53 protein-coding genes (1 of these 53 only partly in view) are annotated in these 57,402 nt (G+C 61.1%); 37 read left to right on the top strand and 16 right to left on the bottom strand.

Annotated features, from left to right (window positions below):
* From lpdA to yacL, 3 genes are all read left to right on the top strand, one after another.
* Positions 1–1,131: the 3' portion of a dihydrolipoyl dehydrogenase gene (gene lpdA, locus C9411_RS10555; RefSeq protein WP_004937500.1), read on the top strand. 294 nt of this gene lie to the left of the window's left edge; 1,131 of the gene's 1,425 nt are visible here — the last part of the coding sequence; the start codon falls outside the window, past its left edge; the stop codon is at positions 1,129–1,131.
* Positions 1,132–1,644: 513 nt separating this feature from the next.
* Positions 1,645–4,242, top strand: coding sequence for a bifunctional aconitate hydratase 2/2-methylisocitrate dehydratase (gene acnB, locus C9411_RS10550; protein ID WP_063988721.1), 2,598 nt, complete (start codon positions 1,645–1,647; stop codon positions 4,240–4,242).
* Positions 4,243–4,381: 139 nt separating this feature from the next.
* On the top strand, positions 4,382–4,744 hold the full coding sequence (gene yacL, locus C9411_RS10545; protein WP_004937507.1) for a protein YacL: 363 nt from the start codon (positions 4,382–4,384) through the stop codon (positions 4,742–4,744).
* Between the two features lie 32 nt (positions 4,745–4,776).
* Here yacL and speD read toward each other — a convergent pair whose 3' ends face one another.
* The 3 genes from speD to C9411_RS10530 all read right to left on the bottom strand — a co-directional run bounded on the left by speD (position 4,777) and on the right by C9411_RS10530 (position 6,935).
* Positions 4,777–5,571 (bottom strand): adenosylmethionine decarboxylase, encoded by a 795-nt coding sequence (gene speD / locus C9411_RS10540; protein WP_063988722.1) that lies wholly within the window; start codon positions 5,569–5,571, stop codon positions 4,777–4,779.
* A gap of 27 nt (positions 5,572–5,598) precedes the next feature.
* Positions 5,599–6,462, bottom strand: a complete 864-nt coding sequence (speE, locus tag C9411_RS10535) for a polyamine aminopropyltransferase (RefSeq protein WP_107227026.1) — start codon at positions 6,460–6,462, stop codon at positions 5,599–5,601.
* Positions 6,463–6,587: 125 nt separating this feature from the next.
* On the bottom strand, positions 6,588–6,935 hold the full coding sequence (locus C9411_RS10530) for a YacC family pilotin-like protein (RefSeq protein ID WP_063988763.1): 348 nt from the start codon (positions 6,933–6,935) through the stop codon (positions 6,588–6,590).
* A gap of 218 nt (positions 6,936–7,153) precedes the next feature.
* Between C9411_RS10530 and cueO the strand changes: the two genes are divergently transcribed.
* The 4 genes from cueO to hpt all read left to right on the top strand — a co-directional run bounded on the left by cueO (position 7,154) and on the right by hpt (position 10,001).
* On the top strand, positions 7,154–8,797 hold the full coding sequence (cueO, locus tag C9411_RS10525) for a multicopper oxidase CueO (RefSeq protein ID WP_107227025.1): 1,644 nt from the start codon (positions 7,154–7,156) through the stop codon (positions 8,795–8,797).
* Between the two features lie 104 nt (positions 8,798–8,901).
* The gene (locus tag C9411_RS10520) at positions 8,902–9,093 is read left to right on the top strand and encodes a hypothetical protein (RefSeq protein WP_049200097.1); all 192 of its coding nucleotides are present in this window, start codon (positions 8,902–8,904) and stop codon (positions 9,091–9,093) included.
* Positions 9,094–9,218: 125 nt separating this feature from the next.
* Positions 9,219–9,374, top strand: a complete 156-nt coding sequence (locus C9411_RS26195; RefSeq protein ID WP_369919427.1) for a type II toxin-antitoxin system RelE/ParE family toxin — start codon at positions 9,219–9,221, stop codon at positions 9,372–9,374.
* A gap of 90 nt (positions 9,375–9,464) precedes the next feature.
* Positions 9,465–10,001, top strand: coding sequence for a hypoxanthine phosphoribosyltransferase (gene hpt / locus C9411_RS10510; RefSeq protein ID WP_048234659.1), 537 nt, complete (start codon positions 9,465–9,467; stop codon positions 9,999–10,001).
* Positions 10,002–10,038: 37 nt separating this feature from the next.
* Here hpt and can read toward each other — a convergent pair whose 3' ends face one another.
* Positions 10,039–10,695, bottom strand: a complete 657-nt coding sequence (can, locus tag C9411_RS10505; RefSeq protein WP_063988725.1) for a carbonate dehydratase — start codon at positions 10,693–10,695, stop codon at positions 10,039–10,041.
* A 210-nt stretch (positions 10,696–10,905) separates the two neighbouring features.
* Between can and C9411_RS10500 the strand changes: the two genes are divergently transcribed.
* The 3 genes from C9411_RS10500 to C9411_RS10490 all read left to right on the top strand — a co-directional run bounded on the left by C9411_RS10500 (position 10,906) and on the right by C9411_RS10490 (position 14,054).
* Positions 10,906–11,829 carry an ABC transporter ATP-binding protein gene (locus tag C9411_RS10500; protein ID WP_015379030.1) on the top strand — a complete coding sequence of 308 codons (924 nt, stop codon included), beginning with the start codon at positions 10,906–10,908 and terminating at the stop codon, positions 11,827–11,829.
* A complete protein-coding gene (locus C9411_RS10495) occupies positions 11,826–12,596 on the top strand; it encodes an ABC transporter permease (protein WP_063988726.1) in 771 nt (256 codons plus the stop codon). Before C9411_RS10500 ends, C9411_RS10495 begins: the two co-directional genes overlap by 4 nt.
* 177 nt (positions 12,597–12,773) lie before the next feature.
* Entirely contained in the window at positions 12,774–14,054 is a 1,281-nt protein-coding gene (locus C9411_RS10490; RefSeq protein WP_107227024.1) for a polysaccharide deacetylase family protein, read from the top strand.
* Positions 14,055–14,088: 34 nt separating this feature from the next.
* On the opposite strand, the gene panD is transcribed toward C9411_RS10490, so the two are convergent.
* The 3 genes from panD to panB all read right to left on the bottom strand — a co-directional run bounded on the left by panD (position 14,089) and on the right by panB (position 16,287).
* Complete coding sequence (gene panD / locus C9411_RS10485; RefSeq protein WP_004937544.1) at positions 14,089–14,469, bottom strand: aspartate 1-decarboxylase; 381 nt, start codon at positions 14,467–14,469, stop codon at positions 14,089–14,091.
* A gap of 145 nt (positions 14,470–14,614) precedes the next feature.
* A complete protein-coding gene (gene panC / locus C9411_RS10480; protein ID WP_107227023.1) occupies positions 14,615–15,469 on the bottom strand; it encodes a pantoate--beta-alanine ligase in 855 nt (284 codons plus the stop codon).
* Positions 15,470–15,492: 23 nt separating this feature from the next.
* Positions 15,493–16,287 (bottom strand): 3-methyl-2-oxobutanoate hydroxymethyltransferase, encoded by a 795-nt coding sequence (gene panB / locus C9411_RS10475; protein WP_004937548.1) that lies wholly within the window; start codon positions 16,285–16,287, stop codon positions 15,493–15,495.
* A 166-nt stretch (positions 16,288–16,453) separates the two neighbouring features.
* Here panB and qseB point away from each other — a divergent pair, with 166 nt between their 5' ends.
* Both qseB and qseC read left to right on the top strand, forming a co-directional pair.
* Entirely contained in the window at positions 16,454–17,116 is a 663-nt protein-coding gene (qseB, locus tag C9411_RS10470) for a quorum sensing response regulator transcription factor QseB (protein ID WP_038872425.1), read from the top strand.
* Complete coding sequence (gene qseC, locus C9411_RS10465) at positions 17,113–18,471, top strand: quorum sensing histidine kinase QseC (protein ID WP_107227022.1); 1,359 nt, start codon at positions 17,113–17,115, stop codon at positions 18,469–18,471. The genes qseB and qseC overlap by 4 nt, the downstream gene beginning before the upstream one ends.
* A gap of 5 nt (positions 18,472–18,476) precedes the next feature.
* On the opposite strand, the gene folK is transcribed toward qseC, so the two are convergent.
* The 6 genes from folK to thpR all read right to left on the bottom strand — a co-directional run bounded on the left by folK (position 18,477) and on the right by thpR (position 23,578).
* Entirely contained in the window at positions 18,477–18,977 is a 501-nt protein-coding gene (gene folK / locus C9411_RS10460; protein ID WP_107227021.1) for a 2-amino-4-hydroxy-6-hydroxymethyldihydropteridine diphosphokinase, read from the bottom strand.
* Entirely contained in the window at positions 18,977–20,524 is a 1,548-nt protein-coding gene (pcnB, locus tag C9411_RS10455) for a polynucleotide adenylyltransferase PcnB (RefSeq protein WP_107227020.1), read from the bottom strand. The genes folK and pcnB overlap by 1 nt, the downstream gene beginning before the upstream one ends.
* A gap of 61 nt (positions 20,525–20,585) precedes the next feature.
* On the bottom strand, positions 20,586–21,497 hold the full coding sequence (gluQRS, locus tag C9411_RS10450) for a tRNA glutamyl-Q(34) synthetase GluQRS (RefSeq protein ID WP_107227019.1): 912 nt from the start codon (positions 21,495–21,497) through the stop codon (positions 20,586–20,588).
* 195 nt (positions 21,498–21,692) lie between these two features.
* Positions 21,693–22,148: an RNA polymerase-binding protein DksA gene (dksA, locus tag C9411_RS10440; RefSeq protein WP_004937569.1), complete on the bottom strand. Its 456-nt coding sequence runs from the start codon at positions 22,146–22,148 to the stop codon at positions 21,693–21,695.
* 183 nt (positions 22,149–22,331) lie between these two features.
* A complete protein-coding gene (gene sfsA / locus C9411_RS10430; RefSeq protein ID WP_004937572.1) occupies positions 22,332–23,039 on the bottom strand; it encodes a DNA/RNA nuclease SfsA in 708 nt (235 codons plus the stop codon).
* A complete protein-coding gene (gene thpR / locus C9411_RS10425; RefSeq protein WP_060422688.1) occupies positions 23,036–23,578 on the bottom strand; it encodes an RNA 2',3'-cyclic phosphodiesterase in 543 nt (180 codons plus the stop codon). Before thpR ends, sfsA begins: the two co-directional genes overlap by 4 nt.
* Positions 23,579–23,781: 203 nt before the next feature.
* On the opposite strand from thpR, the gene hrpB reads away from it, so the two are divergent.
* From hrpB to C9411_RS10390, 7 genes are all read left to right on the top strand, one after another.
* The gene (hrpB, locus tag C9411_RS10420; RefSeq protein WP_199200125.1) at positions 23,782–26,220 is read left to right on the top strand and encodes an ATP-dependent helicase HrpB; all 2,439 of its coding nucleotides are present in this window, start codon (positions 23,782–23,784) and stop codon (positions 26,218–26,220) included.
* A 118-nt stretch (positions 26,221–26,338) separates the two neighbouring features.
* Entirely contained in the window at positions 26,339–28,831 is a 2,493-nt protein-coding gene (gene mrcB / locus C9411_RS10415; protein ID WP_063988732.1) for a bifunctional glycosyl transferase/transpeptidase, read from the top strand.
* A gap of 251 nt (positions 28,832–29,082) precedes the next feature.
* Entirely contained in the window at positions 29,083–31,263 is a 2,181-nt protein-coding gene (gene fhuA / locus C9411_RS10410) for a ferrichrome porin FhuA (protein WP_107227017.1), read from the top strand.
* A gap of 47 nt (positions 31,264–31,310) precedes the next feature.
* On the top strand, positions 31,311–32,108 hold the full coding sequence (gene fhuC / locus C9411_RS10405; RefSeq protein ID WP_107227016.1) for a Fe3+-hydroxamate ABC transporter ATP-binding protein FhuC: 798 nt from the start codon (positions 31,311–31,313) through the stop codon (positions 32,106–32,108).
* A complete protein-coding gene (fhuD, locus tag C9411_RS10400; RefSeq protein WP_063988735.1) occupies positions 32,108–33,016 on the top strand; it encodes a Fe(3+)-hydroxamate ABC transporter substrate-binding protein FhuD in 909 nt (302 codons plus the stop codon). The genes fhuC and fhuD overlap by 1 nt, the downstream gene beginning before the upstream one ends.
* The gene (gene fhuB / locus C9411_RS10395; RefSeq protein ID WP_063988736.1) at positions 33,013–35,001 is read left to right on the top strand and encodes a Fe(3+)-hydroxamate ABC transporter permease FhuB; all 1,989 of its coding nucleotides are present in this window, start codon (positions 33,013–33,015) and stop codon (positions 34,999–35,001) included. The genes fhuD and fhuB overlap by 4 nt, the downstream gene beginning before the upstream one ends.
* A gap of 312 nt (positions 35,002–35,313) precedes the next feature.
* Positions 35,314–35,466, top strand: coding sequence for a Hok/Gef family protein (locus C9411_RS10390; RefSeq protein ID WP_199200126.1), 153 nt, complete (start codon positions 35,314–35,316; stop codon positions 35,464–35,466).
* Positions 35,467–35,590: 124 nt separating this feature from the next.
* Here C9411_RS10390 and metK read toward each other — a convergent pair whose 3' ends face one another.
* Positions 35,591–36,745 carry a methionine adenosyltransferase gene (gene metK / locus C9411_RS10385; RefSeq protein WP_016926681.1) on the bottom strand — a complete coding sequence of 385 codons (1,155 nt, stop codon included), beginning with the start codon at positions 36,743–36,745 and terminating at the stop codon, positions 35,591–35,593.
* A 908-nt stretch (positions 36,746–37,653) separates the two neighbouring features.
* On the opposite strand from metK, the gene speA reads away from it, so the two are divergent.
* The 3 genes from speA to C9411_RS10360 all read left to right on the top strand — a co-directional run bounded on the left by speA (position 37,654) and on the right by C9411_RS10360 (position 41,366).
* Entirely contained in the window at positions 37,654–39,630 is a 1,977-nt protein-coding gene (speA, locus tag C9411_RS10370; RefSeq protein ID WP_055311965.1) for a biosynthetic arginine decarboxylase, read from the top strand.
* A gap of 318 nt (positions 39,631–39,948) precedes the next feature.
* The gene (speB, locus tag C9411_RS10365) at positions 39,949–40,869 is read left to right on the top strand and encodes an agmatinase (protein WP_004937606.1); all 921 of its coding nucleotides are present in this window, start codon (positions 39,949–39,951) and stop codon (positions 40,867–40,869) included.
* Between the two features lie 344 nt (positions 40,870–41,213).
* Positions 41,214–41,366 (top strand): Hok/Gef family protein, encoded by a 153-nt coding sequence (locus C9411_RS10360; protein WP_033638576.1) that lies wholly within the window; start codon positions 41,214–41,216, stop codon positions 41,364–41,366.
* Between the two features lie 110 nt (positions 41,367–41,476).
* Here the strand turns inward: C9411_RS10360 and C9411_RS10355 are convergent, their stop codons facing one another.
* Positions 41,477–42,718, bottom strand: coding sequence for an MFS transporter (locus C9411_RS10355; protein WP_107227013.1), 1,242 nt, complete (start codon positions 42,716–42,718; stop codon positions 41,477–41,479).
* A 398-nt stretch (positions 42,719–43,116) separates the two neighbouring features.
* Here C9411_RS10355 and C9411_RS10350 point away from each other — a divergent pair, with 398 nt between their 5' ends.
* The 14 genes from C9411_RS10350 (at position 43,117) to C9411_RS10285 (ending at position 56,226) form a co-directional block, all read left to right on the top strand.
* Complete coding sequence (locus C9411_RS10350; protein WP_063988738.1) at positions 43,117–43,434, top strand: non-heme iron oxygenase ferredoxin subunit; 318 nt, start codon at positions 43,117–43,119, stop codon at positions 43,432–43,434.
* Positions 43,435–43,436: 2 nt separating this feature from the next.
* Entirely contained in the window at positions 43,437–43,745 is a 309-nt protein-coding gene (locus C9411_RS10345; RefSeq protein WP_063988739.1) for a recombinase-like helix-turn-helix domain-containing protein, read from the top strand.
* 20 nt (positions 43,746–43,765) lie between these two features.
* Positions 43,766–44,812 (top strand): aromatic ring-hydroxylating dioxygenase subunit alpha, encoded by a 1,047-nt coding sequence (locus tag C9411_RS10340; protein WP_063988740.1) that lies wholly within the window; start codon positions 43,766–43,768, stop codon positions 44,810–44,812.
* Positions 44,809–45,564, top strand: a complete 756-nt coding sequence (locus C9411_RS10335) for an SDR family oxidoreductase (RefSeq protein WP_063988741.1) — start codon at positions 44,809–44,811, stop codon at positions 45,562–45,564. Before C9411_RS10340 ends, C9411_RS10335 begins: the two co-directional genes overlap by 4 nt.
* 37 nt (positions 45,565–45,601) lie before the next feature.
* The gene (locus tag C9411_RS10330) at positions 45,602–46,396 is read left to right on the top strand and encodes an IclR family transcriptional regulator (protein ID WP_063988742.1); all 795 of its coding nucleotides are present in this window, start codon (positions 45,602–45,604) and stop codon (positions 46,394–46,396) included.
* Between the two features lie 109 nt (positions 46,397–46,505).
* Positions 46,506–47,447 (top strand): VOC family protein, encoded by a 942-nt coding sequence (locus C9411_RS10325; protein ID WP_107227012.1) that lies wholly within the window; start codon positions 46,506–46,508, stop codon positions 47,445–47,447.
* Entirely contained in the window at positions 47,444–48,655 is a 1,212-nt protein-coding gene (locus C9411_RS10320; protein ID WP_063988743.1) for an NAD(P)/FAD-dependent oxidoreductase, read from the top strand. The genes C9411_RS10325 and C9411_RS10320 overlap by 4 nt, the downstream gene beginning before the upstream one ends.
* 23 nt (positions 48,656–48,678) lie before the next feature.
* Positions 48,679–49,935 (top strand): MFS transporter, encoded by a 1,257-nt coding sequence (locus tag C9411_RS10315; protein ID WP_107227011.1) that lies wholly within the window; start codon positions 48,679–48,681, stop codon positions 49,933–49,935.
* Positions 49,936–50,103: 168 nt separating this feature from the next.
* Positions 50,104–50,628 (top strand): cupin domain-containing protein, encoded by a 525-nt coding sequence (locus tag C9411_RS10310; protein ID WP_004937634.1) that lies wholly within the window; start codon positions 50,104–50,106, stop codon positions 50,626–50,628.
* Positions 50,628–51,446: an alpha/beta fold hydrolase gene (locus C9411_RS10305; protein WP_107227010.1), complete on the top strand. Its 819-nt coding sequence runs from the start codon at positions 50,628–50,630 to the stop codon at positions 51,444–51,446. Before C9411_RS10310 ends, C9411_RS10305 begins: the two co-directional genes overlap by 1 nt.
* Positions 51,443–52,237, top strand: a complete 795-nt coding sequence (locus tag C9411_RS10300; protein ID WP_047570596.1) for an SDR family oxidoreductase — start codon at positions 51,443–51,445, stop codon at positions 52,235–52,237. The genes C9411_RS10305 and C9411_RS10300 overlap by 4 nt, the downstream gene beginning before the upstream one ends.
* Before the next feature lie 15 nt (positions 52,238–52,252).
* Entirely contained in the window at positions 52,253–53,047 is a 795-nt protein-coding gene (locus tag C9411_RS10295; protein WP_107227009.1) for an aspartate dehydrogenase, read from the top strand.
* A gap of 16 nt (positions 53,048–53,063) precedes the next feature.
* Entirely contained in the window at positions 53,064–54,533 is a 1,470-nt protein-coding gene (locus C9411_RS10290) for an aldehyde dehydrogenase (RefSeq protein ID WP_107227008.1), read from the top strand.
* Between the two features lie 52 nt (positions 54,534–54,585).
* Positions 54,586–56,226: a thiamine pyrophosphate-binding protein gene (locus C9411_RS10285; RefSeq protein WP_107227007.1), complete on the top strand. Its 1,641-nt coding sequence runs from the start codon at positions 54,586–54,588 to the stop codon at positions 56,224–56,226.
* A 41-nt stretch (positions 56,227–56,267) separates the two neighbouring features.
* Here C9411_RS10285 and C9411_RS10280 read toward each other — a convergent pair whose 3' ends face one another.
* Positions 56,268–57,020, bottom strand: a complete 753-nt coding sequence (locus C9411_RS10280; protein ID WP_004937650.1) for a M48 family metallopeptidase — start codon at positions 57,018–57,020, stop codon at positions 56,268–56,270.
* Positions 57,021–57,258: 238 nt separating this feature from the next.
* Between C9411_RS10280 and C9411_RS10275 the strand changes: the two genes are divergently transcribed.
* The coding region (locus C9411_RS10275) for a hypothetical protein (protein WP_146158877.1) at positions 57,259–57,402 on the top strand (144 nt) is incomplete at its 3' end.

Genomic DNA, 57,402 nt, shown 5'->3' with positions numbered 1-57,402 from the left:
GGCGGTCTGGCTGGCATGGCGAAAGGCCGTAAAGTGAAAGTGGTCAACGGCCTGGGCAAGTTCACCGGCGCTAACACCCTGGTTGTGGAAGGCGAAAACGGCCCAACCACCATCAACTTCGACAACGCCATCATCGCTGCAGGTTCTCGTCCGATCCAACTGCCATTCATTCCTCATGAAGATCCACGCGTGTGGGATTCCACCGATGCGCTGGAACTGAAAACCGTCCCAGAGCGTCTGCTGGTTATGGGCGGCGGCATCATCGGCCTGGAAATGGGCACCGTATACCATGCGCTGGGTTCACAGATCGACGTCGTTGAGATGTTCGATCAGGTTATCCCGGCGGCAGATAAAGACGTGGTGAAAGTCTTCACCAAGCGTATCAGCAAGCAGTTCAACCTGATGCTGGAAACCAAAGTGACCGCGGTAGAAGCCAAAGAAGACGGCATCTACGTCACGATGGAAGGTAAAAAAGCGCCGGCAGAGCCACAGCGTTACGACGCGGTGCTGGTGGCGATCGGCCGCGTGCCGAACGGCAAACTGCTGGATGCCGGCAAAGCCGGTGTTGAAGTTGACGAGCGTGGCTTCATCAATGTCGACAAACAGCTGCGCACCAACGTGCCGCACATCTTCGCTATCGGCGACATCGTCGGTCAGCCGATGCTGGCGCACAAAGGCGTGCACGAAGGCCACGTTGCCGCAGAAGTTATCGCCGGCATGAAGCACTACTTCGATCCGAAAGTGATCCCATCCATCGCTTACACCGAGCCGGAAGTGGCATGGGTGGGTCTGACCGAGAAAGAAGCGAAAGAGAAAGGCATCAGCTACGAAACCTCCACCTTCCCGTGGGCGGCTTCCGGCCGTGCGATCGCTTCCGACTGTGCAGACGGCATGACCAAACTGATCTTCGACAAAGAAACTCACCGCATCATCGGTGGCGCGATTGTCGGCACCAACGGCGGCGAGCTGCTGGGTGAAATCGGTCTGGCTATCGAGATGGGCTGCGACGCGGAAGACATCGCGCTGACCATCCACGCTCACCCGACCCTGCACGAATCCGTGGGCCTGGCGGCGGAAATCTACGAAGGCAGCATCACCGACCTGCCTAACCCGAAAGCCAAGAAGAAGTAATTCTGCTGGTTTGACCGGTTAACAAGCGGCTCCTGACAAGGGGCCGTTTTTTTGCTCAAATTCAGAAAGCGGTATTTTTGTGGCCGCAGCGCCAAATTCCGATCTCTCTTCTTATATCCATTCCAACTATATGGATATAATGCCCTGCTAGTCCGGCAGCCGATTACGCTGCGCTCAACGATTCAGCAAAGATTTAATGTTGCTTTTATGTGAACGAATTAACAACCGTTTCAAATCCTGATATGCTGGCTGAGCGGAACCGGGCACTGTACCTTACAGTCCAGGACATCGACAGCAGTGCCCCGTCAGGATAGATGGCATCAATATCGCCGTGCGCTCTACCCATCAGTCTTTCATGCTGTAACGCTGTTTGACCGTGCTTGTTTGCCCCAATCACCGTTTCGGGGCCTTTACGGGCCGATCGCCTAGCCACAGAGTGAAACCCCAAGGGTATAAACCCGGTTTGCATATACGCCAGGCACAATAAATGACAATGAGAGCGAGGAGAACGTCGTGCTAGAAGAATACCGTAAGCACGTAGCCGAGCGTGCCGCTGAGGGCATCGCCCCTAAGCCGCTAGACGCCACCCAAATGGCCGCGCTGGTCGAACTACTGAAGAATCCGCCAAAAGGCGAAGAAGAATTCCTGTTAGACCTGCTGATTAACCGTGTTCCACCGGGCGTCGACGAAGCCGCCTATGTCAAAGCAGGTTTCCTGGCGGCCATCGCCAAAGGCGAAGCGACATCCCCCCTGGTTTCCCCCGAGAAAGCCATTGAACTGTTAGGCACCATGCAGGGCGGTTATAACATTCACCCGCTGATCGACGCCCTGGACAGTGAAACGCTGGCGCCCATCGCCGCCAAAGCGCTGTCCCACACGCTGCTGATGTTCGACAACTTCTACGACGTGGAAGAGAAGGCCAAGGCCGGTAACCCGCACGCCAAGCAGATCATGCAGTCCTGGGCCGATGCCGAATGGTATCTGTCGCGCCCTGAGCTGGCGGAAAAGATCACCGTCACCGTGTTCAAAGTCACCGGCGAAACCAACACCGATGACCTTTCTCCGGCGCCGGACGCCTGGTCGCGTCCGGACATCCCGCTGCACGCGCTGGCGATGCTGAAAAACGAACGTGAAGGCATCGTGCCGGATCAGCCAGGCAGCGTCGGCCCGATCAAACAGATCGAGCTGTTGAACAAGAAAGGCTTCCCGCTGGCCTACGTCGGCGACGTGGTCGGCACCGGTTCTTCCCGTAAATCTGCCACCAACTCCGTGCTGTGGTTTATGGGCGACGACATCCCGCACGTGCCGAACAAGCGCGGCGGCGGCGTGGTGCTGGGCGGCAAGATTGCGCCTATCTTCTTCAACACCATGGAAGATGCCGGCGCCTTGCCGATCGAAGTGGACGTGTCCGAGCTGAACATGGGCGACGTGATCGACGTTTACCCGTACAAAGGTGAAGTGCGCAACCACGAAACCGGCGCGCTGATCGCCAACTTCGAGCTGAAAACCGACGTGCTGCTGGATGAAGTGCGCGCCGGCGGCCGTATCCCGCTGATCATCGGCCGCGGCCTGACCACCAAGGCGCGCGAAGCGCTGGGTCTGCCGCACAGCGAGGTGTTCCGTATCGCCAAGCCGGTTGCCGCCAGCAGCAAAGGCTTCTCGCTGGCGCAGAAAATGGTCGGCCGCGCCTGCGGCGTCGCCGGCATTCGCCCTGGCGAGTACTGCGAACCGAAGATGACCTCCGTCGGTTCTCAGGACACTACCGGCCCGATGACCCGCGATGAGCTGAAAGACCTGGCCTGCCTCGGCTTCTCCGCCGATCTGGTCATGCAGTCGTTCTGCCACACCGCCGCGTACCCGAAACCGGTCGACGTGACCACGCACCATACGCTGCCTGACTTCATCATGAACCGTGGCGGCGTCTCGCTGCGTCCGGGCGACGGCGTGATCCACTCCTGGCTGAACCGTATGCTGCTGCCTGACACCGTCGGCACCGGCGGCGATTCCCATACCCGCTTCCCAATCGGCATTTCCTTCCCGGCCGGTTCCGGCCTGGTGGCGTTTGCCGCCGCGACCGGCGTGATGCCGCTGGATATGCCTGAGTCGGTGCTGGTGCGCTTCAAAGGCAAAATGCAGCCGGGCATCACCCTGCGCGATCTGGTGCACGCCATCCCTTACTACGCGATCCAGCAAGGGCTGCTGACCGTCGAGAAGAAGGGCAAGAAAAACATTTTCTCCGGCCGCATTCTGGAGATCGAAGGTCTGCCGGACCTGAAGGTCGAGCAGGCGTTTGAGCTGACCGATGCGTCCGCCGAACGTTCCGCCGCCGGTTGTACCATCAAGCTGGACAAGGCGCCGATCGAAGAGTACCTGAACTCCAACATCGTGCTGCTGAAGTGGATGATCTCCGAAGGTTACGGCGATCGCCGTACGCTGGAGCGCCGTATCCAGGGCATGGAAAAATGGCTGGCGGATCCGCAGCTGCTGGAAGGCGATGCGGATGCGGAATACGCGGCGGTGATCGACATCGATCTGAACGAGATCAAAGAGCCTATCCTGTGCGCGCCGAACGATCCTGACGATGCGCGCCTGCTGTCCGACGTGGCCAACAGCAAAATCGATGAAGTGTTCATCGGTTCTTGCATGACCAACATCGGCCACTTCCGCGCGGCCGGCAAGCTGCTGGATCAGCACAAGGGCCAACTGCCGACCCGTCTGTGGGTGGCGCCGCCAACCAAGATGGACGCGGCCCAGCTGACCGAAGAAGGCTACTATAGCGTCTTCGGCAAGAGCGGCGCGCGTATCGAGATCCCGGGCTGCTCGCTGTGCATGGGCAACCAGGCGCGCGTGGCGGACGGTGCGACGGTGGTCTCCACCTCGACCCGTAACTTCCCGAACCGTCTGGGCACCGGTGCCAACGTTTATCTGGCGTCTGCCGAACTGGCTGCGGTTGCGTCCCTGTTGGGCCGCCTGCCGACGCCGGACGAGTACCAGACCTATATGGCGCAGGTCGACAAAACGGCGGCGGATACCTATCGCTACCTGAACTTTGACCAGTTGGGGCAGTACACCGAAAAAGCTGACGGCGTGATCTTCCAGACCGCCGTGTAAGCCGCTATATTGCGCAACTGTTTAACGGGAGGCCTTGGCCTCCCGTTTTATTTTGCTCAGTTGCCAACTTTGCGAGCGCTCACTGAGTTAGCAATCAATTTATGTTTACACTAAGAAAAAGGGCTCAGGAGGGCATGCTATGGATTACGAATTTCTGCGTGACGTCACCGGTCAGGTGATCGTCAGATTTTCGATGGGGCATGAAGCGATTGGCCACTGGATCAACGAAGAAGTCAAAGGCGATTTCAACCTGCTGGACCGCATCGAAGCCGGTGCGGCCGAGGTCAAAGGCAGCGAACGTCAATGGCAGCTGGAAGGCCATGAATATACGCTGTTGATGGATGGTGAAGAAGTGATGATCCGCGCCAATCAGCTGGAGTTCGAGGGCGATGAAATGGAAGAGGGGATGAACTACTACGACGAAGAAAGCCTCTCATTCTGCGGCGTTGAGGATTTCCTGTTGGTGTTGAAGGCCTATCGTTCTTTCATGCTGAAGTACTAAGCATCAGGGCGCGGCGTACCGCGCCCTTTCCATCACAGAGGCGGGATATTGCGGCCGTAATAGATTTCCTGCATCTCTTTCCATAGCAGATCGGTGATCTGTTTGCGTTCGGCGGCGCTCAGCGCTTCCGGCTCCGCGTTGAACAGGTAGTGCTTCAGATCGAAATCCTTCAGCAACATCTTGGTATGGAAGATATTTTCCTGGTAAACGTTCACGTCCATCATGTGGTACAGCGCCTTGATGTCTTCCGACATAAAGTTCTGGATCGAATTGATCTCATGATCGATGTAATGTTTCACGCCGTTCACGTCGCGGGTAAAACCGCGCACGCGATAGTCCATGGTGACGATGTCGGATTCCAACTGGTGAATTAAGTAGTTCAGCGCCTTGAGGGGCGAAATGACGCCGCAGGTCGAGACCTCGATATCGGCGCGGAAGGTACACAGTCCGCCTTCAGGATGGCTTTCCGGGTAGGTGTGTACGCAGATGTGGCTCTTGTCCAGGTGCGCGACGACCGTGTTCGGCAGCGGGCCGGGGTGTTCCGACGTATCGACGTCTTTCGGATCGATCGGCTCTTCGCTGACCAGGATGGTGACGCTGGCGCCCTGCGGCTCGTAATCCTGACGCGCGATGTTCAGAATATTGGCGCCGATGATTGAGCAGGTCTCGCTCAGGATCTCGGTCAGCCGGTTGGCGTTATATTGTTCGTCTATGTAGGCGATATAGCCGTCGCGATCGTCCGCGGTCTTGGCGTAACAAATATCGTAAATACAAAAACTCAGGCTCTTGGTCAGGTTGTTGAAGCCGTGCAGTTTTAGCTTATGCAATTTGGGCCACCTCCTTTATCTTCTCGCTTAACGTGTTACGTTCAGGGCATTGAGCAAATATTGCGGCAGGGCAAAGCTGCCGACGTGAATTGCCGGGTTGTAATAACGGCAGTGTAGGCCGCTTTGGTTAAAGCGCTGTTGCAGGGTAGGCAGATCGCGCTGGCGCAGCGCCGGGTTCTGGCTCGCCCAGGCAAAGGTCATGATGCCGCCGTAATAGGTCGGGATCGCCGCCTGATAGAAGCTGACGTCGCTAAAATAGCCGCTCAGTTTGGCGTGGCTGTTGACCGCTTCGTCCTGCTGCAGGAAACAGACGCCGTTTTGCGCGACGAAAATACCGCCCTCATTCAGGCAGCGGGCGCAGCCTTCATAAAACGCCGAGGTGAACAGGCTTTCGCCGGGGCCGATCGGATCGGTGCAGTCGGAGATGATCACATCGAAGGTTTCGTCGGTTTGGTTCACGAAGTTGACGCCGTCGTCGATCACCAGCTTGAAGCGCGGATCGTCATAGGCGCCGGCGCTGTGGTTGGGCAGGTACTGGCGGCAGAACTCGACGACACCGGCGTCGATCTCGACCATGGTGATCTGCTCTACGCCAGGATGCCGGCTGACTTCGCGCAGCATGCCGCCGTCGCCGCCGCCGATGATCAGCACTTTCTTCGCCGCGCCGTGCGCCAGCAGCGGCACGTGGGTCAGCATTTCGTGATAGATAAACTCGTCACGCTCGGTGGTTTGCACCACGCCGTCGAGCGCCATCACGCGCCCCAGTACTGAGTTCTCGAAGATCACCAGATCCTGATGATCGGTCTTCTCGCGGTACAGCACCTTCTCTACCGAGAAGTACTGGCCGAAGCCCGTATGCAGCGTTTCGTACCAAATTTCTTTCTGGGTCATGTGCGGGAAACTCCGTAATAACAGCCATGAAAAATCGGCGCAACATCATAGCTAACTCTGTCTGGCGATGCACGGTTGAATTTCAGACAGAGAGAGCGAAAGGCGGGTGGGGGAGAGGGGCGGAATTAGTTGGCGTAGGCCAGCAGGCTCAAAGAGTCGCGCGCCAGCGATTTGCACTTCTTAGGCGTTGGAATGGCGATACCGCTGAGATCGCGATAGCTGTCTTCGCCCAGCGCCTTCATGTTAAAGCTGTTGTAGTTGCTCAAATCCCAGCGGTTTTGTTGCGCGAAATAGACGATGGCGCGTTTGATTTGCGCATTTGGCAAATCGTTGTAGCCGCAATCATTTTTCAAATAAATAAATACCGCCGTCAGGTCGGCCAGATCTTCCGCCTCGGATTCATTCAGCGCCAGACTGGCGTTGGAGAAGCCCAGCGTCGCCAGCAACAGCATCGATAACGTTGTTTTTTTCATCATGAAATAGGCCTGTTTGTCGTCTGCTGACGTTACCACACTTGCCTGTAAAGGCACCAAATTTTATTGCCGCTGGGCGCGGCCTCGCGTTCGTCAATGGCGCTCTCTTGATTGTGAGGCATAGCTTAAAATACCGCCAGGAAAGGCTTGACCTTCCGCCAGGGGGAAGGTTTAGGCTGGCGGCATTGAGTTATATCACTGAGAAAAGGGAGTCAGCGATGTTACGCCGTGATTTTATTAAATTAACCGCTGCGCTGGGTGCCGCGAGCGCATTGCCATTATGGAGCCGGGCCGCCTGGGCGGCCGATCGGCCGGCACTGCCGGTACCGCCGCTGTTGACGCCGGACGCGCAGGGAAAGATTGCGCTGGCGCTGCAGGCGGGGGAAACCCGCTGGTTGCCCGGCGCGGCCACCAAAACCTGGGGATTTAACGGCGCGCTGCTCGGGCCGGCGGTGAAGCTGCAGCGCGGCCGGCCGGTGACGGTCGATATCAAAAACAGCCTGGCTGAGGCCAGCACCGTCCACTGGCACGGCCTGGAAATCCCCGGCGACGTCGATGGCGGCCCGCAGGCGCTGATTCACCCCGGCGCGACGCGCACGGTGAATTTTACCGTCGATCAACCGGCGGCCACCTGCTGGTTCCACCCGCATACCCACGGTAAAACCGGCAGCCAGGTGATGATGGGGCTGGCGGGGCTGGTACTGCTGGAAGACGAAGAGAGTGCCAAACTGCCGCTGCCGAAAACCTGGGGGCAGGATGATATTCCGGTGATCCTGCAGGATAAGCGGCTGGGCAAAGACGCGCAGATCGAATACCGCCTGGACGTGATGAGTGCGGCGGTGGGCTGGTTTGGCGATCGCATGTTCACCAACGGCGCGCAGTATCCGCAACATCTGGCGCCGCGCGGTTGGTTGCGTCTGCGTATCCTCAACGGCTGCAACGCCCGCTCGCTGAATCTGGCGGCCAGTGACAACCGCCCGCTGTATGTCATCGCCAGCGACGGCGGTTTTCTGGCGGAGCCAGTGAAACTGACCGAGCTGCCGATGCTGATGGGCGAACGCTTTGAAGTGCTGGTCGATGCCTCCGACGGGAAAGCGTTCGATATCGTGACGCTGCCGGTGAAGCAGATGGGCATGACGCTGGTGCCGTTCGATCAAGCGCTGCCGGTGTTGCGCATTCAGCCGTCGCTGGCGCAGGGCATCAAAACCATGCCGGACAGCCTGGTGAAGCTGCCGACGTTGCCTGCCACCACCGGCATCCAGGAGCGTTGGCTGCAGCTGATGATGGATCCGCAGCTGGATATGCTCGGTATGCAGGCGCTGATGGATCGTTATGGTCACCAGGCGATGGCCGGCATGAGCATGAATCATGGCGCGACGGGGGGCGCAGATATGAAAGGCATGGAGAAGGGCGACATGCAGAGCATGGACCATGGCAACATGCAGAGCATGGAACATGGCAATATGGCCGGGATGGATCACGGTAACGCGCAGGGCAAAGCCAAACCGTTCGATTTCAGCCACGGCAACATGATCAACGGCAAGGCCTTCGATATGACCAAGCCGATGTTCGCCGCCAAACGGGGCCAGTATGAAAAGTGGACCATTTCCGGCGAGGGCGACATGATGTTGCACCCGTTCCACATTCACGGCACCCAGTTCCGCATCTTGTCGGAAAACGGCAAACCGCCGGCGGCGCATCGCAGCGGCTGGAAGGACACGGTGCGCGTCGAAGGGTGGCGCAGCGAAGTGCTGGTGCGCTTTGACCATCCGGCCAGCAGCGAACATGCGTACATGGCCCACTGCCACCTGTTGGAACATGAAGATACCGGCATGATGATGGGCTTCACCGTCGCCGATTGATCGCGGCCCGGTGCTCAGGCGGTGGCGCGCTCGCGTCGCCACCGCTTGGTTCAATGAAAGAAGCCGTTATACTGATTAAAATATCAGCTGTTGAGGAGTGCGTCATGCCGACAAAATTGGATCCCATCGTTTCTGAGTTTGAGACTCAAGAGCAGGCTGATAGCTACGATCGTTGGTTCAGAAGCACCGTGGAATCTTCCATCAATAGCGACTCCCCCCGTATTCCCCATGACGAAGTCATGGCCGGCGCTCGTCACATTATCGAGCAGGCGAAAGCCAAAAGAAAATCGGCCTGACCCTTATGTTAACCGTCAAATGGACTGACGAAGCAAAAACGGGTTTATATACGCTGCTGGCTTTTATCGCTGAGCGAAATCCAGTTGCCGCTAAGGCTTTGTTGCAACGCATTGAATAGTCGGTTATCCCGTTAGCGGAACATCCTTATCTATTCAGGCCAGGCAGGGTGAACGGGACTCGTGAAATGGTTGTTCATCCTAATTACATTGTGGTTTACCGCGTGCTGGCTGCACATATTGAAATAGTGAGTGTCCTGCACGCTCGTCAGGAATACCCTTAATAAAGAAAACTCCCCTGTCCGGGAGAGAGGCAAGTCGTAACGGCCTATGCTAAACTCTGCGCCTTTCTTCCGGCAACTGACCTGAATACTATGAAACACACTGTAGACGTAATGATTTCCGAGCAGGAAGTTAAGACCCGTATCGCCGAACTTGGCCGCCAGATCACCGAACATTACCGCGACAGCGGTAGCGACATGGTGCTGGTCGGGCTGCTGCGCGGCTCCTTCATGTTCATGGCCGATCTCTGCCGCGCGATCGACGTGCCGCACGAAGTCGATTTTATGACCGCCTCCAGCTACGGCAGCGGCATGTCCACCACCCGCGACGTGAAGATCCTCAAGGATCTGGACGAAGACATTCGCGGCAAAGACGTGCTGATCGTGGAAGACATCATCGATTCCGGCAACACGCTGAACAAAGTGCGCGAGATTTTGGCGCTGCGCGGGCCGAAGTCGCTGGCGATTTGCACCTTGCTGGACAAGCCTGAGCGCCGTGAAGTGCAGGTGCCGGTCGAATATGTCGGCTTCTCGATCCCGGATGAGTTCGTGGTGGGGTATGGCATCGACTACGCTCAGCGCTATCGTCACCTGCCGTACGTCGGCAAAGTGGTGCTGCTGGACGAGTAATCGATGTGAGGCGCGGCCAGCCGCGCCTGCGGCGGGGTTATACGCCTTTATCCTGCTTCAGTTTGGCTATCGCTTTGCGGTAGCCCATCTCCAGGCTCTCGCGGCTGGTCGCCAGCACTTCCATATCGCGCAGGCGGCCGTCCTGAATGCCGTACACCCAACCGTGGATCATCACCTTCTGGCCGCGCTTCCAGGCGGACTGCATGATGGTGGAGTGGCCCAGGTTGTACACCTGCTCAATGACGTTGATCTCGCACAGCATGTCGAAACGCTGTTCCGGCGGCAGCTCGCCCAGCAGCGAGCTGTGCTTGTACCACAGATCGCGAATGTGCAGCAGCCAGTTGTCGATCAACCCCAGCTCCGGGTTTTCCACCGCCGCCTGCACGCCGCCGCAGCCCAGGTGGCCGCAAATGATGATGTGTTCGACTTCCAGCACATCTACCGCATACTGCACCACCGACAGGCAGTTAAGATCGGTATGGATAACGAGGTTTGCCACGTTGCGATGGACGAACAGTTCACCCGGCTCGAGGCCAGTCAGGCGTTCTGCGGGAACGCGGCTGTCAGAGCAACCAATCCATAAGAAGCGGGGCTTTTGCGCCTGGGCTAAACGTTCAAAAAATTCCGGGTCTTCCTGACTGATATTGGCCGACCAGGCCTGGTTGTTGGCGATAAGCGCTTCGATTTCTTTCATGGAGATGATTGACCCGTAACGAACAGATTGCGATGGGGTAATATAGGGTAAGCGTCACAATTTGGAAATCGGAACAGTGGTGCAGCCTCATTTTCCGCACGGATTCGACTCAGTGAAAACGTCGCCGATGCTAGGATTATCGTTAGTGTTTCAAGCCTCGCAAACAGGGGCGTGGCGGCATACTCATCGTCATAAGGTACTATTTTACATATGAATTATGCACTGGAATTAGCGCAGCTGACCAAGACTTACGCCGGTGGCGTCAAGGCGCTGCGCGGCATCGACCTGAGCGTCGAAGCGGGGGATTTTTATGCCCTGCTGGGGCCAAACGGCGCCGGAAAATCCACCACCATCGGCATCATCAGCTCGCTGGTGAACAAAACGGCCGGCAGCGTGCGGGTGTTCGGTTACGACATCGATAAAGACATCGTCAACGCCAAGCGCCAGCTCGGCCTGGTGCCGCAAGAGTTCAACTTCAACCCGTTTGAGACCGTGTTGCAGATCGTGGTGAACCAGGCGGGTTACTACGGCGTCACACGGCGTGAAGCGATGGCGCGCGCCGAAAAATACCTCAATCAGCTGGATCTGTGGGGCAAACGTAACGAGCGCGCCCGCATGCTGTCCGGCGGCATGAAGCGCCGCCTGATGATCGCCCGCGCGTTGATGCATCAGCCGAAGCTGCTGATCCTCGATGAGCCGACCGCCGGGGTGGATATCGAGCTGCGTCGCTCGATGTGGGGCTTCCTGAAAGAGCTGAATGCCCAGGGCACCACCATTATCCTCACCACCCACTATCTGGAAGAGGCGGAGATGCTGTGCCGCAACATCGGCATTATCCAGAACGGGGAACTGGTGGAAAACACCTCGATGAAGGGGCTGCTGGCCAAGCTGAAGTCGGAAACCTTTATCCTCGATCTGGCGGCGAAGAGCCCGCTGCCGAAGCTGGACGGTTACCACAGCCGCCTGACGGATACCTCGACGCTGGAAGTGGAGGTGATGCGCGAGCAAGGGCTGAACGGTCTGTTCGCCCAGCTGAGCGCGCAAGGGGTGCAGGTGCTGAGCATGCGCAATAAGGCGAACCGCCTGGAAGAGCTGTTTGTCACCCTGGTTAACGGCAATGGAGAGAAAGCATGACGCGTTTGTATTGGGTGGCCTTACAGAGCATCTGGGCCAAAGAGGTGAACCGGTTCGCGCGCATCTGGATCCAGACCCTGGTGCCGCCGGTGATCACCATGACGCTGTACTTCATCATCTTCGGCAACCTGATCGGCTCGCGCATTGGCGATATGCACGGCTTCAGCTACATGCAGTTCATCGTGCCCGGCCTTATCATGATGTCGGTCATCACCAACTCTTACGCCAACGTCGCCTCGTCGTTCTTCAGCGCCAAGTTTCAGCGCAACATTGAGGAACTGCTGGTGGCGCCGGTGCCGACCCACGTGGTGATCGCCGGCTATGTCGGCGGCGGCGTGGCGCGCGGCATCTGCGTCGGCGTGCTGGTGACCATCATCTCACTGTTCTTCGTGCCGCTGCAGGTGCACGCCTGGTGGGTGATTGCGCTGACGCTGCTGCTGACGGCGATCCTGTTCTCGCTGGCAGGGCTGATCAATGCGGTGTTCGCCACCACCTTCGACGACATCAGCCTGATCCCGACCTTCGTGCTGACGCCGCTGACCTATCTGGGCGGGGTGTTCTACTCGCTGTCGCTGCTGCCGCCATTCTGGCAGGCGGTGTCCAAGCTGAATCCGATCGTCTATATGATCAGCGGCTTCCGCTACGGTTTTCTCGGCATCAACGACGTGCCGCTGGCATTCACCATGGCGGTACTGGTGGCGTTTATCGCGGTGTTTTACCTGCTGTCCTGGTACCTGATCGAGCGCGGCCGCGGCCTGCGCAGCTGATCGTATCGCCCCCCCGTTTTCCCGGCGGGGGCGCTTTCCTTGATTTGGCGCAGGCGGCGCGTAAATCAATAGAATTGCTCAGATAACCGCTAGTTCCCCGTTGTTCAAATCGTGCTATGCTGGCGCTCCACATTTCCTTCACTTTTGTCATTACGCACTCGTAAGCAGAACATCATCATGCGGTCTCAATACACGTTAACGGCTGGGTTGCTCGGCATTCTGATGTCGTTGGTTTCCCCTGTGAGCCTGGCTAATCTGCTGTCGGAAGACGGCGCGGTTAAATCTGAATACATGGAAGCGCAGCGCGATAGCGAAGTCTATGCGTTGGTGGGCGAACACGTGATCCCGGTAGGGGAAGTGAAGCGCGGGCAGCTGATCCAGGTGTTCCCGGCCGATGCGGAATACTACGAATTCAAATTCGGTCACGGCACCGGTTTTATCGATAAAGACGACGTGCGTGAGCTGAAGAAGTCGCGCAAGGTGCAAGACGATCTGGGCGAGCTGAACAAACCGCTGACCAACCAGAATCTGATCACTCAAAAAACGATCGACGTTTATACCGCGGCGGACAAGGACAGTGACGTCTTGGGCACGCTGGAAGGCAACCTGCGTTATCCGATCATCGGCAAGCTGAAGGATCGCCTGAACAACACCTGGTACGAGGTCAACATCGGCGAGCGGCTGGGGTTCATCAATGAGCTGGACTGCGAGATGGATAACGGCATACCGGTGCTGACTTACCATCACCTGCTGAAAAACGAAGAGAACAAGCGTTTCCGCCACACCTCGACCACCACTTCAGACGTGGCGTTCAGCAACCAGATGACCTATCTGAAGCAGGCGGGCTACGACACCATTTCGCTGTATCAGCTGGAAGCCTATCTGAAGAACCAGATCAATTTGCCGGGCAAGGCGATTGTCTTGACCTTCGACGACGGGCTGAAATCGGTTTATCGCTACGCTTACCCGGTGCTGAAGGATTACGGTTTCCGCGCCACGGCGTTCATCATCTCTTCGCGCATCAAACGCCACCCGCAGAAATGGAACCCGGACTCGCTGCAGTTTATGAGCGTCTCGGAGCTGAAGCAGATTCAGGACGTGTTCGACGTGCAGTCGCATACCCACTTCCTGCATCGCACCGACGGCAACCGCCAGCCGATTTTGCTGAGCCGTTCGTTGCACAATATCGAGTTCGATTTTGAGCGCTCGCGTCGTGCGCTGTCGCAGTTCAACCCGCACGTGCTGTATGTGTCCTACCCGTTCGGCGGCTATAACCAGCGGGCGATCCAGGCGGCGCAGGACGCTGGTTTCCATCTGGCGGTGACCACGGTGCAGGGCAAGGTGAAACCGGGGGATAACCCCTATACGCTGAAGCGGCTATATATTCTGCGTACCGACTCGATTCAGACCATGGCGGATCGGATAGCCAACAAGCCGGGCACGGTGGTGGTACAGTAAGGAAGAACGGGCGCGCAAGGCGCCCGTTTTATTGTCAGGCGACCTGAACCGGCACGGCTTTCGCCTTGCGTTGCAGGTTGTTGTCACCTTCGAAATAGGCGACTTTCGGGTGGTGTTGGCGGGCGTCGGCGTCGGTCATTTGCACATAGGAGCAGATGATCAGTTTGTCGCCCACGCAGGCGCAGCGCGCGGCGGCGCCGTTGACCGAAATGATGCGCGAACCGCGCTCGGCGGCGATGGCGTAGGTGGAGAAGCGCTGGCCGTTATCCACGTTGTAAATATCGATCGCTTCATATTCCAGAATGCCGGCGGCCTCCAGGAAATCCTGGTCGATGGCGCAGGAGCCTTCATAGTGCAAGTCAGCCTGAGTGACTTTGACGCGATGCAGCTTGCCTTGCAGCATAGTACGTATCATAGCTTTACCTAACTGAATATCGGCCTTCACAGGCGCTGGGGTTGAACATCTCTCCTGCATCCCTGCAATTTCTATCGTCACCGATTGCTCCACTATTGTCTACCAATGGTCAGGGCTTCAGGGTGACGACAGTATAAAAAACGGCTTAGAGCGTCAGGTCGACCTGTTGGTTGTCGATAAGACGCGCCTTGCCCAGCCAGGCGGCCATCAGTACCACCGCCCGCTGGCTGTCCACCGTCAGCGGCTGCAGGCTGTCGGCGTCGCGAATAAACAGTTCATCCGGCGTAAAGCCGGCGGCGCGCAGCTGCTCGGCGGTCTGCTCCAGCAGCGCTTCGACCTGGCGTTCGCCATTGGCCAACTGCTGCGCCAGCGTGTTCATGATTTTGCTCAGCTGAGGCGCTACCTTGCGCTCTTCGGCGGTCAGGTAACCGTTGCGCGAGCTGAGGGCCAGGCCGTCTTTGGCGCGCACGGTCGGCACGCCGACGATGTCGATGTCGTAACCCATGTCCGCCACCATTTTGCGGATCAGCGCCAGCTGTTGGTAATCCTTCTCGCCGAAACAGGCTAAATCAGGCTGCACCAGGTTGAACAGCTTGCTGACGATGGTGGAAACGCCGCGGAAGTGGCCCGGCCGGCTTGCGCCTTCCAGGATGCTGGAGATGCCCGGCACGTCGACGTAGGTCTGCTGCTCCAGCCCCTGCGGATAAACCGCGGCCGGGGCCGGCGCGAACACCAGATCGACGCCGCGGCGGGTCAGCTTCTCGCTGTCTTCCTGCAGCGTGCGCGGGTAGCGCGCCAGATCGTCCGGCCGATCGAACTGCATCGGGTTGACGAAGATGCTCACCACCACCACGTCGGCGCGGGCACGTGCTTCATCGACCAGCGTCATATGGCCGTCGTGCAGATTGCCCATGGTCGGCACCAGCGCGATGCGTTTGCCTTCCTGGCGCCAGCGGCGGATCTGCTGGCGCAGCATCGGCAGAGTTTCGATAATAATCATTGGGTGACTCCTGGAACCATCGCTTAGTTAAAAGAGTGTTCAGCCGCCGGGTAGAGGCCTTGCTCCACTTCCTGAATGTAGTGCTGCACCGCCGTGCGGATATCGCCGCTCTGCGCCAGGAAGTTCTTGGCGAACTTCGGCGTGTGGCCGCCGGTGATGCCGAAGGCGTCGTGCATCACCAGGATCTGGCCGTCGGTGCCATTGCCGGCGCCGATGCCGATGACCGGAATGGACAGCGCTTCGGTGATCTGGCGCGCCAGTTCGGTCGGCACGCATTCCAGCACCAGCAGCTGAATGCCGGCCAGTTCCAGATTCTGCGCGTCCTGCAGCAGCTGTTTGGCGGCCAGTTCGTCGCGCCCTTGCACCTTATAGCCGCCGAACACGTTGACCGACTGCGGCGTCAGGCCCAGGTGGCCGCACACCGGCACCGCGCGCTCGGCGAGCATTTTCACCGTGTCGCACAGCCAGCTGCCGCCTTCCAGTTTCACCATGTTGGCGCCGGCACGCATCAGCTCGGCGGCGTTGGCGAAGGTCTGTTCCGGGGTGGCGTAACTCATGAACGGCAGATCGGCCAGCAGCAGGCAGGCCGGCGCGCCGCGGCGCACGGCGCGAGTGTGGTAGGCCACGTCGGCGACGGTGACCGGCAGCGTGGAGTCGTGGCCCTGCAGCGTCATGCCCAGCGAATCGCCCACCAACAGGACTTTGATGCCTTGCTCTTCAAACAGTTTGGCAAAGCTGGCATCGTAGGCGGTAAGGGTAGCAAACTTGCGCTGCTCCTGTTTCCACTGGCGCAAGTGGGTCACGGTGGTGGGTTTCATCACAACGTCTCCTGAAACGGGCCGTGCGGCGTACGCAGGCCCAGGCTGCAAAAAAGTGCAGTCATTCTACTGTAACCCGATCGGGGTGGGTAGCGCGGATCGCCATGCTTAAGCGGTTCTTAAGAACCTTGTGGTGCAATGGCGCCAAGACTCAAAAGGGATACTCATGCGAATTTTGCTGATCGAAGATGACAAACTGATCGGGGACGGCATCAAGGCCGGGCTGACCAAACTCGGCTTCAATCTGGACTGGTTCACCGACGGTGTCGTCGGCAAAAATGCGCTGGACAGCGCGCCGTACGACGCGGTGATCCTCGATCTCAGCCTGCCGGGCCTCGATGGCCTGGATCTGCTGCGCCAGTGGCGCCAGGCCGGGCAGGACGTGCCGGTCTTGATCCTCACCGCCCGCGATGCGCTGGAGCAGCGGGTCAGCGGGCTGCAAAGCGGCGCCGACGATTATCTGTGCAAGCCGTTCGCGCTGGCCGAAGTGGCGGCGCGCCTGCAGGCGCTGATCCGCCGTCGCCACGGTCAACTGATGCCGCAGCTGACGCACGGCAACGTGGTGTTCGACAGTGCCACCCGCAGCGTGAGCTGCAACGGCGAGCCGGTGACGCTGACGCCGCGTGAATTGGCGGTGCTGGAGCTGTTTCTGCACAACAAGGGGCGAGTGCTGGCGCGGCCGTTGATTCAGGAGAAGCTGTACAACTGGGACGACGAAGTGAGCAGCAACGCGGTGGAGGTGCATATTCACCACCTGCGGCGCAAGCTGGGTAACGGCTTCATCCGCACCATCCACGGCGTGGGTTACACGCTGGGGGATGCGCCGTGAAGCGTCTCAGCCTGCGACTGCGCCTGATCCTGATCTTCAGCCTGTTGGCGCTGCTGACCTGGAGCACCGCCAGCGTGGTGGCCTGGGTGATGTCGCGCAACACCATCAACGAAGTGTTCGACACCCAACAGATGCTGTTCGCCAAACGGCTGGCGACCGCCAACCTCGGTGATCTGCTGGCCGATGAAAGCGCGCGCAGCCTGCCGAAAACCAAGAAGCTGGTGCATCACGGCAAGCGCGGCGAGCAGGACGACGACGCGCTGGCGTTCGCTATCTTCGATCGCCAAGGCAAGATGCTGCTCAACGACGGCGAGAACGGTGCCGACTTCCTGTTCGACGGGGAGCGTGAAGGTTTTACCGACGGCGAGCGCAAAGGCGATGACGACAGCTGGCGCCTGGTATGGTTGACCAGCCCGGACGGGCGCTACCGCATCGTGGTTGGCCAGGAGTGGGATTACCGGCGCGATATGGCGCTGGGCATGGTGACCGGCCAACTGGTGCCCTGGCTGGCGACGCTGCCGGTGCTGATGTTACTGATCGCGCTGATGGTCGGGCGCGAGCTGAGGCCGCTGCGCGCGGTGGCGGCCAGTTTGCGCCGGCGCGCACCCGATGACGCGACGCCGCTGGACGCGCACCAGGTGCCGACCGAGGTGCGCCCGCTGGTGGATGCACTCAATGCGCTGTTCGCCCGCATCAACGCTCTGCTGGTGCGGGAGCGGCGTTTCACCTCCGATGCCGCGCACGAGTTGCGCAGCCCGCTGGCGGCGCTGCGGGTGCAGACCGAAGTGGTGCAGTTGGCGGGGGACGATGCGCCGATGCGCGAGCACGCGCTGGACAACCTGACGCTCGGCATCGATCGCGCCACCCGGCTGGTGGATCAGCTGCTGACGCTGTCGCGGCTGGATTCGCTGTCGGATCTGGCCGAACTGGCGCCGATCGACTGGAACGATCTGGTGACGATGACCCTGGCGGAGCAGGATCGGCAGGCCCATGCGGCGGGCGTGACGCTACGCTATGAACATCGGGGAACGCCGCCGCCGCGTCAGGGGGAAACCTTGCTGCTGTCGCTGCTATTGCGCAATCTGCTGGATAATGCGGTGCGCTACACCCCGCAGGGCGGCGCCGTCACCGTGACGCTGAGCGAACGCTCGCTGACGGTGGAGGACGACGGTCCGGGGGTCACCACGGAGCATCTGGCGCGGCTCGGAGAACGTTTCTATCGCCCGCCGGGGCAGGAGCAAACCGGCAGCGGGCTGGGGCTCTCTATCGTGCAGCGTATCGCTGGCTTGCATGGTTTACAGATCGGCTTCGCCAATCGCCCGGCGGGCGGGTTCGTTGCGCGGCTGGCGCTGTAGGCGGGTCAGGACTTGGGCTGTGGTTGATGCCACAGCGCCATGCCGTTTTCCGGCACGCGCTTGAGGCAGCTGGCGAGCGGCTCGCCATCGGGGAAAATCAGGTCGGGGGCGATTTCCGCCAGCGGGTAGAGCATGAATTCGCGCTCTTTCAGGCCGTAATGCGGCACCGTCAGGCGCTCGGTATGGATCACCTTGTCGCCGTACAGCATGATGTCCAGATCGAGCGTGCGCGGCCCCCAGCGTTCATCCTTGCGCACGCGCCCCTGATTGCGTTCTATCGCCTGGGTATGGTCGAGCAGCTGTTCGGGTGGCAGCAGGGTATCCAGCGCCACCACCGCGTTGAGGAAGTCCGGCTGGTTTTGCGGCCCCAGCGGCTTGGTGCGGTAAAACGAAGAACAGGTGACCAGCCGGGTGCGCGGGAGATGCTCCAGCGCCTCCAGCGCGGCTTTAACCTGTTGCAGCGGCTGCGCCAGGTTACTGCCCAGCGCGATATAAACGCGGATCATTATGCCCCTTCTTTACGCGGTGCCCGGCGGCGGGGGCGGCGTTGACGCGCGCGGCGCGGCGCCGGATCGTCCCCCAGGGTGCTCAGCATGGCTTTCTGCCGCGCCGGCGTGGCGTCCTGGAACTCGCCCCACCACTCGGCCAGACGCAGCATTTCCTGATTGTCTTCCACTTCCGCACGCAGCGCCAGCAGATCATAAGCGGCGCGGAATTTCGGGTGCTCCATCAGCTTGTGTGCGCGTTTGCCCTGGCGGCGGGACAGGCGCAGCTGCAACTGCCAGATATCGCGCACCAGCGTGGTGATGCGTTTTGGGATGGCCAGCGAGCGGCACTGCTCGTCGAGCACATCGTTCATCGCCAGCGCGAAGGCGTCGTAGTACGCCAGGCCGCTTTCCTGCGCCAGCTTCTGCGCGTGCTCCAGCAGCGGGTACCACAGCATGGCGGCAAACAGGAAGGCCGGGTTGACGCGCATGTCGTTCTGCAGGCGGTGATCGGTGTTCTTCAGCACCTGCGCCAGAATGCGCTCCATCGGCGTATCGTGGTTCGGCGTGAAGTTACGGGCGATCAGCGGGAACAGCGGTTGGAACAGCTGGTATTCGCACAGCTTCAGGTAGGTCTGGAAACCGTAACCCGCCTGCAGCAGCTTGAGGGATTCTTCGAACAGGCGCGCCGGCGGGATCTCGTGCAGTAGCGAGGCCAGGCGCGGGATCGGCTCGGCGGTCTCTTCACTGATGCGCATATCCAGCTTGGCGGCGAAGCGCACCGCGCGCAGCATGCGCACCGGATCTTCGCGGTAGCGGGTCTCCGGATCGCCGATCAGGCGGATCACGCCTTGCTTCAGATCGTTCAGCCCGCCGACGTAATCGCGCAGGGTGAAATCCGCCACGCCGTAGTACAGGCTGTTGATGGTGAAATCACGGCGCTGGGCGTCTTCCTCGATCGAGCCGAAGATGTTGTCGCGCAGCAGCATGCCGTTTTGCGCCTGCTGGGACGAGTTCTTGTCGGACTCCTGATTCTGTTCGTGGTGGCCGCGGAAAGTGGCCACTTCGATGATCTCCGGCCCAAACATCACGTGCGCCAAGCGGAAGCGGCGGCCGACCAGGCGGCAGTTGCGGAACAGCTTGCGCACTTGCTCCGGCGTGGCGTTGGTGGTGATGTCGAAGTCTTTCGGCTTTTTGCCGAGCAACAGATCGCGCACGCCGCCGCCGACCAGATAGGCCTCGTAGCCGGACTTGTTCAGGCGGTAAAGCACTTTCAGCGCATTTTCGCTGATGTCTTTGCGGGAAATCGAGTGCTGTTCGCGCGGGATCACGGTCATCGAGTCGTTGCTCTCGGCGAGAGGAAAAGGCGGACGCTTGCGCGGCGTTGAGCGGCGGGCAGGGGCGTTGCTGCCGTTATCGGCGGCGCGCTGCTGCGGCGCAGGGCGGCTTGGCGCCGCGGCACGCTCTTCGCGGACTACGTTTTTATCGCCGGCCGCCGCGTCGTCGCGGGGCAGCTTGTCATCGCGGGTCAGTACCTTACGACAGAAGTTGGCTACTCGGGTAAAAATGGTACACCTCGATAGTGACTGATAAAAATGGAGCTAACAAAAAATAGCGGCTAATCATAGCTCACCATGGCTCCTTTGAGAATGCCGGCGTGTTTTCATCCAGAGGGATAGCCTCCTGACGCGGCACGTTTTCCAACCGCCAATGTGCGACCGCCCAGCTCAATAATAATGGCAGGTCAAGATCTTGCCAGCTTTCCGGCAGCGGTTGGCGCAGAAATTTCAGCGCGGCGATCAGCACCGGGCGCGGATCGCCTGCGGGCAACGCCGGCGCATGGTTTTGCTTCGACAGCTTAATGCCGTTGGCGCCCAGCGCCAGCGGCAGATGCGCATAGGTAGGCACCGGCGCCTGCAGCTGGCGGTAGAGGGCAATTTGGCGCACCGTCGGTTCGATCAGGTCGGCGCCGCGCACAATCTCGGTCACGCCCTGAAAATGGTCGTCGATCACCACCGCCAGGTTGTAGGCGAACAGCCCGTCGCGGCGGCGAATGATAAAGTCTTCCCCCGCCAGCGCCGGATCGGCGTGCAATTCACCCTGCAGGCGATCGTGGAACCTGTAGACGGGCGCGGTCTGGCGCAAGCGGATGGCGGCGCCCTGCGGGCCGAGCTGCAAATCGCGGCAGTGGCCGTCGTACAATCCGCCGATGTGCTGGATGCGGCTGCGGGTGCAGGTGCAGTAATAGCTGAGCCCCTGGCGCTGCAACAGATCCAGCGCGGCGCGATAGGCGTCGTGACGTTGGGATTGATAGATGACCTGGCCGTCCCAGTGGAGACCATAATGTTCCAGCGCGGACAGGATGCGAGCGGCGGCGCCGGGGACTTCGCGCGGCGGGTCGATATCTTCGATGCGAACCAGCCACTGCCCGCGTTGGGCGCGAGCCTGAAGGTAGCTTCCCAGAGCGGCAATCAGCGAACCGAAATGCAGATCCCCGGAAGGCGATGGGGCAAAGCGCCCCACATAATGACTTTCTTGCATATCAGAGGGGAGAGGTTCCCTTTTCTCTGTGCGGCGCACGCAGGTGCGCACGCCGCAGCGGTAACATACTCGTTATGCTTGAAACTGCATCTGTGTTAGCTGCGCCTGCTTACCCGAATCACTTACTTGAGTAAGCTCATCGGGATGCGCATTCTTGCCGCCTTGATGCAGCTCCAATCATTTAGAGTAGCGGTATTAGCCGGCCATCTGCTTTTCGCGGATCTCAGCCAGCGTCTTGCAATCGATGCACAGATCGGCGGTCGGACGCGCTTCGAGGCGACGAATGCCGATCTCCACGCCACAAGATTCGCAGTAGCCGAAATCATCGTCTTCCACTTTCTTCAGCGTTTTCTCGATCTTTTTGATCAGTTTGCGTTCACGGTCACGGTTACGCAGTTCAAGGCTGAACTCTTCTTCCTGGGTAGCACGGTCGGCCGGATCAGGGAAGTTGGCTGCCTCTTCTTGCATATGCGATACAGTACGGTCCACTTCGTCCCTGAGCTGGTTGCGCCACGCTTCAAGAATGCGCTTGAAATGCGACAACTGGGCGTCGTTCATGTACTCTTCGCCCGGCTTCTCTTGGTACGGCTCCACCCCAGCGATGGCGAGAATGCTCAAGGACGAGGTTTTACGGTTTTGCCCTTCTTGCATGTTGCTTCTCCTACATACACACGCACTATCGAATCCCCAATGCGGGGGAAAAACAGGCCGCTATAAATAACAGAAGGAAGGTAGGTTGGCAATTATTCCTGTCGCCCGCTTGACAATCGTGTGAAGGAGGGCGTATTTGGCGATCGTGCTGGCCGGTTGTCTATTTATAGGGACCCGACTGCGCTAATCGATAAAAAACGGCAGCTTATCGCAGAGATAAATACCGTCAGGTGATAATTTTGCCCCGTAGCAAACCACTTCCACTCCCAACTGCCGGACCTGTGCCAACAGCGCCGCATAGCGCTCATCTATATGATGTGCCGGTGCGACCTGCTCAATACCGCTGTGTAACACGGCAAAGAACAACACCGCCCGTTGCCCGCTTTCAACCACGCTGAGCAACTCACGCAGGTGCTTTTGCCCTCTGAGCGTTACCGCATCAGGAAAGTAACCACGTTGTTGTTGCAGTAATGTGACTGACTTAACTTCAATATAGCAGTTAACCCGATTTTCTGCCTGTAATAACAAATCGATACGGCTGTTTTCACCGCCGTATTTCACTTCGCCGCTGATTTTACTGTAACCGGATAATTCATTGATTAAATTGTGTTCAATGGCCTCACGCACCAGCGCGTTGGCGCGCAGGGTATTGACGCAGATCCAGTGCCCCTGTTGGGTATGGGTCAACTCCCAGCTGTGGGCGTATTTGCGCTTGGGATTGTCCGAGGTGGAGTACCAAACGGTGTCGCCGGGCGTGGCGCAGCCGGTCATGGCGCCGGTATTGGCGCAGTGCAGCGTAAAGGTTTCCCCTTCCGGGGTGATCACGTCCGCCAGAAAGCGTTTGTAACGTTTGATCAGCGTGGCGGAACGCAGCGGTGGAGAGAAAATCATGCGGATGCCTGCTTGGCCAGCGGCCACTGTTCGAGGTGTTGATAGCGGGTGCGGCCGTTTTCGAACACCGACTCATATAAGGAAAAGGCATCGGCGCTGAACGCCCAGCCCGGCGTCGCCGGCGGGATCGCCACCGGCTGGGTGGCGGCGCGCAGCAGCGTGATGTGCGGATGGAACGGCAGCGCGCTTTGATGGCAGCCGTTGCGGGCGGCCTGCGAACGCAGCAGCTCGGCCAGCTGCAGCAGCCCGCGCGGCGCGCGGCGGGTGCCAAGCCAGACCACGCCGGGGCGCGGCCAATGGCCGAGATCGTCGAGCCGCATGCTGAAGCCGGGTTGAACGATGCGGCCAGCCAGTTTGCGCAGCGCCAGTTCTTTCTGCGCGGTGACCTCGCCGAGAAACGCCAGCGTCAGGTGCAAATTAGCCGCCGCCACCGGTCGACCGGCCTCTGGCGCAAACGCCTCGGCGCGCCAGCGGATCACCTGCTGTTGCAGGGCATCAGGCAAGGACAGGGCGAAAAACAGGCGGCGCGAATTGGACATGGGGGCTCGGTAAATAATGACAAATCCGTCGGGACAAATTCGTCAGGAACAGATTTGAATGCGACTTGCAGCGGTCTCGCGCGAAGCGGGACGCATGGACGAGCTCCGTACTATAGCTAACGCCGCCGCAGTTTGAAAGGCTACGGGGACAAAGCTAATGCTACACTGTACGCCGTTTAACGTTAACCACCACGGAGAGCTCAGTGTCTTCATTGCCCGTCAGCGCGGTGCTTGATGAGTTGCTGGCTGCATTGCAGTCCGCTCCTCAGGTGCTGTTGCACGCCCCGACCGGCGCCGGTAAATCCACCTGGCTGCCGCTGCAGATCCTGGCTAAGGCCGGGTTGCCGGGGCGTATTATCATGCTGGAGCCGCGGCGGCTGGCGGCGAAAAACGTCGCCTATCGCCTGGCGCAGCAACTGGGGGAGGAGCCCGGCCAGACCGTGGGCTACCGCATGCGCGCCGAAAGTAAAAGCGGGTCGCAAACCCGGCTGGAAGTGGTGACGGAAGGCATACTCACCCGCATGCTGCAGCAGGACGCCGAGCTGCAGGGCGTGTCGTTGGTGATCCTCGATGAGTTCCACGAACGCAGCCTGCAGGCCGATCTGGCGCTGGCGCTGCTGCTCGACGTGCAGCAAGGGCTGCGCGACGATCTGAAACTGCTGATCATGTCGGCCACCCTGGACAATGCTCGCCTGTCGCAGCTGCTGCCGGAAGCGCCGGTGGTGGTGTCCGAGGGGCGCAGCTTCCCGGTTGAGCGTCTGTATCAGTCGTTGGCCAGCCATCAGCGGCTGGAGGATGGCGTAGCGGCGGCGGTGAAGCGCCTGTTGGCCGAACAGCCGGGATCTTTGCTGCTGTTCCTGCCGGGCGTGGCGGAGATCCATCGGGTGCTGGAGCGATTGACCGGCGAGGTGGCGAGCGATACCGATCTTTGCCCGCTGTATGGCGCTTTGCCTTTGGCGCAGCAGCAAAAAGCGATTCAGCCGGCGGCACCTAGCCGCCGCAAGGTGGTGCTGGCGACCAACATCGCCGAAACCAGCCTGACGATCGAGGGCATTCGGCTGGTGGTGGACAGCGGTCTGGAGCGCGTGGCGCGCTACGACGTGCGCAATGGTTTGACGCGGCTGGTGACGCAGCGCATCAGTCAGGCCTCGATGGTACAGCGTGCCGGGCGCGCCGGGCGCCTGGAGCCGGGCATTTGCTGGCATCTGTTCGCCAAAGAACAGGCAGAGCGCGCGGCGGAACACGCCGAACCGGACATTTTACAGAGCGATCTCACCGGCTTCTGGCTCGAGTTGCTGCAGTGGGGATGCCACGATCCGGCGCAGCTGACCTGGCTGGATGCGCCTCCTGCCGCCGCATTGGCGGCGGCCAGGGCGTTGCTGCACCGGCTGGGGGCCACGGATGACGGTGACAAACTCACCGCACCGGGGCGCCAGATGGCCGCGCTGGGATGCGAGCCGCGGTTGGCGGCGATGCTGGTCACCGGCGCGGCGCTGAGTGCCGACGGCCTGGCGACGGCGGCGTTGCTGGCGGCATTGCTGGAAGAACCGCCGCGCGGTGGGCAGATGGATATCGGCTACTGGCTGAGCCGCCCGCAACCAAACTGGCGGCAGCGCGCCGTGCAGTTGGCCAAACGCCTGCCGCAACGAGCGGGGCAAGTCGACGTCGATCTGGCGCCGCGCCTGTTGGCGCAGGCATTTACCGATCGTATCGCCCAGCGGCGTGGGCAGGATGGCCGCTACCTGCTGGCTAACGGCATGGGGGCGGCGATGAACCAGGACGAGGCGCTGTCGCGTGCACCCTGGCTTATCGTCCCCAGCCTGTTGCAGGGCCACAACAGCCCCGATGCGCGTATCCTGCTGGCGCTGCCGGTGGACATCGAAGCGCTGGCGGCGCAGCTGCCGGCGATCGTCACGCAGCGCACTGTGGTGGAGTGGGATGAAGAGAAGGGCACGTTGCGCGCCTGGAAGCGCCAGCAGATCGGCCGTCTGACGCTGCGCGCCCAACCGCTGGCCAAACCGGCGGACGAAGAGCTGCAGCAGGCGCTGCTCGACTGGGTGCGCGCGCAGGGGCTGGCGGTACTCAACTGGGAGGGGGCCGCCGAACAATTGCGGGTGCGCCTGCAGTGCGCGCAAGCCTGGTTGCCGGAGGCGGAATGGCCGGCGATGGATGAAGAGCCGCTGCTGGCGGCGCTTGAGCAGTGGCTGTTGCCGTCGCTGAACGGCGTTCGCGATCTGCGCGGCTTGAAGCAGGTCAACATCGCCGAGGCGCTGTCCCGCCTGCTGGACTGGCAGCAAAAGCAGCGGCTGGATAATGCGCTACCCACTCATTACACTGTGCCGACCGGTAGCCGCCTGCCGATCCGTTATGAGGCCGGCAAACCGCCGGCGCTGGCGGTGCGTTTGCAGGAGGTGTTCGGCGAGCAGCGCAGCCCGATGTTGGCGGAGGGTCGCATCCCGGTGGTGCTTGAGTTACTCTCACCGGCGCACCGGCCGTTGCAAATCACCGGCGATCTGGCGGCCTTCTGGCAAGGCGCCTACCGCGAGGTGCAAAAAGAGATGAAGGGCCGCTATCCGAAACACGTTTGGCCGGACGATCCGGCCACGGCGGTACCGACGCGCCGAACGAAGAAATATCAGTAGGTCGCGATCATTCAAGGTTTGGAATTCAGATGTTTCTTCTGGTCAGCGCTGCGGCGTAGGCACAGATTAAGCGACTAATCATGGCCGGCAGTGTCGGCAAGCTCGGAGAACAACAGCCATGGCTGGGGATGACCGCGAGCCCATCGGGCGCAAAGGAAAACAACCAAAAAACACCGCGTCGCGCAAGCCGCCGCGCCGTCGCCGAGACGACGATTATGACGATTACGAAGAAGACGAGTATGACGATGATGAGTATGAAGAGGAGGAGGAACGCATGCCGCGTAAGGTAAAAGCGACTCCGCCGCGTAAAAAACGCCGCTGGCTTGGCCTGATAATCAAACTGATCCTGGTGCTCGCCGTGCTGTTGGCGATCTATGGCGTCTATCTGGATTCGCAGATCCGCAGCCGCATCGACGGCAAAGTCTGGCAGTTGCCGGCGGCGGTGTACGGCCGCATGGTCAACCTGGAACCGGGCATGCCGTACAGCAAGAAGGAGATGGTCAACCTGCTGGAAGGCATGCAGTATCGCCAGGTCAGCCGCATGACGCGACCGGGCGAATTCACCGTGCAGGCCAACAGCATCGAGATGCTGCGCCGCCCGTTCGACTTCCCGGATGGTAAAGAAGGGCAGATCCGCGCCCGTCTCGATTTCCAGAACAACCGTCTGGCGAAGATCGAAAACCTGGACAGCGGCCGCAGCTTCGGCTTCTTCCGCCTCGATCCGCGTCTTATCACCATGCTGCAGTCGCCGAACGGTGAACAGCGCCTGTTCGTGCCGCGCTCCGGTTTCCCGGATCTGTTGGTGGATACGTTGATCGCCACGGAAGACCGCCACTTCTATGAGCATGACGGCATCAGCCCATACTCCATCGGCCGTGCGGTGCTGGCCAACCTGACCGCCGGTCGTGCGGTGCAAGGCGGCAGTACCCTGACGCAGCAGCTGGTGAAGAACCTGTTCCTGACCAACGAGCGTTCGCTGTGGCGTAAGGCCAACGAAGCCTATATGGCGCTGCTGGTGGATTACCGTTACAGCAAGGACCGCATTCTGGAGCTGTATCTGAACGAGGTGTACCTCGGTCAGAGCGGCAGCGACCAGATCCGCGGTTTCCCATTGGCCAGCCTGTATTACTTCGGCCGTCCGGTGGACGAGCTGAGCCTCGATCAGCAGGCGCTGCTGGTCGGCATGGTCAAGGGCGCGTCGCTGTACAACCCGTGGCGTAACCCGAAGCTGGCGCTGGAACGCCGCAACCTGGTGCTCAAACTGCTGCAGAACCAGGGCGTGATCGACGGCGAGCTGTATGACATGCTGAGCGCACGCCCGCTGGGCGTGCAGCCGAAAGGCGGCGTCATTACGCCACAGCCGGCGTTTATGCAGATGGTGCGTCAGGAACTGCAGAGCAAGCTCGGCGATAAGGTGAATGATCTGTCCGGCGTGAAGATCTTCACCACGCTGGATCCGGTGTCGCAAGACGCGGCGGAAAAAGCGGTCGAAGACGGCATCCCGGCGCTGCGCGCCGCGCGTCATCTGCAGGATCTGGAGGCGGCGATGGTGATCGTCGATCGCTTCAGCGGTGAAGTGCGCGCCATGGTCGGCGGCGCCAACCCGCAGTTCGCCGGCTTCAACCGCGCGATGCAGGCGCGCCGCCTGGTCGGCTCGCTGGCCAAACCGCCGACGTACCTGACCGCGCTGTCCGAACCGGATAAATACCGCCTCAACACCTGGCTGGCGGATGCGCCGCTGTCGCTGAAACAGCCGAACGGCGCCGTCTGGCAGCCGAACAACTATGATCGCAAATTCCGCGGTCAGGTGATGCTGGTGGATGCGTTGGCTAACTCGCTGAACGTGCCGACGGTGAACCTCGGCCTGTCGGTCGGGCTGGATCAGATCAGCGCCACGCTGCAACGCCTGGGCATCCCGAAAGCGGAGATCAACCCGGTGCCGTCGATGCTGCTGGGGGCGATCGGCCTGACGCCGATGGAAGTCGCGCAGGAGTACCAGACCATCGCCAGCGGCGGCAACCGTGCGCCGCTGTCGGCGGTGCGTTCGGTGATCGCCGAAGACGGCACGGTGCTGTACCAGAGCTTCCCGCAGGCGGAACGCATGGTGCCGGCGCAGGCCGCTTACCTGACGCTGTACGCGATGCAACAGGGCGTGGCGCGCGGGACTTCCCGTTCGCTGTCGGTGAAGTTCCCGAACTACAACCTGGCGGCGAAAACTGGTACCACCAACGATCTGCGCGACAGCTGGTTCGCCGGCATCGACGGCAAGGAAGTGGCGATCGCCTGGGTAGGGCGCGACAACAACGGCCCGGCCAAGCTGACCGGCGCCAACGGCGCCTTGACCCTGTATCGCCGTTATCTGGAAAACCAGACGCCGCTGCCGCTGATGCTGCAGCCGCCGGAAGGCATTAACCAGATGAGCATCGACTCTGCCGGCAACTTTATCTGCGGCGGCAGCAGCTGGCGCACCATCCCGGTCTGGACCGACAATCCGCAGGGATTGTGTCAGGCCAGCCAGGCGGCGGTGCAGCAACAGCAGCAACCGGCGGCGGGTGAGCAAAAAGATGGCGATGGCGTCGCCGGCTGGATCAAGGATATGTTCGGCCAGTAATCGCTACCGGGGCGTCGGCCCCGGTGAAAATTTTTTCTTTGTTATTAAGCCCGTAACCTTGGTTGCGGGCTTTTTTATTTTTCTGCTCGTTTTATTTCCCTGCTAAGTGCAAGGCTAAGCGCCTAATCCTTAACCTATTTGCCCTATGAATTCGGCTTGCAGTTTAATTTGGCTTCTGCATAAAATGCGACGCTTATAATAATTATTATCGTTTACATTCGTCATTTAATAATTCATCAGAGAAATCAACTATGCCGACCAAGCGTCTTTCATCATCCGCGGCCAAGCTGAGCCGTACCCCTGCCAGCGCGTTAGCGCTCACCGTCGCTGCGGCGCTGGGCACGTTGGCGATGCCGGCTTTCTCCGCCGACGCCAAGGAAGACACGATTACCGTTGTGGGCGGCAGCAATACCGCCCAGCAGGAAAGCGCCTGGGGGCCGGTCGGCACCTATGTCGCCAAGCGCAGCGCCACCGGTACCAAGACCGATACGCCAATCGAAAAGAACCCGCAGTCCGTTTCCGTGGTAACGCGTGAAGAGATGGACATGCGGCAGCCGGATACGGTGAAAGGCGCGCTGGCCTATGCGCCGGGCGTATTCGCCAGCCGCGGCAGTTCCACGACCTATGACGCGGTGGCGATCCGCGGCTTCCCGGCCACCAACACCACCCAGTATCTGGATGGTCTGCGGTTGTTGGGCGACAACTATAGCGAAGCGTCCATCGATCCTTATTTCCTCGAGCGCGCCGAGCTGCTGCGCGGCCCGGTCTCGGTGCTGTACGGCAAAAGCAATCCGGGCGGTTTGGTCTCGATGGTCAGCAAGCGGCCAACCACCGAGCCGCTGCGCGAAATCCAGTTCAAAATGGGCACCGATAATCTGTTCCAGACCGGTTTCGATTTCAGCGACGCGCTGGACGATCAGGGTATCTATTCTTACCGCCTGACCGGCCTGGCGAAAGACAGCGATACGCAGCAGACCATGAGCAAAGAGAAGCGCTATGCGATCGCGCCGTCCTTTAGCTGGCGTCCGGATGACAAAACCAACTTCACGCTGTTGGCCAACATTCAAAACGATCCCTATACCGGTTATTACGGCTGGTTGCCGAAGCAGGGCACGCTGATCCCGTTGCCGGACGGTAGCAAACTGCCGACCGATTTCAACGAAGGCGAAGCCAGCAACTATATGGCGCGCAAGCAGCGGATGATCGGGTACAGTTTCGAACATGCCTTCAACGATACCTGGGCGGTGCGACAGAACCTGCGTTATATGCAGGTGGACACCGATATGAAGAGCATCTACGGATTCGGCTTGTCATCACCGACGACGATCAATCGCGCTTACGTTCAGTCGAAAGAGCATCTGAACAATTTTGCGGTTGATACTCAGGCGCAGGCGAAGGTGAAAACCGGCGATATCGACCATACACTGTTGTTTGGCGTAGATTATTCGCGTATGCGCAACGATATCAATTCTGACTATGGTTCCGCAGATGGCCTGAGCATGACCCAGCCGCAGTATGGCAATGACGTGGTCAATATCAACTTCCCATACAAATACTTGAATCGCCAGGAGCAAACCGGCCTGTATGTGCAGGAACAAGGGGAGTGGAACCAGTGGCTGTTGACGCTGGGCGGGCGCTATGACTGGGCGAAAACGTCGGCCAATAACCGCGTTCTCGGGTACACCAACGAACGCTCCGATGGGCAATTCACCTGGCGCGGCGGCCTGAATTACCTGTTCGACAACGGCGTGACGCCGTATTTCAGCTACAGCGAATCGTTTGAACCGACCCTAGATACGTCAATCAATGGCCAGACCTTTAAGCCCTCGATCGGCAAGCAGTATGAAGCCGGCGTGAAATACGTGCCGAAGGATCGCCCAATCGTGCTGACCGGCGCGCTGTATCAGTTGACCAAGAACAACAACCTGACGCCGGATCCGGATAACGCGCAGTTCAGCGTGCAGAGCGGCGAGATCCGTTCGCGCGGCGTGGAGCTGGAAGCCAAGGCGGCGTTGAATGCCAACGTCAACCTGATCGCCTCCTATACCTATACCGATGCGAAGTACACCAAGGACAATACCTATCAGGGCAAACCGACCGTCGAGGTGCCGAAACACATGGCTTCGCTGTGGGCGGATTACACCTTCCACGAAACGGCGGTGAGCGGCCTGACGCTGGGTTCCGGCGTGCGTTACGTTGGCTCCAGCTCGAGCTTCAACAGCGATAACACCACCTTCAAGGTGCCGGACTACACGCTGGTGGACGCGACCATTAAATACGATCTGGCGCGCTTTGGCCTGCCGGGCTCGTCCGTGGGCGTCAACATCAATAACCTGTTCGACAAGACCTACGTGTCGAGCTGCTACCGCGATTACGCCTGCTACTGGGGCGCAGAACGCCAGGTGGTCGCCACCGCAACCTTCCGTTTCTAACCGGATAGCCGGGGCGGCGCTGCGTCGTCCCGGACAAAGCAGGATCTATGCAGGACAAACTTCTTAATCCCGGCGCGACCTTCGCGCTGGATAACGCCAGCTTCGCCGTCCCCGGCCGGGTGCTGTTGCAACCGCTGTCGCTCAGTTTTCCCCAGGGCAACGTCTGCGGCCTGATCGGCCATAACGGTTCAGGTAAATCCACCCTGTTGAAACTGCTCGGGCGGCACCATGCCCCCAGCAGCGGTCAGGTCTTGCTCAATCAGCAGCCGTTGGCGCAGTGGGACAGCAAATCCTTCGCCCGCCAGGTGGCTTACCTGCCGCAGCAGTTGCCGGCGGCGGAAGGCATGACGGTGCGCGAGCTGGTGGCCGTCGGCCGCTATCCGTGGCACGGCGCGCTGGGGCGTTTTGGTGCCAACGATCGCCAATTGGTCGAAGAGGCCATTTCACTGGTGGGGCTGAAGCCGTTCGCCAACCGCCTGGTGGACAGCCTGTCCGGCGGCGAGCGCCAACGCGCCTGGCTGGCGATGATGGTGGCGCAGGACAGCCGCTGCCTGCTGCTTGACGAACCGACGTCGGCGCTGGACATCGCGCACCAGGTCGAGGTGCTGGCGCTCATCCAGCGTTTGAGCCGCGAACGCGATCTCACGGTGATCGCCGTGCTGCACGACATCAACATGGCGGCACGCTACTGCGACCATCTGGTGGCGCTGCGCGGCGGGGAAATGATCGCCCAGGGCGGCCCGCTGGAACTGATGCAGGGGCCGGTGCTAGAGCAAATTTACGGTATTCCTATGGGCACGTTGCCACACCCGAGCGGTGGCGCGCCGGTGAGTTTTGTCTACTGATGTCTTCTGCATTCACTTCTTCTCACGATCCGCTGCGCCGCCGTTTGTTGATGGCGCTGGCGCTGTCGCCGCTGTTGGGCTCGTTGCCCGGCCGAGCGGCGGATGCGCCGCCGGATATCGCGCGCGTTGCGGCGCTGGAATGGCTGCCGATCGAGCTGCTGTTGGCATTGGGCGTGACGCCGCTGGCGGTGGCCGATGTGCATAACTACAACTTGTGGGTGGCGGAGCCGAAGCTGCCGGCGACGGTGGTCGACGTTGGTCAGCGCACCGAACCTAACCTCGAACTGCTGCAGCAGCTCCAGCCTTCGCTGGTGTTGCTGTCGCAAGGCTATGGCCCGACGCCGCGAAAAATCCAACCCATCGCGCCAACCATGAGCTTTGGCTTCAACGACGGCAGCGGCAAACCGCTAACCGTCGCCCGCCAGTCGCTGATGGCGCTGGGCCAGCGGTTGGGCATCGAAAGCCGGGCGGTAAACCACCTGGCGCAGTTTGACCGCTTTATGCAGGATGCGCGTCAGCGCCTGCAAAGCTACACCCGGCAACCGCTGCTGTTGTTTTCACTGATCGACACGCGCCATGCGTTGATCATCGGCCAGAAAAGCCTGTTCCAGGAAGCGATGGACCAACTGGGCATTCGCAATGCCTGGCAGGAGCAAACCGACTTTTGGGGCACGGCGGTGGTGGGTATTGAACGGTTGGCCACGGTGCGTAACGCCCGGGTCATCTACCTCGATCACGGCAATCAGGCGATGATGGATAAGGTCAGTGCGACGCCGTTATGGCAGTCGTTGCCCTTCGTGCGGCAAAACCAGCTGCGGCAGGTGCCGGCGGTGTGGTTCTACGGCGCCACGCTGTCGACGATGCGGTTTTGCCGCCTGTTGGCGCAGGCCCAGGAGAGTGGGGCATGAATTCGGGCATCCGGAGATTACCGCTGACGCTGATCCTGCTGTTGCTGGCGGCGGCAGGTGGCCTGACGATATACAACCTGGCGCAGCAGCTGCCGCCGGCGCACTGGGCGCGGGCGCTCAGCGCGCCGGACATCGACGACGTGCGGCAAATGCTGTTCCATTACAGCCTGCTGCCGCGGTTGACGGTGTCGCTGTTGGCCGGCGCCGGTCTGGGGCTGGTCGGCGTCCTGTTCCAGCAGGTGTTGCGCAATCCGTTGGCGGAGCCGTCGACGCTCGGCGTTGCCGCCGGCGCGCAGCTCGGCCTGACCATCGCCACGCTGTGGGTGCTGCCGGGGGGCGAATTCACCCGCCAGCTGGCCGCTATGGTGGGTGCGATTGTGGTGGGCGGGCTGGTGTTCGGCGTCGCCTGGGGCAAGCGGATGTCGCCGGTCACGCTGATTCTGGCCGGGCTGGTGCTGGGGTTGTACTGCGGCGCGGTCAACAGCCTGTTGGCGCTGTTTCATTACGATCAGCTGCAGGGCATGTTCCTGTGGGGCACAGGTGCGTTGAACCAACAGGACTGGAGCGCCGCGCAGTTCATTCTGCCGCGCTTGCTGGTGGCCGGTGCGCTGGCGGCGCTGTTGCTGCGCCCGCTGACGCTGCTGGGGCTGGACGACGGCGTAGCGCGCAACCTGGGGCTGGGGCTGTCGATGGCACGCTTCTGCGCCTTGGGGGTGGCCATTATCTTCAGCGCCATGCTGGTGAGCGCGGTGGGCGTTATCGGCTTTATCGGCCTGTTTGCGCCGCTGATGGCGAAGATGCTGGGCGCGCGCCGCCTGGCGCACCGAATGATGCTGGCGCCGTTGCTGGGGGCGCTGTTGCTGTGGTTGACCGATCAGGTGATGCTCGGGGTAACGCAGGTGTGGCGCGAGATCCCGACCGGTGCGGCCACCGCACTGTTCGGCGCGCCGTTGCTGCTGTGGCTACTGCCGCGCCTGCGCAGCGCCGCTACGCCGCCGCCGATGAACCTCGGCGACAAGGTGCCTGCCGAACGTGGGAATCTGCCTACCTGGATCCTGGTGGGCGGCCTCGTACTGCTGATCGGCCTGACGCTGGCGCTGATGCTGGGCAAAAATGCCGGCGGCTGGCACTGGAGCCTGGGCACAGAACTGGACGCTCTGCTGCCGTGGCGTTGGCCGCGCGTGCTGTCGGCGCTGGCGGCGGGCATGATGCTGGCGGTCGCCGGCACGCTGATCCAGAAATTGACCGGCAACCCAATGGCCAGCCCGGAAGTGTTGGGCATCAGTTCCGGTGCCGCTTTTGGCGTCGTGATGATGCTGTTTATGGTGCCGGGCGACGCCTTCGTATGGCTGCTGCCCGCCGGCAGCCTGGGGGCGGCCGCGACGTTGCTGATCATCATGATCGCCGCAGGCCGCGGCGGTTTCTCGACCGAACGTATGCTGCTGGCCGGTATCGCGCTCAGCACCGCCTTTACCACCGTCATCTTCCTGCTGTTGGCCAGCGGCGATCCGCGTATGGGGGGCTTGCTGACCTGGCTCTCCGGTTCGACCTATTCGGTGGAGCCGGCGCAGGCGCTGCGCACTGCGCTGGTGGCCGCCGGATTGATGGTATTGGCGCCGCTGTGCCGCCGTTGGTTGACCATCCTGCCGCTCGGCGGCGCCACCGCCCGCTCGGTGGGCATTGCGCTGACGCCGGCGCGGTTGGCCATTCTGTTGCTGGCTGCCACCCTGACCGCGATGGCGACCCTGACCGTAGGGCCGCTGAGCTTTGTCGGGCTGATGGCGCCGCACATGGCGCGCATGTTGGGCTTCCGCCGTGCGCTGCCGCAGATGGTGATCGCCGCGCTGCTGGGCGGCTTGCTGATGGTGTTTGCCGACTGGTGCGGGCGGATGCTGCTGTTCCCGTATCAGATCCCCGCCGGGTTATTGGCGACCTTTATCGGTGCGCCGTACTTCGTTTATCTGTTGCGTAAGCAGACGTCGTAAGCGGCGTCTCGGCCGTGCTTTTTCTGTCATCAAAGGCTCAGCGTCGCTGGGCCTTTTTTTATTTTTCAGGGTGTTGCAAGGGGCTGCGAACGGGTGAGCAAAAACGATATTGCGTGCGAAAAGGAACACGAGGCGTGGCGGTGAGATGAATATACTGCGGGCGGGTGCTCTGGATCTTTGTCTCTGGAGCTTCTGCGAAAGATACAAAGAGAAAAGCCCCGAGTCGATATTCATCAACCCGAGGCCTACTCTAACGCACGACAACGTTAAGTTAGCCTCTTACCCGCCGCGAGGCAAGGAGAAGAAGGCATGATGCCGAACAAACGCAGCCCGTTAAAACTGGTGATTATTTGTGTCACTGTAATATCACTGGCATGGATAACCCGCAGCACGCTGTGTGAGCTGCGGATCCGAGCGGGCACTACGGAGATTGCGGCCATTTTGGCTTACGAATCCGAACGGTAAGGCAACCCGGCGGCGGGGACTTTGCCTCCGCTTGCCGGCAGTCGATGCGTTGATCCAGGAGCACCCATCCGCTCAAAAAAAAACGGCGAGCCCAGGCTCGCCGTTTTCATGTTGATGTCGGGGCTTATTTCAGGCCGGCGGCATCGCGCAGCAGCGCGGCTTTGTCGGTCGCTTCCCACGGGAAGTGCTCGCGGCCGAAGTGGCCGTAGGCAGCGGTTTCGCGGTAGATCGGCTGCAGCAGATCCATCATCTGGATCAGGCCGTATGGGCGCAGATCGAAGAATTCGCGCACCAGCAGCGTCAGCTGTTCGGTTGGCACTTTCTCGGTACCGAAGGTTTCCACCATGATGGAAGTCGGTTCTGCTACGCCGATAGCGTAAGACACCTGGATCTCGCAGCGATCGGCCAGGCCGGCGGCGACGATGTTTTTCGCCACGTAGCGCGCCGCGTAAGCCGCGGAACGGTCAACCTTGGACGGATCCTTACCGGAGAAGGCGCCGCCGCCGTGGCGCGCCATGCCGCCGTAGGTGTCGACGATGATCTTACGGCCGGTCAGGCCGCAGTCGCCCATCGGGCCGCCGATGACGAAACGGCCGGTCGGGTTGATGTGGTATTTGGTGCCTGCCGTCAGCCATTCCGCCGGCAGGACCGGTTTGATGATCTCTTCCATCACCGCTTCTTGCAGATCTTTCAGCGAGATATCTTCGGAATGCTGGGTGGACAGCACCACGGCGTCGATGCCGACGATTTTGCCGTCGTCGTACTGGAAGGTCACCTGGCTCTTCGCGTCCGGACGCAGCCACGGCAGGGTGCCGTTTTTACGCACTTCGGACTGGCGCTGCACCAGACGGTGCGCGTAGGTCACCGGGGCCGGCATCAGCACGTCGGTTTCGTTGGTGGCGTAGCCAAACATCAAGCCCTGATCGCCGGCGCCCTGCTCGAGAGGATCGGTACGGTCAACGCCCTGATTGATGTCCGGGGATTGTTTGCCGATGGCGCTCAATACTGCGCAGGAGTTGGCGTCAAAGCCCATGTCCGAATGAACGTAGCCGATCTCGCGCACGGTCTTGCGGGTGATCTCTTCGATATCGACCCAGGCGCTGGTGGTGATTTCACCGCCGACCAGCACCATGCCTGTTTTCACGTAGGTTTCGCAGGCGACGCGCGCTTTCGGATCTTGTTCCAGGATGGCGTCGAGGACGGCATCGGAGATCTGATCGGCGATTTTATCGGGATGTCCTTCGGAGACGGATTCGGACGTGAAGAGGTGTTTAGCCATTGTGTTCTGTACCTTGCATAAGACGGGTTAGAAATTACTGCACAGCGCTGGAGATCCGGCATCGAAGCGAAGGGTCTTCCGCTGATGGCGCGAGATGCATCCTGCAACGCCCCTCAGGCAAAGCCGTTAAGCAGTTTATCAGTTAACCAGTATAGATGGATTAACATCTGGACGTCTATTTTAGGTCAGGGTTTAGCCAGATTGCCAGTAATTTTTTGCGCTTTCGCTCTTTTGCGCAAACGGGTTGGCGCCATTTTCATCGCTTGAAACAGTTTTCGGCGAATTTTCATTTTGCTTTTTCACCTGCTTACCGGTATAAACTGCGCGCGCGGTTCATTTGCTGCACAGTACGGCGGTCTGGCGTGGGGGAAGGTGCGATAAACTTCCGCTTTGCATTCGCCGGCGTTGCGCTATTATCCGTCGCGGGCGTTCGCCGTGGCGCCGCCGCTTCATCGAACGGTCACGTTCTTACACTATTTTAGAGGCTGGGTCGTTCACTCCGAACGGCGTGCGTGGAGGTGGTTGGATTAATGATCCGTTGTCTACCGGTTGTGGGTTCCCAACAGCAGTGCCGTTCTGGCGCACATTCTTCTGCTATTTCCCGTCTTGTCTCTCTGTCACTTACCAGGTGCGATAAACACTTGGCCGCTACTCAGGATTCTCGGGCCGGCTAACGGTCGTCTGAAGAACTGAACAAGGGTAGCCTGCAGCCTTCCTGTGGGATGTTTCTTGGCCCGATTCACGAGGTTTGAACAGGGTGTCTTACAATTATATGAGTGATAAACCGATCGCTGACCGCGAACGGCAGTTCTCTTCGCTGCCGCCGGCGCGGCTTGTTGGGTTGTTCTCGCGGGTTGTAGCTGCGATAGTGGCTGACGGTTTCGTCAGTGCGGAATGTGAGGCGAACCATGTCTGATGATCTGTTGATTCACCGTCCGCCGGTTGCGGGCGAGTCTTTATCTTTGCGCTCCATGCAGGAGGTTGCCATGAATGATCGTAATGCCAGCAAGATGCTGCGTACTTATAACGTCGCCTACTGGGGCAACAATTACTATGACGTCAACGAGCTGGGCCATATCAGCGTGTGCCCGGACCCGGATGTCCCGCAGGCGCGCGTCGATCTGGCAGAACTGGTGAAAACGCGCCAGCAAGACGGGCAGCGTTTGCCGGCGCTGTTCTGCTTCCCGCAGATCCTTCAGCATCGCCTGCGCTCGATCAACGCCGCGTTCAAACGCGCGCGTGAGTCCTTCGGCTACCAGGGCGGCTATTTCCTGGTGTATCCGATCAAGGTGAACCAACATCGCCGCGTGATTGAGTCGCTGGTGAACTCCGGCGAACCGCTGGGGCTGGAAGCCGGCTCCAAGGCCGAGCTGATGGCGGTGCTGGCGCATGCCGGCATGACCCGCTCGGTGATCGTCTGTAATGGCTATAAAGATCGTGAATACATTCGCCTGGCGCTGATCGGGGAAAAACTGGGGCACAAGGTGTACCTGGTGATCGAGAAGATGTCCGAGATCAACCTGGTGCTGGAAGAAGCCGAACGGCTGAACGTCATACCGCGTCTGGGCGTGCGTGCGCGTCTGGCGTCGCAAGGCTCCGGCAAATGGCAGTCGAGCGGCGGCGAAAAATCCAAGTTCGGCCTGGCGGCGGTGCAGGTGCTGAAGCTGGTGGAAACCCTGCGCGAAGCGGGCCGCCTCGACAGCCTGCAGCTGCTGCACTTCCACCTGGGCTCGCAGTTGGCCAACATTCGCGATATCGCCACCGGCGTGCGCGAATCGGCGCGCTTCTACGTTGAACTGCACAAGCTGGGCGTCAACATTCAGTGCTTCGACGTGGGCGGCGGATTGGGCGTCGACTACGAAGGCACCCGCTCGCAGTCCGATTGCTCGGTGAACTATGGCCTGAACGAATATGCCAACAACGTGATTTGGGGCATCGGCGACGCCTGTAACGAACACGGCCTGCCGCACCCGACGGTGATCACCGAGTCCGGCCGCGCCGTGACCGCGCACCACACGGTGCTGGTCTCCAACGTGATCGGCGTCGAGCGCAACGAGTTCAGCGAACCGCTGCCGCCGGAAGCCGACGCGCCGCGCGCGCTGGAAAGCATGTGGGAAACCTGGCTGGAAATGAACGAGCCGGAAAACCGCCGCTCGCTGCGCGAATGGCTGCACGACAGCCAGATGGATTTGCACGACGTACATACCCAATACGCGCACGGCATGCTGGATCTGACCAAGCGCGCCTGGGCCGAGCAGCTGTATCTGAACATCTGCAACAAGATCCAGCAGCAGCTCGATCCGAGCAACCGTGCGCACCGTCCAATCATCGACGAACTGCAAGAGCGCATGGCGGACAAGTTCTACGTCAACTTCTCGCTGTTCCAGTCGATGCCGGATGCCTGGGGTATCGATCAGCTGTTCCCGGTGCTGCCGCTGGAAGGGCTGGATAAACCGCCGGAAGGCCGTGCTGTGTTGCTGGACATTACCTGTGACTCCGATGGCACTATTGACCACTATGTCGACGGCGACGGCGTGGCGACCACTATGCCGATGCCGCCGTACGATCCGGAGAACCCGCCGGCGCTGGGCTTCTTCATGGTCGGTGCGTACCAAGAGATCCTCGGCAACATGCACAACCTGTTCGGCGACACCGCCTCGGTTGACGTGTACGTGTTCCCGGACGGCAGCGTCGAGACCGAGCTGTCCGACGAGGGCGACACCGTGGCGGATATGCTGGAGTACGTGCAGCTCGATCCGAGCGCGCTGCTGGCCAAGTTCCGCGATCAGGTCAAAGAAACCGATCTGGACAGCGAGCTGCAGGCGCAGTTCCTGGAAGAGTTTGAGGCCGGCCTGTACGGTTATACGTATCTGGAAGACGAGTAACCGCCCTCTTCAGGGGGGCAATGTCGGCCCCCTTGAAGCATGAACAAAATGCGGCCATAATCTGCCGTATCGGTAGCACCGAAACAAACATCGAATTACCCGTCATACTTGAAGTAGCCTCTGTGTTGGCTGCGTGCGTTCACCCCAGTTACTTACTTGAGTAAGCTCCTGGGGATTCCCGCCCTGGCCGTCTTGATGCAACTCCAATTATCCAGGGTATCAATCCCTTTCTCGTCGGGCTAACGACGCGGGAGGGATTTTTTTTTGTAACGGCCCGGCGTCTGCGCCCGGCAACTTGTTGAACTACGAGGGTTTACTATGAGTACCTTAGGCCATCAGTCCGATAATTCATTAGTGTCCAACGCCTTTGGTTTCCTGCGCTTTCCGCTGAACTTCATGCCTTACGACAGCGATGCAGAGTGGGTCATCACCGGCATTCCGTTTGACATGGCGACCTCCGGTCGCGCCGGCGGCCGTCATGGCCCGGCGGCCATCCGTCAGGTGTCCACCAACCTGGCCTGGGAAGGCAACCGTTGGCCGTGGAGCTTCGATCTGCGCGATCGCCTGAACGTGGTTGACTGCGGCGACATCGTGTTCAATTTCGGCGATGCGCAGGACATGAGCGACAAGCTGCAGGCGCACGCGGAGAAACTGCTGAAGGCCGGTAAGCGCATGCTCTCGTTCGGCGGCGACCACTTCGTGACTCTGCCGCTGCTGCGCGCGCACGCCAAGCATTTCGGCAAGCTGGCGCTGGTGCACTTCGACGCCCATACCGATACCTACGCCAACGGCAGCAAGTTCGACCATGGCACCATGTTCTATCATGCCCCGAACGAAGGCCTGATCGATCCGCACCACTCGGTGCAGATCGGTATTCGCACCGAGTTCGATCATGACAACGGCTTTACCGTGCTGGACGCCGCGCAGGTGAACGATCGCAGCGTGGATGACCTGCTGACCCAGATCAAAGGCATCGTCGGCGATATGCCGGTGTATCTGACCTTCGACATCGACTGCCTGGATCCGGCGTTCGCACCGGGCACCGGCACGCCGGTGATCGGCGGCCTGACCTCCGATCGCGCGCTGAAACTGGTGCGCGGCATGCAGTCGCTGAACATCGTCGGCATGGACGTGGTGGAAGTGGCGCCGGCCTATGACCAGTCCGAGATCACCGCGCTGGCCGCGGCGACCCTGGGCCTGGAGATGCTGTACCTGCAGGCGGCGAAGAAACACGCCTGACACCAGGCCACTCCTCGCTGAAAAAGCGGCTCCCATCGTATGGGGGTCGTTTTTTTTTGCCCCGAACCGCTCATTTGGCGCCTCTCGTCGTCCCTTTCATTCCGTTGCAACGCCTTTGCGCAACCCCGCGCAGAAATGAAACTGAGTCAGAGAAAAGGAACCGGGAGTGCGAGGAGGATGAATATACTGCGCGCGGGTGCTCTGGATCTTTGTATCTGGAGCCTGCGTGAAAGGTACAAAGAGAAAAGCCCCGAGTCGATATCCATCAACCCGAGGCCAACTCTAACGCCAGACAACGTTAAGTTAGCCTCTTACCCGCCGCGAGGCAAGGAGAAGAAGGCATGATGCCGAACAAACGGAGCCTGTTAAAATTGGTGGTTATTTGTGCCACGGTAATATCACTGGCATGGATAACCCGCAGCACGCTGTGTGAGCTGCGGATCCGATCGGGCAACACGGAGGTTGCGGCCATTTTGGCTTACGAATCCGAACGGTAAGGCAACCCGGCGACGGGGGATGTCCCCCGTCTGCTGATTGTTGGCGTCCAGATCCATGAGCACCCTCTCAACGCTGTCGGTTTTCCGCCGAACAGGACAGGAAAACGGGTTTATGCCCGCTTCACCTGCCGCGCCAGCAACATGCGGCCAAACAGTGCGCCGCCCGCCAGCAGCGTCAGCAACTGCGAGGCGATCAGCACCGCAAAGCCTGAAGACACCTTGCCCTGGCTGGCCATCACCATGCCCATCGCCATTGGCACAAACGCCGAGAATAGATTGCCGATGCCGTTGATCAGCCCATAGGCGCTGCCGACCGCCTCCGGCCGCGCATAATGTTGCAGTAGAGTGGGTATCGCTGCGCCCTGCGCGCCCCAACAGGCATTGGCCGCCAGCAGGAAGAAGGCGATCCAGCCAAGCTGATGGCTGTTCATCACGCCATAGATGCACAGCGCGGTCGCTGAACCGCCGCAGACGAAGATGAGCGGCGCCTGATAAGGGCGGATACGATCGAGCAACACGCCGCCGAGGTATTTGGAGGCGATGCTGACGATGAAAGGCAGCGCGGCCATCCAGCCCATCTGCTTGATGGAGAATCCCTTTTCATCGGTCAGATACGCCGGCAGCCAGGCGCTGGAGCCCCACAGATAGCTGAGCGTGGCGATCTCGATCAGCAGGATCCAGCCGAGCATCGGCGTGCGCCAGGCCAGCGCAAAGGTGTGCCAGACGCGGCTCAGCACCGGTTGCGGATCGGCTGGGCGCGAGGATGAAGACAGAGCAAGGGGATGAACGAACAGCCGCACCAGCGCCAACCCCAGCAGCAGGTTGAGAAGCGCCAGCAGGTGAAACGACATCGCCCAGCCGAAGTGCGCCATCAGAAAACTCACCAGCGGAAAGCCGAGCACCAGCCCCAACGAAACGCCCAGCGTGCTGACCGCGTTGGGCTTGCCGCGCTCGTCGGCGGAGAAATGATCGCCGATGTACATGGTCTTCAGCGAGAACAGCGGCCCTTCGCTGACGCCAAGCAGCGCGCGCACCACGCACAGTAGCATCAGCGATCCCGCCAGCGGCGAGGCGGCGGTGAGCAGCGCCCACAGCACCACGCTCAGCGTCAGCGCGCGGCGGTAACCCATCAGCGTTTCCAGAAACGGCGTCAGCAACATGGCGGACAGGCCGTAGCCGAGCAAAAACACCGTCATCAGCGTGCCCTGGTGAGCGCGGTCGCCGCCGAGTTGGAAGTGTTGCAGGAAGTCGGGATTGACCAACATCACGGCGATATTGACCCGATCCGCATAGGCGATAACGATCAGAAACAGCAGGGCGATCACCCCAAACCAGCGTTGACGTTGTTGCACGGTGCATTCCTCAGTGCGAGCGGTTGACGAATTCAGGCAGCAGTAAATTCACCCGAGGATGCCATTTAGCACAAACGCGGGGGATAAGGTCGATTGATGTAAATTTATTGTTATCAAATAGGGTGTGAAAGACAGTGAGAAAACACTTTTACGCGCAATGCATCGTCGGAATCAACGCATTTTTTGCCATAAATTAGTGATAGGGCGCACAACTGACATAGGTTTTTCATATCGGTGCATGATTTCGTGATCCTTCCCGCATTTGTCATTTTTAAACAACTTTTCATTAACATTTGCCGTTCCGCTCGCTTGACGAAAGTTTCGCCAGACTTATAGTGACTGTATTAAATAAGAAACTGAGTTTCATATATGAAACAATCAGATAGAGGACAAAAGCAATGAGCTGGAAGAATGTGTGCGAAGTGTCTCAGGTGAAAGAAGATTTTCCTTTTTCCGGCAAAGTGGAAGGAAAAGAGATCGGGGTGTACCTGCTCGACGGTAACTACTACGCGTTGGAAGACGTTTGCCCGCATGCTTATGCCTTGCTCAGCCAGGGGTTTGTAGACGACGGCAAGGTTGAGTGCCCGTTGCATGAAGCGTTGTTTGACGTGCGCACCGGCCAGTGCCTGCGCGAGCCGGGCGGCCGCGATCTGCAAACCTATCCCACCCGGGTGGTCGACAACCAAATCCAGATCACCTTTATCCCGGAGGAGTAATCATGCAGCACATCACCGATTTCAATCCCTGGCTGCCGGACACCCAACAGGTGACGCCGGCCCGTGAAGGCGGCAACGGCCAAATCCACCAGCCGGGCCAATTTCGCAACGTGATCTGGCAAACCCGCGCTCGGGTGCCGGACGGTTTCGAAACCGCCCTGGTGGCGGCGCTGGAAGCCATCTTCGAGCAGGGGGCGGAAGAGCTGGATCAGATCGTCAGCGCGTTGAACGAGCGCCGTCTGTTCGATCGCAGCGGCCAGCCGTGGAATGAGACGACGTTCCGCGAGTTCCTTCACGTTAACGGTTTTTGAGCCGCATCCGGGAGAAGACAATGACAGTAAACACAACATCATCCTCTGCACACAGCTTGCAGGACTATCTTGACCAGGGGTTGCGCGGCATGTGGTATCCGGTGCTGGCCAGCTGGGAAGTAGGCAACAACCCGGTCGGTATCACCCGTCTGGAACAGCAAATCGTGGTGTGGCGTGACGGTGAAGGCCAGATCCACGCGCTGGAAGACCGCTGCCCGCACCGCGGCGCGCGGCTTTCCATGGGGTGGAATCTCGGCGATCGCATCGCCTGCTGGTACCACGGGGTGGAGGTTGGCGGCGACGGGACGGTGAAAGACGTGCCGGCGGTGGATCGCTGCCCGCTGGTGGGCCAAAAATGCCTGCGTTCTTACCCGGCCAAAGAAGCCTATGGCGCGGTGTTCCTCTATTTCGGCGTGACGGCGGATGAAGCGCCGGCGGAGCTGACTTTCCCGCAAGAGCTGGCGGACGAAGCCGCTTACAGCAACTTCCTGTGTACCGCCAGCTGGGACTGCAACTACCAGTACGCGTTGGAAAACGTGATGGATCCGATGCACGGCACCTACCTGCACTCTTCCTCGCACTCGATGGCGGAAGGGGATCGCAAGGCGGATATGGGGCTGGAGCCGACCGACAGCGGGTTTATCTTCAAGAAGAACGGCCAGATCGGCGTCAACTTCGACTGGGTGGAGTTCGGCAGCAGCGGCGCCTATTGGATGCGCCTGTCGATCCCGTACAAGAAGCGCTTCGGGCCGGGTGGTCACTTCTGGATCATCGGCATGGTGGTGCCGGAAGACAAGGATCACTGCCGGGTATTCTTCTGGCGCATCCGTAAGGTCAAAGACTGGCAGCGCGACATGTGGCGCTTCATGTACCGCAACCGCCTGGAGTCGCTGCATTGGGACGTGCTTGAGCAGGATCGCATCGTGCTTGAGAACATGGCGCCTAATGCCCGCGGCCACGAATATCTGTATCAGCACGACGTCGGTCTTTCTCGCCTGCGCCGCATGATGCAGAAAGAAGCGCAGAAACAGCTGGCGACGTTGCGCGAGCGCGAGGCGGCGCAGTGAACGGCCTGCTGAACGGTAAACGCATTGTTGTCACCGGCGCGGCGCGCGGCCTGGGCTACAGCTTCGCCGCCGCCATCGCCGCGGCCGGCGCGCAGGTGGTGATGTGCGACATTTTGGCGGATGAGCTGATGGCGGGCGGCGCCGCGCTGCGTGAGCAGGGCGCTCAGGTGGAAACGCAGACGATCGATCTGGCGTCACCGGATTCGATCCGTTCGGCGTTCGAGAAGATCGCCGCAGGCGGCGGGATCGACGGCCTGGTGAACAACGCGGCGCTGGCGACCGGCGTCGGCGGCAAAACCATGATGGAATACGATATCGATCTGTGGGATCGGGTGATGCAGGTCAACGTGCGCGGCACCTGGCTGGTGAGCCAGGCGGCGGTGCCGCTGCTGGCGCGCAACCCGCACGCCAAGATCGTCAATGTGGCGTCGGACACCGCGCTGTGGGGGGCGCCGCGCCTGATGGCCTATGTCGCCAGCAAAGGCGCGCTGATCGCGATGACGAGATCGATGGCGCGCGAGCTGGGCCCGCAGGGCATCTGCGTCAACGCCATTGCGCCGGGCCTGACGCGGGTGGAGGCTACCGAGTATGTCCCCGCCGAGCGTCATCAGCTGTACGAGCAGGGGCGCGCGCTGGCCGGGGCGCAGCACCCGGACGATGTGAACGGTACGGTGCTTTATCTGCTGTCGCCGCTGGCGGATTTCGTCACCGGCCAACTGCTGCCGGTCAACGGCGGCTTCGTATTCAATTGACGGCCCGTAGGGCAGGCGCACAGCGCAGGAGCGAAACATGGCGGACGAGCAAGCATGTAAATATCTGATCCCGGGACTGGATCGCGGGTTGCAGTTGCTGCTGGCGTTTGGCGAGCAGCATAAGGAAATGACCTTCGCCGAGTTGCATCGTCTGGTCAACATGCCGAAGGCCACTGCTTACCGCGTGGTGCAGACGCTCGAGCACCTGGGCTTCCTGGAGCGCAATCCGCGCACCAACACCTTTGCGCTCGGCATCAAGGTGCTGCGCCTTGGCTTCGAATACATCGCGTCGCTGGACGTGGCGCAGGCCGGTCAGCCGGTGATCGAGCAGCTGCGCGATCGCAGCCAGTGCAGCAGCCATCTGGCGATCCGCGACGGGCGCGACGTGATCTACATTGCCCGCGTCAGCGCCGCCGGTTCGCAGATCAATCAGGTCAGCGTCGGCACCCGCTTGCCGGTACACCAAACCTCGCTTGGGCGCATGCTGTTGACCAGCGCCACCCGCAGCGAGTTCGAACAACTTTATCCGGACGCGCAGCTGCCGGGCAATGCGCCGGGCACCCCGGCGGATCGCGAAACGCTGTGGCAGATGGTGCAGCAAGACAAAGCGCGCGGCTATGTGATCGGCGAATCGTTCTTCCGCCACGGCATCTCCTCGATCGTCTACCCGATCTTCAACCGCGAGCAGCGGGTCGAGGCGGTCGTCAGCATCATGGTGCCGTCCGATGAGATCCCGAAAGCGGATCGCGAGCGGCTGCGCATGGAAGTGCGCGACGCGGCGGAGAAAATTTCCGGCTTCCTCGGCGCGCCGCCGCAGGCCAACGTCGGCTAACCGACAGGACCGACTCTTTTACTCAGGCAGGGATAAGGCCCGTAGCAAACAGGGGCCGGGGTTCACTCATGCCTGAAAACCGTATGCAGCGAGAACGTGAGGCTGAACAATGAGCGTAATCGGAATCGAAAAACTGGAATTTGGCGTCGAAGATCTGCCAACCTGTGAAAAATTCATGCAAGACTTCGGCCTGCAACCCGCCACGCAACATTGGGGCGAACCGCAGCGCGAATTCACTACCCTGAGCGGGGCGCGGATCGTCCTGCATCCGTTGCAAAGCGCGGCGCTGCCTGCGGCGTTTGAGGGCGGTTCTACCCTGCGCCGCATGACCTGGGGTGTGGCCTCGCCCGCCGATCTGGCACGCCTGCAGCCGCGTTTGGCGTTGATGCCCGGCTTCCGTCAGGTGGGGGAAGAGCTGGAATGCCTCGATCCCAACGGCATGACGCTGCGCTTCGTCGTCAGCCGCCAGCAGGCGGTCGAGGTGCCGGTCACGCCGATCAACCAATGGGGCGACGTGCGCCGCATCGATCAACCCAGCCCAGTCTATTCGCAGGCGCAGCCGATCAACATCGGCCACGTGGTGTTCTTCGTTGAGGATCTGGCGGCGACCGAGCGTTTCTATCGCGAGCTGTTGGATTTCCAGGTTTCCGATCGCTATATCGATCGCGCCGTCTTCCTGCGTACCCAGGCGCGCGGTGGCCACCATAACCTGTTCCTGCTGAAGCTGCCGAACCGCCCACGGGGCCTGAACCACGTGGCGTTCACCGTGCGCGATATCCACGAAGTGATCGGCGGCGGCATCGCCATGAACAAGGAGAAGTGGAGCACCTTTATCGGCCCCGGCCGCCACCCGATCTCTTCGGCCTATTTCTGGTACGTCAACAGCCCGACCGGCGGTGCGTTCGAGTACTACACCAACGACGATTATCTGACGGAAAACTGGCAGCCGCGCGAGCTGGAGCATTCGCTGGTGTCCTTCACCGAATGGGCAGTAGAGGGCGGCATCGATCACGACACGCGCCGCCAGCATAAAAAGGCGGCGGCGTTATGAACCGGCCGGAACACGCGGGCATCGTCATCGTCGGCGGCGGTCAGGCCGGCGGCTGGGCGGCCAAGACGCTGCGCGACCGCGGTTACAGCGGCCGGCTGACGGTTGTCAGCGACGAACCTTACGATTTTTACGAGCGGCCGCCGCTGTCGAAAGCGGCGCTGCTGGATGCCGCGGCTCCCCTCAGCCGGCTGTTCAGCGAACAGGCGGTGGCGGAGCTGAATATCGACTGGCGTCGCCCGCTGCGCGCCGAGTCCATCGATGCAGAACAGCAAATCGTCACGCTCAGCGACGGGCAACGGCTGCAGTTCGAGCAGTTGCTGATCGCCACCGGCGGGCGGCCGCGTGTGCCGAGCGCCGCCTGGGCGCAGCACCCGCGCGTGATGACGCTGCGTTCCTGGGACGATGCGGCCCGGTTGCGGCAGGGCCTGCAGGGCTGCCGTCGCCTGGCGATCGTCGGCGGCGGTTGGATCGGGCTGGAGATCGCCGCTTCCGCGCGCCGTCTCGGCGCCGAGGTGACGGTGTTTGAACGCCAGCCTGCGCTGTGCATGCGCAGCGTCGGCGCCGACGTCTCACAAGCGTTGCTCGAACTGCATCGCCGGCAGGGCGTCACGGTGCTGTGCGGCTGCGGCGAGATCTCGCTGGAAGATCGCGACGGCGCCGCCTGGATCGGCAGCGAAGTCAGCGATCCGCAGGCCTTCGATCTGGTGGTGGTGGGGATCGGCGTCGAGCTGAATCTCGAACTGGCGCGCAGCGCCGGGCTGGCGATCGAGTCCGGCATCGTGGTCGACGGCCAGGGGCGCACCAGCCATCCGGCGATCTTCGCCGCCGGCGACGTGGCGCGCCACCCGACGCTTGGCCTGTGCCTGCAGTCTTGGGCCTACGCGCAAAATCAGGCCATTAGCACCGCCTGCGCGATGCTCGACGCCTTCGCCGCCCCGTATGACGACGTGGCCTGGCTTTGGTCGGATCAATACGACGCCAATATCCAGATCCTCGGTGTGCCGAGCGGCGGCGTGCACCATGTGGTGCGCCGCACGCCGCAGTCGCAGGTGTTCTTCACGCTGAACGCCGACCGGCAGCTGGTGCAGATGGTGGCGTTCAACGACGCGCGCACCATTAAGCTCGGCAAGCGTTGGCTGGCGAGCGGCCGGGTGCTGGATCCGCAGCAGCTGGCGGATGCGGAGTTTTCTTTGATGGCGTTGAAATAACGCCCGAACCTCGGGAGCGTTTTATGACTACGCAAGACATTGACGCCCGCGCTGGACGGGCGGGGGAAGCCGTTGCCGAAAATCCGCAGCAGCGGGTGCGCTGGTCGGTGCCGATCGCGCTGTTTGCCTGCGTGTTGCTGGCGTTTTTCGACAAGATCAGCATCGCGGCGCTGTTTTCCAATAGTGAGTTTCAGCAGGCGTTAGGGATCGGTTTTGACCCGGCGCGGCTGGGCTTGCTGATGAGCGCGTTTCTGTTCTCCTACGGCATTTCCTCGATGCTGCTCAGCGGCATCGGCGATCGGCTTAATCCGGTCAAGGTACTGATTGGCATGATGGTGGTGTGGGGCGTGCTGATGGTGTTGATGGGGATGGTGCGTTCCTATCACGCCATGATGACGCTGCGCATTCTGCTCGGCATCGCCGAAGGGCCGCTGCTACCGATGGCCTACGCCATTATTCGTCAGGCCTTCCCGCCGCAGCTGCAGGCGCGCGCCACCATGCTGTGGCTGCTCGGCACGCCGCTGGGCGCCGCGCTTGGCTTCCCGGTCACCCTGTACATTCTCAATACCTTCGACTGGCAGGCCACCTTCTTCTTTATGGCGTTTCTGACGTTGCCGGTGATGTTGCTGGTGCTGTTCGGCATGCGCCACCTGAACGTCGCGCGTCCGGCGGCGGCGACCAAGCCGGCGGTGTCCGAACGCAAACAGCATCGCCGAGAGCTATTGCGCAGCCCGCACTTTTGGATGATCTGCCTGTTCAACATCGCCTTCCTGACCTACCTGTGGGGCATGAACGGCTGGTTGCCGAGCTACCTGATCAAGGGGAAAGGCATTCATCTGGAGCATGCCGGTTACCTCTCTTCGCTGCCGTTCATCGCTATGCTGCTCGGCGAAGTGCTGGGCGCCTGGCTGTCGGACAAGCTGGATCGGCGCGCGCTGGCCTGCTTCCTGTCGCTATGCGGTGCCGGCCTCGGTCTGGCGGTGGTGCTGCACCTGCAGGGCACCTACAGCGTGATCGCTGCCATGGCCTTCAGCACCTTTATGTGGGGCGCCGGTGCGCCGAATATTTTCGCGCTGTTGGCGAAGGCGACCAGCAGCAAGGTCAGCGCTACCGCCGGCGGTATCTTCAACGGGTTGGGCAATTTTGCCGGCGCGCTGGCGCCGGTGCTGATGGGGGCGTTGATCGCCGCCACCGGCAATATGGATAACGGCCTGCTGTTCCTGGTGGTGATGGCTTTCGTCGGCTGCCTCATTCTGCTGCCGTTACTGAGAAAGTACTGAATTAACAATTGCTAAGCCCAATGGATTTCATGCTGTGGCTAGGCGGCAAGTTCGGGAGTCTCCAGGAGCTTACTGCGGTAAGTGACTGGTGCGAACGAATGCAGCCAACAACGCCACAGCGTGAAAGACGAAGGGGATAACCATTTGATTCAACAGAGGAGTGACAACATGTCTCAGGTTGAGAACAAAGCCGGCGTCAAGCCGCAGGATCTGTCGATGGAAAATTGGGTAGAGTCGCGCATCGCGCGTTTCGAAGGCCGTAAATACGACTGGAACGCGCTGAAATTTCAGGCCGATTTCGACCCGAAATACCGCCGCGCGCAGATGCGCTACATCGGTACCGGCGCCACCGGCGTGGCCAGCGACGCCAACACCATTCCGGCGGGCAACTTCACCTTCTCCACCATGGTGCTGCCGTCGAAGTGCGAGGGCCCGTTGCACCTGCACGACGACGTGGAAGAAGTGTTCTTCATGCTGAAAGGCAGCATCACGCTGATGATCCAGGATGGCGAAGAGTATTACGAAACCAGGCTGAAAGAGCGCGATCTGATCTCGGTGCCGGCGGGGGTGTATCGCGGCCTGTTCAACCACGGCGAGGAAGAGGCGCTGATGTGCGTGATGCTCGGCACCGCCAAGCCGGAGATCCCGACTTACCCGGCGGATCACCCGCTGTCCAAAGTGAAGCGCAACTGATGAACGGCCTGGCGCAACGCCAGCGCGCGCGCTGCGGGGCGTACACCCTGAGCTGGCGCGAGGCCGGGCAGGGGCGGCCGGTGGTGTTGCTGCACGGCATCAGCTCCGGATCGGCCTCGTGGATCAAGCAGCTCAACGATAGCGGCCTGACGGACGGCCACCGTCTGTTGGCGTGGGACGCGCCGGGCTACGGCGGTAGCCTGCCGTTGGCGGATCCTCAGGCCGATGCCGCCGGTTATGCGGCGGCGTTGGCGGCGCTGATTGAAGAGCTGCAGCTGGCGCAGCCGCTGATCGTCGGCCATTCGCTGGGGGCGCTGATCGGCAGCGCCTATGCCGCCGGCTATCCGGACGGGTTATGTGGATTGGTGTTGGCGGATCCGGCGCAGGGCTATGCCACGGCGCCGGAGGAAAAACGTCGGCAGGTCTATGGCCAGCGCCAACAGATGATAGAGACGCTGGGGCCGATGGGCTACGGCGAGCAGCGGGCGGCGGCCTTGCTGCGTGAAGGGGCGGATCCGCAGGATATCGCCTGGGTGCGCAACGGCATGCAGCAGCTCGATCCCGACGGTTTTCTGAGCGCCGCCTGGATGCTGGCCAACGACGATATCGGCCGCTATCTGGCGCGCTATCGCGGCCCGCTGGAAGTGTGGTGCGGTGAACAGGATCGCATTACGCCGCCGGAGAAGGCGGCCGAGCTGGCGCGTGAGCAGGACGCGACGCTGCGTTTGATCGCCGCCGCCGGCCATGCCAGCTACCTCGACGCGCCGGCGTGTTTCAACCGCTATCTGCGGGACTTTACGGGAGCAATCCAACGATGAATTTTCAGCTTGAGAATCGGGTGGCGGTGGTGACCGGCGGCTCGTCGGGCATCGGTTTCGAAACCCTGAAGCTGCTGCTGGCCGAAGGGGCGAAGGTGGCGTTCTGCGGCCGCGATCCGGACAAACTCGCCGGCGCAGCAGCCAGCCTGCGCGCGGAGTTTCCGCAGGCGGAGATCCTGGCGCTGCGCTGCGACGTACTGGACGCGCAGCAGGTGGCGCAGTTCGCTGACCAGGTGACGGCGCATTTCGGCGGCGTGGATCTGCTGATTAACAACGCCGGTCAGGGCTTCGTCGCCCATTTTGACCAAACGCCGCGCGAAGCCTGGCTGCATGAGGCCGAGCTGAAGCTGTTCGGCGTGATCAACCCGGTGCAGGCGTTTTTACCGGCGCTGGAACGGTCGACGATCGCGTCGATCACTTGCGTGAACTCGCTGCTGGCGCTGCAGCCGGAAGAACACATGATCGCCACCTCGGCGGCGCGCGCCGCGCTGCTCAACATGACGCTGACGCTGTCGAAAGAGCTGGTGGGCAAAGGCATTCGCGTTAACTCGATCTTGCTGGGGATGGTGGAGTCGGGCCAGTGGCGCCGCCGTTTCGACGAGCGCAGCGATAAAGATCAAAGCTGGGAGCAGTGGACGGCGGCGATCGCCGAACGGCGCGGCATCCCAATGAAGCGCCTCGGCAAGCCGCAGGAGCCGGCGCAGGCGCTGCTGTTCCTCGCTTCGCCGCTGGCTTCCTTTACCACCGGCGCGGCGCTGGACGTATCCGGCGGCTTTAACCGCCATGTGTAGCAGGGGCCGATAAAGATGAAGAAGATCATGATGATTGGCTACGGCGCGATGGCGAAGGAAGTGATCGCCCGTCTGCCGGAAGGCGTGGAGGTCGGTTGGATCCTGGCGCGCGTGGCTCATCATGCGGCGATCGCCGAGGCCTTTGGCGGGCGGGTGCAGGCGCTGACCCATCCCGAGCAGTGTTTGCAGCGGCCGGATCTGGTGCTGGAGTGCGCCAGCCAACAGGCGGTGGCGGAGTTCGGCGAAGCGGTGCTGCAGCGCGGTTGGCCGCTGGCGCTGATCTCGACCGGCGCGCTGGCGGACGCCGCATTGCAACAGCGGCTGCAGCAGGTTTGCCGCCGCCATCACGGGCAGCTGATCGTGTTGTCCGGTGCGGTGGCGGGGATGGATGGGCTGGCGTCGGCGCGCGAAGGCGGGCTGGAGAGCGTGACCTATCAGGCCAGCAAAAGTCCGGCCAGCTGGCGCGGCAGCCCGGCGGAGCAGCTGATCGACCTCGATGCGGTGAGCGAAGCGCAGGTATTTTTCGAAGGGTCGGCGCGCGAAGCGGCGCGTTTGTTCCCGGCCAATGCCAACGTGGCGGCCACCATTGCGCTCAACGGCCTGGGGATGGACGCCACCCGGGTACGTCTGCAGGTCGATCCCGCCACCCGGCGCAATACCCATCGTCTGCAGGTGTGCGGCGACTTTGGCGAATTTCACATCGAGCTGAGCGGCACCCCGCTGGCGAGCAATCCCAAAACATCAACCCTGGCGGCGCTGAGCGCGGTACAAGCCTGTCGCCGTCTGGTGGACGGCGGTTTTATTGCCTGAACGGCAGGAGCGGAGCATGGAACGATTGAATATTTTTGTCGCCGGGCGCTGGCGTGAAGGGCGTGGCGAAGAGATGGCGTCGGTATTCCCGGCCGACGGCAGCGTCAACGCGCGGCTGCGTGCCGCTAACGTCGAGGACGTGAACGAGGCGGTGGAAGCGGCGGAGCGCGCCTGGCGCGCGCCGGAATGGCGTGGGTTGGTGCCGCATCAACGCGCCTCGATCCTTTACCGCGTCAGCAACCTGATTCTGGCGCAGCAGGAACAGCTGGCCGAGCTGCAGACCCGCGACAACGGTAAGCCGCTGGCGGAGACCCGCGGGCTGGTGGCCAGCGCGGCGGCGACCGCGCGCTACTTCGCGGCCGCCTGCGAGGTGTTGGAAGGCGAGCTGCCGACCCCGCGCAGCGCCGAGGTGATGACGCTAAGCCAGTATCAACCGATGGGTGTGATCGCCGCCATTACGCCGTGGAACTCGCCGATCGCCAGCGAAATGCAGAAGGTGGCGCCGGCGTTGGCGGCGGGCAACGCGGTGGTGCTCAAACCGGCCGAAGCCACGCCGCTGATGGCGCTGAAGCTGGCCGAGCTGTTCGAACAGGCGGGTCTGCCGGCCGGGCTGCTCAGCGTGTTGCCGGGCAAAGGTTCGGTGATCGGCGAGGCGTTGGCGCGCCATCCGCTGGTGAAAAAGATCTCCTTTACCGGCGGGACCAGTACCGGGCGCCATTTGGCGCACATCGCCGCCGACAAGCTGATCCCCACTTCGCTGGAATTGGGCGGTAAGTCGCCGACCATCGTGCTGGAGGACGCCGATCTGGAGCAGGCGGCGCGCGGCATCTGCTACGGCATTTTCAGCTCCGCCGGCCAGGCGTGCATCGCCGGTTCGCGGCTGTTCGTGCATCGTTCGCTGTATCAGCCGCTGCTGGCGCGCTTGACCGAACTGACGGCGGGGCTGCGCATCGGCAACCCGCTGGTGCCGGGCGTGCATCTCGGCCCGCTGATCAGCGCCAAACATCGGCAAAGCGTGGCGGACTACGTGGCGCTGGCGCGGCAGGAGGGCGGCCTAGTGATCATCGGCGGCGAAGCGCCGGCCGATCCGCAACTGGCGAGCGGTAGCTATTACCTGCCGACCATTATTGAAGGCTTGAACAACGACGCCCGCGTTTGCCAGGAAGAGATCTTCGGCCCGGTGCTGGTGGCGTTGCCGTTTGACGACGAGCAACAGCTGATCGAACAGGCCAATGACTCGGTGTACGGCCTGGCGGCCGGCATCTGGAGCCGCGACTTCCCTCGCACGATGGCGCTGGCGGAGCGGCTGGAAACCGGCACCGTCTGGGTCAATACCTACAAAACGTTCTCGATTTCCACGCCGTTCGGCGGTTTCAAGGAGAGCGGGCTGGGTCGCGAAAAGGGCCTGAACGGCATCAAGGCCTACATGCAGCAAAAAAGCGTGTATCTGGCGCTGAGCCATCAGGTGAACCGCTGGAGCGACTAGGCCGACACCTTTACGCATAACCCTAATAACGAATACCTTAAGAAGGCAGATGATGAGCGATAAAATCACGGTTGGCGAGGCGATAGCCCGGACTCTGGAACAGTACGCGGTGTCGGCGATGTACGGCATCATTTCGATTCATAATCTGCCGATCGCCGATGCGGTGGGGCAGCGCGATAAAATTCGCTTCGTGCCGGCGCGCGGCGAAGCGGGGGCGGTCACCATGGCCGACGCACACGGGCGTTTCTCCGGCCTGGGCGTAGCCTTGACCAGCACCGGCGCCGGCGCCGGCAACGCGGTGGGGGCGATGATTGAGGCGCTCAACGCCAACACGCCGCTGCTGCATATCACCGGCCAGGTGGAAAAAGCCTATCTGGACGCCGACGCCGGTTTTATTCATGAAACCCGCGATCAGCTCGGCTTCCTGCGCGCCTGCTCCAAGCGCGCTTACCGGGTCAATTCGCCGGAGCAGGCGGTGGCGGTGATCCAGCGGGCGATCCTGGATGCGCAAACCGTGCCCTGCGGCCCGGTGGCGGTCGAGATCCCGATCGATATTCAAAGCAGCCTGGTTTCCCGTTCGGTGCTGACCGAGCCGTTGGCGCCGGCGCCGCTGCCGAAGGCGGACGATGCGGCGGTGGAACGGCTGCATCAGCGGCTGAAACAGGCCAAGCGTCCGCTGCTGTGGTTGGGCGGCGGCGCCTTGGCCTGCGGCGACGCGGTGCGCAAGCTGGCGGACGCCGGCGTGGCGGTGATCTCCAGCACCCACGGGCGCGGCATTCTGCCGGACAGCCATCCGCGCAGCCTGCGGGCGTTCCATAATTCACCGAGCATCGAAGCGATCCTGACGCAGTGCGACCTGACGCTGGTGGCTGGTTCGCGCCTGCGCAGTAATGAAACCCGTACCTGGACGCTGCAGCTGCCGCGCCCGCTGGTGCAGATTGACATCGATCCGGCGGCGGCCAACCGCAACTATCTGGCCGATGAGCAGATCAACGGCGACTGTGCGGCGCTGCTCGCGGCGCTGGCGGCGCGGCTGAGCCCCGGCGAGAAGGTCAACGCCGAGTGGGATGCCGAGATCGCGGGGGCGGTGCAGCAGGCGGAGCGCGTGCTGCGCCAGCAGTCCGGCGAATACGCCAAACTCAACGACGCCATCGACGCCGCGCTGCCGCAGGACGGGCTGTTGGTACGCGATATCACCGTTTCCGGCAGCGTCTGGGGCAGCCGGCTGTTCCGGGCGATCTCGCCGCTGTGCAACATTCACTCGCTGGCGGGCGCCATCGGTATGGGGCTGCCGATGGCCATCGGCAGCGCGATCGCCAACCCGCAGCGCAAGGTGGTGGGGCTGGTGGGCGACGGTGGTCTGGCGCTGGGCCTGGGCGAGTTGGCGACCATGGCGCAGGAACAGGTGAATATCACCCTGCTGATCATGAACGACGGCGGTTATGGCGTGATGCGCGGCATTCAGGACAAGTATTTCTCCGGGCGCCAGTATTACAACGAGCTGCATACGCCAGCCTTTACCCAGGTCGCCGAAGCGATGGGGTTGAAAGCCTGGAAAGTGGACGCGGCGTCGCAGTTCAACGGCGTGCTGGCCGAGGCGATCAACTACCCGGGGCCGTCGGTGGTCGAGGTGGACATGAAACAGGTCGGGCCGCTGACTTTCGCCGGGCCGCCGCAGAAAACGCTGTATTAATACGATAAAAAACGCCCGGCGATTGCCGGGCGTTTTCGTGGTTATTTCTCTGCCGCGATGCGATCGCGAATGTGCTGCGCACGCGCTTGGGAAGAAGGGTGGTCGTCGAACATGCTGCTCTGGCGGCCGGCTTCCATCTGGGCCAGCTTCTCGAAGCTGGTGGCCAGGCCGTTCGGATCGATGCCGCGCTTTTTCAGCAGATCGAACGAGTAATCATCCGCTTCGCTTTCCTGCTTCTGTGAGAACTGGGCGCTGACCAGCTTCTCGCCGATGTCCGCCAGCTGCGACTGCGACAGCGAGCCAATGACGCCGCCGGCGGAGGACGCCGCGGTGCGCAGCGCCACGGTGCCGTAAGCCACCTGCATCGCCTTGCGGGTGTGGCCCAGCGCCACGTGGCCCATTTCGTGGCCCAGCACGCCTTCCACTTCGTTGTCGTTCATGATGTCCATCAGGCCGCTGTAGACGCGAATGCAGCCGTTGGCCATCGCCCAGGCGTTGACGTCTTTGGTCACGTAGACCTTGTAGTTGGCCGGGGTGCCGTTGATGTTGTCGCCCAGCGCCGCGGCGATTTTGTTGAGACGCTTGGCGTAGGTGCTGTCGGCCGGCGCGATTTGTGCCTTGCTGTCCATCTCGGCACAGGATTTATCACTCAGGGCCTTAACGTCGTTGTTGCTCAGGGTCGCCGCCTGGAACGCCTGCGCGCCGGACTGCATCAAGGTTTCGGTATTCAGGTTTTGACAGCCGGTTGCCAAGGTGGCAATGCCCAACGCAATCAAAGAGGTACGGATCTTCATAACGCCATCTTCCTGTGAAGGTAACAAGGTAAAAGAGTCATTTTGCTTTGAGGAAATCTTGTCGCAAGAGCCTAGTGTACGCCAGCCAAGGCGAGAATAGTGTTATTCCGAAAAAGCGTCCAATCGTGCTAATAAGTGGTGAACTCGCTCTCATTTGGCATTAGGGATTGCCGTTGTGATGTGGAGTCTGAGAAAATAGGGAACTTGACTGCTTTTTTTATCCGACCTGGAGTAAAACATGTCCTCTCGTAAAGAGCTTGCCAACGCCATCCGCGCACTCAGCATGGACGCCGTACAAAAAGCAAATTCCGGCCACCCGGGGGCCCCTATGGGCATGGCGGACATCGCCGAAGTCCTGTGGCGTGACTACCTCAACCACAAC

Origin of the sequence: Serratia sp. Nf2, from assembly GCF_003028435.1 — a bacterium.
GTDB lineage: Bacteria > Pseudomonadota > Gammaproteobacteria > Enterobacterales > Enterobacteriaceae > Serratia > Serratia marcescens_L.
The sequence above is the reverse complement of the archived record's forward strand: the minus strand, read 5'-3'. Positions and strand labels throughout refer to the sequence as shown.

Bases quoted from the DNA above. Each gene is read 5' to 3' on its own strand.
- yacL (WP_004937507.1), top strand. From the start codon at position 4,382: ATGGATTACGAATTTCTGCGTGACGTCACCGGTCAGGTGATCGTCAGA.
- speE (WP_107227026.1), bottom strand. From the start codon at position 6,462: ATGACCCAGAAAGAAATTTGGTACGAAACGCTGCATACGGGCTTCGGC.
- C9411_RS10530 (WP_063988763.1), bottom strand. From the start codon at position 6,935: ATGAAAAAAACAACGTTATCGATGCTGTTGCTGGCGACGCTGGGCTTC.
- cueO (WP_107227025.1), top strand. From the start codon at position 7,154: ATGTTACGCCGTGATTTTATTAAATTAACCGCTGCGCTGGGTGCCGCG.
- C9411_RS10520 (WP_049200097.1), top strand. From the start codon at position 8,902: ATGCCGACAAAATTGGATCCCATCGTTTCTGAGTTTGAGACTCAAGAG.
- hpt (WP_048234659.1), top strand. From the start codon at position 9,465: ATGAAACACACTGTAGACGTAATGATTTCCGAGCAGGAAGTTAAGACC.
- can (WP_063988725.1), bottom strand. From the start codon at position 10,695: ATGAAAGAAATCGAAGCGCTTATCGCCAACAACCAGGCCTGGTCGGCC.
- C9411_RS10500 (WP_015379030.1), top strand. From the start codon at position 10,906: ATGAATTATGCACTGGAATTAGCGCAGCTGACCAAGACTTACGCCGGT.
- C9411_RS10495 (WP_063988726.1), top strand. From the start codon at position 11,826: ATGACGCGTTTGTATTGGGTGGCCTTACAGAGCATCTGGGCCAAAGAG.
- C9411_RS10490 (WP_107227024.1), top strand. From the start codon at position 12,774: ATGCGGTCTCAATACACGTTAACGGCTGGGTTGCTCGGCATTCTGATG.
- panD (WP_004937544.1), bottom strand. From the start codon at position 14,469: ATGATACGTACTATGCTGCAAGGCAAGCTGCATCGCGTCAAAGTCACT.
- panC (WP_107227023.1), bottom strand. From the start codon at position 15,469: ATGATTATTATCGAAACTCTGCCGATGCTGCGCCAGCAGATCCGCCGC.
- panB (WP_004937548.1), bottom strand. From the start codon at position 16,287: ATGAAACCCACCACCGTGACCCACTTGCGCCAGTGGAAACAGGAGCAG.
- qseB (WP_038872425.1), top strand. From the start codon at position 16,454: ATGCGAATTTTGCTGATCGAAGATGACAAACTGATCGGGGACGGCATC.
- folK (WP_107227021.1), bottom strand. From the start codon at position 18,977: ATGATCCGCGTTTATATCGCGCTGGGCAGTAACCTGGCGCAGCCGCTG.
- gluQRS (WP_107227019.1), bottom strand. From the start codon at position 21,497: ATGCAAGAAAGTCATTATGTGGGGCGCTTTGCCCCATCGCCTTCCGGG.
- dksA (WP_004937569.1), bottom strand. From the start codon at position 22,148: ATGCAAGAAGGGCAAAACCGTAAAACCTCGTCCTTGAGCATTCTCGCC.
- sfsA (WP_004937572.1), bottom strand. From the start codon at position 23,039: ATGATTTTCTCTCCACCGCTGCGTTCCGCCACGCTGATCAAACGTTAC.
- thpR (WP_060422688.1), bottom strand. From the start codon at position 23,578: ATGTCCAATTCGCGCCGCCTGTTTTTCGCCCTGTCCTTGCCTGATGCC.
- mrcB (WP_063988732.1), top strand. From the start codon at position 26,339: ATGGCTGGGGATGACCGCGAGCCCATCGGGCGCAAAGGAAAACAACCA.
- fhuA (WP_107227017.1), top strand. From the start codon at position 29,083: ATGCCGACCAAGCGTCTTTCATCATCCGCGGCCAAGCTGAGCCGTACC.
- fhuC (WP_107227016.1), top strand. From the start codon at position 31,311: ATGCAGGACAAACTTCTTAATCCCGGCGCGACCTTCGCGCTGGATAAC.
- fhuD (WP_063988735.1), top strand. From the start codon at position 32,108: ATGTCTTCTGCATTCACTTCTTCTCACGATCCGCTGCGCCGCCGTTTG.
- fhuB (WP_063988736.1), top strand. From the start codon at position 33,013: ATGAATTCGGGCATCCGGAGATTACCGCTGACGCTGATCCTGCTGTTG.
- C9411_RS10390 (WP_199200126.1), top strand. From the start codon at position 35,314: ATGCCGAACAAACGCAGCCCGTTAAAACTGGTGATTATTTGTGTCACT.
- metK (WP_016926681.1), bottom strand. From the start codon at position 36,745: ATGGCTAAACACCTCTTCACGTCCGAATCCGTCTCCGAAGGACATCCC.
- speA (WP_055311965.1), top strand. From the start codon at position 37,654: ATGTCTGATGATCTGTTGATTCACCGTCCGCCGGTTGCGGGCGAGTCT.
- speB (WP_004937606.1), top strand. From the start codon at position 39,949: ATGAGTACCTTAGGCCATCAGTCCGATAATTCATTAGTGTCCAACGCC.
- C9411_RS10360 (WP_033638576.1), top strand. From the start codon at position 41,214: ATGCCGAACAAACGGAGCCTGTTAAAATTGGTGGTTATTTGTGCCACG.
- C9411_RS10350 (WP_063988738.1), top strand. From the start codon at position 43,117: ATGAGCTGGAAGAATGTGTGCGAAGTGTCTCAGGTGAAAGAAGATTTT.
- C9411_RS10345 (WP_063988739.1), top strand. From the start codon at position 43,437: ATGCAGCACATCACCGATTTCAATCCCTGGCTGCCGGACACCCAACAG.
- C9411_RS10340 (WP_063988740.1), top strand. From the start codon at position 43,766: ATGACAGTAAACACAACATCATCCTCTGCACACAGCTTGCAGGACTAT.
- C9411_RS10330 (WP_063988742.1), top strand. From the start codon at position 45,602: ATGGCGGACGAGCAAGCATGTAAATATCTGATCCCGGGACTGGATCGC.
- C9411_RS10325 (WP_107227012.1), top strand. From the start codon at position 46,506: ATGAGCGTAATCGGAATCGAAAAACTGGAATTTGGCGTCGAAGATCTG.
- C9411_RS10320 (WP_063988743.1), top strand. From the start codon at position 47,444: ATGAACCGGCCGGAACACGCGGGCATCGTCATCGTCGGCGGCGGTCAG.
- C9411_RS10315 (WP_107227011.1), top strand. From the start codon at position 48,679: ATGACTACGCAAGACATTGACGCCCGCGCTGGACGGGCGGGGGAAGCC.
- C9411_RS10310 (WP_004937634.1), top strand. From the start codon at position 50,104: ATGTCTCAGGTTGAGAACAAAGCCGGCGTCAAGCCGCAGGATCTGTCG.
- C9411_RS10305 (WP_107227010.1), top strand. From the start codon at position 50,628: ATGAACGGCCTGGCGCAACGCCAGCGCGCGCGCTGCGGGGCGTACACC.
- C9411_RS10300 (WP_047570596.1), top strand. From the start codon at position 51,443: ATGAATTTTCAGCTTGAGAATCGGGTGGCGGTGGTGACCGGCGGCTCG.
- C9411_RS10295 (WP_107227009.1), top strand. From the start codon at position 52,253: ATGAAGAAGATCATGATGATTGGCTACGGCGCGATGGCGAAGGAAGTG.
- C9411_RS10290 (WP_107227008.1), top strand. From the start codon at position 53,064: ATGGAACGATTGAATATTTTTGTCGCCGGGCGCTGGCGTGAAGGGCGT.
- C9411_RS10285 (WP_107227007.1), top strand. From the start codon at position 54,586: ATGAGCGATAAAATCACGGTTGGCGAGGCGATAGCCCGGACTCTGGAA.
- C9411_RS10280 (WP_004937650.1), bottom strand. From the start codon at position 57,020: ATGAAGATCCGTACCTCTTTGATTGCGTTGGGCATTGCCACCTTGGCA.